This is a genomic window from Acinetobacter sp. ANC_7588 (assembly GCF_056783995.1).
Genome location: NZ_JBWYIU010000003.1, coordinates 1 through 57,671 on the forward strand (window position 1 = coordinate 1; position 57,671 = coordinate 57,671).

Here is a 57,671-nt window from a genome sequence, read left to right on the forward strand (position 1 = left end):
GTCAAAAGATTGAAGACACCACCATGGGCTGGCGTTTTATCAACCCGAAGCTTAAAGAAATGTATGGTGTTGAAACCATGCCGCAAACGGCTGAAAACGTGGCTGAACAGTTTAATATTAGCCGTGCTGATCAAGACCAATTTGCTTTAACCAGCCAACAACGTACGGCTGCAGCGCAAGCACGTGGTTTCTTTGATCAAGAAATCGTGCCTGTGACTATTCCACAGCGTAAAGGTGATGCGGTTGTGGTGGCAAAAGATGAACATCCTCGTGCAACCACCCTCGAGGCCTTAACCAAGTTAAAACCTGTTGTAAAAGCAGACGGTACAGTAACCGCAGGTAATGCATCAGGCATTAACGATGGTGCTGCTGCGATTCTGATTGCTTCTGATGCAGCTGTAGAAAAATATGGTTTAAAACCTCGTGCCAAAGTGATTGGTGCAACCACTGTTGGGGTTGAACCTCGCATTATGGGCTTTGGTCCGGCACCTGCGATTAAAAAGTTATTGGCTCAAACCGCTTTAACACTAGAGCAAATGGATGTGATTGAGCTGAACGAAGCGTTTGCAGCACAAGCATTGGCATGTACACGTGACCTAGGTTTAGCCGACGATGATGCGCGTGTAAACCCAAATGGTGGTGCAATTGCACTGGGTCATCCATTGGGTGCATCAGGTGCGCGTTTGGTGACGACTGCTCTCAACCAACTAGAGGCAACTGGTGGCAAATATGCATTGTGCTCTATGTGTATCGGTGTGGGTCAAGGCATCGCTTTAATAATTGAAAAAGTTTAACAGCAATTTTTGGACAGACGCTTTATGGTGAAACACATGATGAAGCGTAATAGGGATAAGTTATGAGTCAGTTATATGCAAGTTTGTTTTATCAGAATGATGTAAATATCATATTTAGTGATGAAGCACTCGTAAAATATATGTTGCGTGCAGAGGTTGCACTGGCTCAAGCTCAAGCTGAAGTTGGTGTTATTCCCTTAATTGCTGCTGAAACGATTCAACGTGTTGCAGAACAAGAAATTCATTCCATTATTAATTTTGATCATTTGGCACAGTCCAGTGGTCTCGCTGGCAATATTGCAATTCCATTCGTAAAGCAATTCACTGCTGCTGTGAAAAAAATCAATGAAGATGCTTCTCGTTATGTGCATTGGGGTGCGACCAGCCAAGATATCATTGATACGGCCTTTATGCTGCAAGCTCAAGATGCGTTACAGCTGATCGAAATGCAACTTATCCAGGCTATTCAGGCAACTAAAAAACTGACGATTCAATACCGTGATCAGGTGATGATCGGACGTACATGGTTGCAACAAGGTTTACCGCTTACCTTTGGACATAAAACAGCACGGTGGCTCTCTAGTTTAGATCGAGATTTAAAGCGTGTTCAGCAGTTACAGCAACATGTCTTAACAGCGCAGTTAGGTGGTGCGGTAGGTACTTTAGCTTCATTAACTGAATATGGTTCGGCTGTAGTGAGTACCTACGCACAAAAACTTGGTTTAAATACACCCGTATGTACATGGCATGGGGAACGAGATCGTGTAGCCGACATTGCACATGTACTTGCAACGATTACAGGAAACTTGGGCAAGATGGCCCGTGATTGGTCACTCATGATGCAAACAGAAATTGCAGAAGTGTTTGAACCGAGTGGTGCTGGGCGTGGAGGGTCATCGACGATGCCTCATAAGCGTAATCCTGTTGCAGCTGCTTCAATTCTAGCCGCTGCAAATCGCGTCCCTGCATTAATGTCAAGTATCTACCAAAGCTTAGTACAAGAACATGAACGAAGTTTAGGTGCATGGCATGCTGAATGGCTAGCGTTACCAGAGTTATTTCAACTGACGGCGGGCAGTTTAAGTAGAGCAATCGATGTATTTACGGGATTAGAAGTAGATCCTGAAAATATGTTCAGAAATTTAGAGTGCACGCAAGGATTAATCATGGCTGAAGCACTGATGATGTCACTCGCACCTCAGATGGGTCGATTGAATGCACATCATCTTGTGGAAGCTGCTTGTAAGCAAGCAGTTGCCGAACAACGACACTTACTCGATGTTGTACAAAATAATCCAGAAATATTAGCTATTTTTGATCTAGATCAACTCCGTCAGATTTTTAATCCGCAACATTATCTAGGAAATACTCAAGCACAAATAGATGCGGTACTAGAGAGCGTTCAAGGAGGTACACCATAATGACATTAATCAATAATCGTAATGGTCAGCAGCTTGCGGTCTATCGTTTTGGTGACGATACAAAACCAAGCATCATTTTTTCAAACTCACTGGGCACTGATCATGGCATGTGGCAAGCCCAAATTGATTATTTTTCCAAAGATTATGATGTGATTTGCTATGACACACGTGGTCATGGAAGAAGTAGTGTCATTGAAAATACCACAATCATTGATTTGGCCAATGATGTCCTTGATGTACTCAATCATTTCTCTATAGAAAAAGCGCATTTTTGTGGTATCTCCATGGGGGGAGTTACTGGGATTCAATTAGGCATAATTGCACCAGAGCGTTTTAACTCTATTACCATTGCAAATTCAGCAGCAAAAATTGGAAATGCCGAGGCATGGTTGAGTCGTGCAGATGCGGTTGAACAAAATGGTTTGGCTGATATCGTCAGTACTACACATACGCGTTGGTTTAGTGAACAATTTGATTATTTACACGATGTGACAGCTCAAAAAACCATTCAGAGTTTGTCTGTCACTCAGCCTAAAGGCTATGCAGCCTCTTGTCGTGCTTTAGCTCAGACGGATTTACGCAATCAACTTGGAAAAATTATTGTGCCTTGTTTGGCATTATGTGGCGGCTTAGATCCTGTGACCACAGTGAATGATGGTGAGTTTTTAAAACAACATATACCTGACTGTCAACTTGCAGTCATAGATGCATCGCATTTATCCAATATTGAGCGACCAGTTGAATTTAACCAAGCATTGCTTGCTTTTATTCAGTCTTAAGCACATCTGAACATCAAATAATTTCAATTTTAAAGAGGAATAACCTCATGAATGATGAAGAACGTTATAAGCAGGGGCTAGAAGTCCGTACTGAAGTCTTGGGTGAAGCCCATGTCGGGCGTTCACTTGAAAATTTAAACGAATTTAATGCTGATTTTCAAAACTTTATTAGTCGTTTTGCATGGGGTGAGGTTTGGTCAAGACCAGGACTGCCAAGACACACACGTAGTTTGGTGACGATTGGAATCTTACTTGCATTGGGGCGTGAAGCAGAGCTCAGAATGCATATTCGTGCTTGTTTCAACAATGGCGTTACCAAAGATGATCTTAAAGAATTATTTTTGCATGCGTCTTTATATGCAGGTCTGCCTGCAGCCAATGCTGCAATGCATATGGCAGAAGAAGTATTTGCAGAGTTAGGCATTTCGCCTGAGAAAATTAAATAAACGGACGATATTTTAAATTGAATAAGGAGAGGTTCATGTCTCAAATTCTGATGGGTGCTTATGCACAGCGAAATACAGATGATCATCCGCCAGCATATGCGCCGGGATATAAAACCAGTGTATTACGTTCGCCGAAAAATGCACTGATTTCGATTGCGCAAACATTAACCGAGGTTACTGCACCTCACTTTAGCGCAGACTTATTGGGTCCTAAAGACAATGATTTAATTTTAAATTATGCAAAAGATGGTTTACCTGTTGGTGAACGCGTCATTATTCATGGTTATTTACGTGATCAATTTGGTCGTCCTGTCAAAAATGCTCTGATTGAAGTATGGCAAGCAAATGCCTCAGGACGTTATCGCCATCCAAATGATCAGTATGTGGGAGCTATGGACCCTAACTTTGGTGGTTGCGGTCGAATGCTCACAGATGAAAATGGATTCTTCATTTTTAGAACGATAAAGCCAGGACCTTATCCGTGGCGTAACCGTATCAATGAGTGGCGTCCAGCACATATCCATTTTTCTGTGATGGCAGATGGCTGGGCACAGCGTTTGATTTCCCAGTTTTATTTTGAAGGCGATACATTAATTGATAGCTGTCCAATTTTAAAAACTGTTCCTTCAGAACAACAGCGAAGAGCTTTAATTGCGCTCGAAGACAAGAGCAACTTTATTGAAGCAGATAGTCGTTGCTATCGTTTTGACATTACTTTACGTGGTCGTCGTGCGACATATTTTGAAAATGATTTGACTTGATAGGGAGCATCAGGATGAATGGCTGGAAATTTGAAGAATTACATGAAACACCATCTCAAACAGGTGGTCCATATGTCCATATTGGATTAATGCCTAATCAAGCTGGTATAGAAGTATTTGAGCATAGCTTCAATAATCAAATGGTGAAAGATGGCACTCAAGGTGAACGTATTCGCCTCGAAGGGCAAGTTTTTGACGGTTTGGGTTTACCACTTCGCGATGTACTCGTAGAAATTTGGCAAGCTGATGCCAATGGTGTTTATCCAAGTCAGCAGGATACGCAAGGGAAGCAGCCAGATCCAAACTTTTTAGGTTGGGGTAGAGCGGGTGCGGATTTTGACACTGGTTTTTGGAGCTTCGATACGATCAAACCAGGTGCTGTTCCTGGACGTAAGGGTTCACAGCAAGCACCACATATCGCGCTGGTTATTTTTGCGCGTGGTATCAATTTAGGTTTACATACTCGAGTTTACTTCGAGGATGAAGCTGAAGCGAATGCGAAAGACCCAATTTTGAATGGTATTGAGTGGGCGCCACGTCGTCAAACACTCATTGCTAAGCGTGAAGAGCGTGATGGTCAGATCGTTTATCGTTTCGATATTCGTATTCAAGGTGAAAATGAAACAGTATTCTTTGATATTTAAACTTTGAACAAGAAATTAAAAAGGTCAGTGATTTCACTGATCTTTTGTTGTTTCTATCAATAGATTTTGATGAAACAACTTATCTTAACAATACAAAGTTATATATCCGTGAGCATAAATTATTGAGGTTCTTTTTGTAAAACGACATATGGTGTATTTACTACGGATCTTTGTTTTAACTTATAGATGATCAAAATGGCAATAGCTGCTAAAACAAATGCAAAACCAAAATTTCCGTACAATTCTAAAGGCGAGTTCCCTAGGTCTAAAAAGTATCCCGCAATGATTGGAGAGAAAATACCACCAAAACGACCAACACCAGTTGCAATCCCCACGCCTGTTGATCGTACATCTGCCTCATAGAGCTGTGTAGAAATGGCATAGATTCCAGCTAAACAGCCATTAATAAAGAATCCTAGCGTTGTGGCAACGATGATTAATATATTTAAATTATCTGTATTGTTCACAAACAATAAAATACATACGTACGTGAGGATTAAAAAGGCAATTTGATTGATGTATACGCTGACTTTAGAACTAAGAACACCAATGATAAAACTACCTAAAATACCACCCACGCTGATCATCATGGCAGTTTTAATCGATAATGAGTTATCTAGACCAGAACTATTGAGAATTTTAGGTGTCCAGCCCATCACGAAATAAAAACCAAAAAGAATAAAGAATATAGAAACCCATAATACAAGGGATTTAACTAAATACTTGTGGTTAAATATTTCTACGTAAGAAGACTTTTGATTTTCTTTGTATGCTTTAGGGAGTGTGAGAATTGGTTTTTTATGCATTTTAGAGAAAATTTGATTCAATTTTTCCAAAGCATGTTTTGGTTGTTTTAGTAATAAATAATCGATCGATTCTGGTAAAAATTTCAATGAGCACAGAAAAGCAAATGTAGTAACGAATCCACCAATTAGAAATACTTGTCTCCAACCGATACTTTCTAAGCTATATACAGCAAGTAGTGCTCCGCTAATTGCTCCAATCCCATAACCGGCAGATAATATACCAACACTAAAACTTTTATATTTAGTCGGAGAATATTCACTGGCCAAAATCATAGCACTGATTTGAACACCACCAATACCAACACCAGTGAAAAATCTGCACAGAACCAATTGTTTAAAGTCGGTGGCAAATGCAGATGCAAACATGCTCAGACCACAGATTAATAGACAAAGGTTAATTAAATTACGTCTACCGATTTTATCTGCGAGAGGTGCAAGTAAAAATGAACAGACGGTCATACCAATTAAACCAGCACTAATTAAAGTTCCTATATTAGTACCAGTTAATGAAAACTCATTGGCAACTGAACTTGCCAAATAAGCCATTATCATGAAATCGAATCCGTCGATAATGTATAAAATAAAACAGAAAAAAACGACAAATTTTTGATATAAACTTATTTTGTCGTTGTCGACACAGTCCTTTAATTTTAAGATATCCATTCTTTTTTTAATCCTTATAGAACCATAAATGCAGCACTGGTTTTTGCTACTAGCTTTCCATGCTGCCAAGCTTCACTTTCAATGCATAAAATTTTACGTCCTTCTTTAATGAACCACGCTTTTGCCAATACTTCACCAACTTCACATGGTCTCAGGAAATCAATTGTTAAATTAATTGTGGCAGCTGGTTTTTCTGTTTGATTTAAGGCAGCTAAAATTCCCATTGCATCGTCAAGCATTGCGCAGATCATGCCTCCTTCAACACTTCCCCTAGGATTGGTAAAACTTTCAAGAGCAATATATTGAACTGAAATTACTCGCTTTTCCTTGTCCCACTGAAGTTGATGACCACCTAATAAATGATGAATAGGGGGTAAATTAGATAAAACTTGTTCGTCCATTGAAAAGTACTCCTTTTAATATTTATTTCACTGTAAATGCATCATAGATCACGGCTTTTCCGAGACGCATTGCACTTCCAACTGCAATTGTCTGATTTAACCATGCATATTTTTCTGAGCTAGTTTCAAACTGCATGGTTAACTTGAAGTAATATTGAGTGGGATTAACATCTTCGCCACGACTTAATTGTTCTAGTACTTGTGGTGAAGCATGGCGATAACCTTTAGTTTGTAAATAAATCAGAGCACCATCATCAGTTTCTAATAAATAGCGCGTATCTATATATGCCAAACCTTTGCTATCGACCTTTTGCCAATCTGCACCATTGTTAAGAATACGCCCCTTCAAACTTGGTCCAGAAAAAGTTCCTCCAGTGATTGGGATAATGCGTCTTTGCCCTAAATCTGAAGTTTTACCGAGTTCCCAAACTGGGGCTGTGAGTTCAACATTGAATGTCGCAAGGGGTTCAAGTTTTATGGGTTGTGGTGAATATTGGGTATTTGCCAAACTTAATGTAGTGGTGGTATAGACCAATAAGCCGATTAAATATTTCATACTTATTATCCTTAGAGAGGGTAGGGTTCCTCAGTAAAGAACCCTTTTGTTATTATTTAAATTTCCACGTGTAATCAATATTGATACGAGTTTCATTGGCTGGCTTAATATTGGCGGTAATTGGCATATCATTATCGTAGATCGCGTAACGCGCGCGTAAACCTAAATTTTTTAGTAGGCCATTTTGAACTATGTAAGCTAGATCAAAATCCAATTCATCTTCCGAAAAATCTGTACCACCCAACTGTGGTGCGTAAATATTGCTACCATGGGTATAGCGGGTCATAAAACGAAGACCTGGGATATAGTCTTTAAAATCGTATTCATAACGCAGGCTATAAACACGCTCTTTCGCATTCAAAAACTCACCAGTCCAAGTATCAATTGCTAGTCCAGTTTCTCCTCCAGTTAAGTACGGAAAAGCAGTATCTCCAAAGTGGTGAAATGTAGAAAAGATAAACTTATGGTTTTGGTGTTGAAGTTCTGAATGGCTATGAAGTAAATTATTGTCAACTAAACCTGCTTTAGCAGTCCCATCTTCATCGCTAATGTAGTAACGCAACTGTGTTGTAAAAGTGGATTGATTTGAGATTGGATATTTATAGGTTATGCCTAACAACGATTGGCGATATAAGTCGTTAACATCCATATGAAATGCAGTCAACCGCAATGGATTATGAGTCAAGTCATAATGTCCACCTAAGTAATACAAATAATCTGTTTCTTCAGAAATATAACGACCATTTACTCCAGAGATTTTTATAGCTTCATAATTTGTAGAATCACGTTGATTGACTTCATCAATATAGGATGCTTGGAGATCCAGACCTTGAATATCTTTAGATTGAACTGCAACACCTCGATACGTTTGAGGTAAAAGTCGTGCTGGAGAGCCGACTAAAACAGGAGTCATGGGTTGAAGAGTCCCTATACGTACCTCGGTTTCAGAAACTTTAGCTTTTAAAGTGACTCCAACTTCACCATATTGATCTGCAGGCTCATTGGTTTCCAAGGAACGAATTAAGTTTCCTGTACCTCCATATTTAGCATCAGCATCCAGTTTAAAACCTGCGGTCGCTAATAGATCTAAACCAAAACCAATCGTTCCATCGGTGAATCCAGATTGTGCTTTAAAGATAAATCCTTGTGTCCAGTCTCTTAATGCGGGGTATCTATTCTCAACTTTAAAGTCACGGTCAAAGTAGAAGTTACGTGCAGTTAATTCGACTTTACTTTGGTCGATAAAATTATTTGCAAATACTGGAGCGGTACATAATAGAAGTGGTGTGATCCATAATTTTTTCATCTTTATTTCATCCTGAAATAGTATTAATACATAGAGGTAATCTTTGTGTTATTTTCCTAAAAGTTCTCTTGCAACGATTTCTTTCATAATTTCATTGGTTCCCCCATAAATTTTTTGAACACGTGCATCGACATAAAATCGAGATATTGGATATTCCCGCATGTATCCATATCCCCCGAACAATTGCAGAAGTTGATCAATGACTTCACATTGGGTATCAGTGATGAAGCATTTCAATGCCGCAACTTCGCTTACATCCAATACTCCCTGTTGATAAAGCGACTTACATTTTTCGACAAAGGCTTCGGCTGCTAGAGTTTTAATTTTGGCTTGAGCGATTACAAAACGAGTATTTTGAAATTGTGCAATTGACTGTCCAAAAGCTTTACGTTCGAGGACGTATTCTTGAGTAATTTCTAAAGCACCTTGCAAAGCGCCTAATGCCATGAGTGAAATACTCAAACGCTCACGTGGAAGTTCTTGCATGAGATAGCTAAAGCCTTGACCTTCCTGACCTAATAATTGGTCTTTAGGAACTCTGACTTGGTCAAAAAATAATTCGGCAGTGTCTTGAGATTGAAGTCCAATTTTTTTTAGACCACGACCTTTTTTTACTCCATCTAAATGAGCATCCACCAATAAAATCGAAATACCTTTAGCTCTTGCTTGAGGATCAGTTTTAGCAACTAAAACTATGAGATCTGCATGTTGACCATTCGATATAAACGTTTTTGAGCCATTTACCACATAATGATCGCCATCTAATAAGGCTTGAGTGCGGATGGCTTGTAGGTCTGAACCTGCATTGGCTTCAGTCATTGCAATAGCTGTAACAACTTCACCGGATACCATTTTAGGTAACCAATATTGTTTTTGATCTTCACTACCAATATTCTGGATATAGGGTGAAACAAGTTCACTCTGACCACCGATTGCAACGGCTAACGCAGAGAAGCCCGCTCGAGCCGTTTCTTGAACGATCATTTGTGAATAATATATCGGTGCGCCGTAACCTCCATATTGTTCAGGCACATCGACGCATAAAAATCCATTTTGTCCAAGTTGATCCCAAACTTGTCGAGGCATGAGTCCTTGCTCTTCCCATGACTCATAATATGGGGCGACAAACTCTGCTAGGAAGCGTCGATAATTGTCCCGAAACAGCTCAAAATCACTATCTTTCTGCATAGCGTTATCCTAATTTTGAATGCAACTGTCTAAGCAGCGTTTGGCTAAACGCTGCTGAATAAAAAAGTTGAGTTAATTTCTAAGGGTTGGAATGCGAATAATGAGTGGATTATTGATGTTTTTTTCGTATAACTCTTCCACCATTGCTATGCGACGTTTCAAGATACCACTTTGATTGAGATTGCCTTTATCAGTGGTTTCTCCTGCATCAAGAAGTGGAGGTTCAATCATGAGGTAAAGCATCGAAACAGTGTTTGAACTACCTGTCGCATCTTTATTGAAATCAATTAAAAATTGCTTGAACCACTGTTGAACTTTAGGGTGTAGAAGCACCTCTTTAGCACTAACTAGACTTAAATCTAATCCTGCATACTCAGCGCAATCTGCAATTTTGGGAAATATTAAAAATCCAATCGCACTTAAATTAGAACCAGTAATACAAACATCTTGAATAAATCGATTACCTGTAATGAGAACTTTATTGCGTAAAGTTCCAACATTGACAAAGGTACCTGTATTTAACTTAAAATCTTCAGCTATACGGCCATCATACATGAGTCCCTGACTCGGGTCGGATGGATCCACTAATTTCACTGCATCCCCGGTGCGGTAAAAGCCTTCATCATCAAAGATGTCAGCTTGTTGTTCCATAGGTAGACGCCAGTAATGTTTCATGACATTTTTTACCACGAACACAAAACTCAAGTTTGTCACCATAAGGAACTAATTTCACTTCACAACCTGGAGCTGGATATCCAATGAACCCAGCCATTACTTTGGGACCAGTTGTAAACACACATGATGGTGCAGTCTCAGTCATCCCCAAACCGCTCATGATACGAATACGTTCCCCACAGTGTGACTGCGCAATTTGGTCAAGTCTGTTCCAACCAGCTTCTGATAGTGCAGCACCAGCAAAAAACAAAATTTTAACTCGACTAAAAAATTTTTCACGTAACTCAGCATCTTGTTCAAGTGCTACGGTTATTTCTTCCCATCCTTTAGGAACGTTTAAATACACAGTAGGTGCAATTTCCTTAAGATTCCTGATGGTTTCTTCCATCTTTCCTGGAACTGGCTTGCCGTCATCAATATAAATTGTGCCGCCGTTATATAATGCGATTCCTACATTATGACTGCCACCAAAAGTATGATGCCATGCTAACCAATCAACTAATACTGGGGGGGTCTCTTCAAACTCAGGGAAGGTCTGAAGCAGCATCTGTTGATTGGTACATAGCATTAGATGCGTTGTAGGTACCGCTTTCGGCATTTTAGTTGAGCCAGATGTAAATAGAAATTTCGCTATTTGATGTTCATCAATGGTCTCATAATGATCTTTAATATCACTAATTTCAGAGGAGAGGAGTGAAGAGAAAGCAAGGCAATTTTTCTCACCAAGTTTTCCAGAATTCGTAACGATCACAATATCATCTGTATCACAGCAATGTTCAATCGCTTTAGCAAAAGCTTGACCATCATTAGCAAAAACCAAACCTGGTGTTAGAACATCAAACACATGTTTGAGCTTGCCAAAATCTTTAGAAATAAGTGAATAGGCAGGAGAAATTGCAGAGAATGGAATTCCTGCAAGCATTGCTCCCATTGACAAAGTAAGATGCTCTAGATCATTTCCAGATAGAATGACAATAGGACGTTCAGTTGAAAGATGTGAATATTGTTTCAAACTTTGTGCAATACGCCATGCTCGATCTAATGTTTCTGCGTATGTAAGCTTAATCCATTCATCATCATGACCACGTTTTGCTGCGAATACACGATCGGGATGTGTTTGAGCATATTGAATTAAACGGTCAGTAATTTTTTGTGGGTATGGTTTAAGTTGTTCTTTTGGGGAAATATACAAAGTGCCATTTTTAGATTGAAACTCAATCTCGTGACTGCCTAATTTAACAAATCGCTCAGGATATTTATGCGTATGAACCGTCATATTCGACATTGTTTTCACTCCATGTATTTTTAGCTATTCTTTTCCAACGAAAAGAGCTGACTTCATGTCAACTCTTTGAGATATTCGTTAAATAGGGTAGTGACGAGTTTTGGTTTGCATGGTGATCCAACGCAGCTCAGTGAACTCTGCAACTGAGACTTTACTCCCAAATCGTCCATAACCACTTTGTTTCACGCCACCAAAAGGCATTTGCGCTTCATCATGAACGGTTGCACCATTAATATGACAAATACCTGATTCGATACGTTTAGCAACATCTAGAGCTAGGGATAAATCTTGACTAAAAACTGCTGCAGATAATCCAAATTCTGAGTCATTTGCTAAATCGATTGCTTCATCAACAGTTTTAAAACGTTGAACGGTGCACACAGGACCAAAAGACTCTTCGGCATAAATCTGCATATCTTTAGTGACGTCAACTACGATAGTAGGTTGCATCATAGCACCATCAATGCTTAAACCTAGTGGTAAATATGCACCTTTTTCACGTGCATCTTCAATTAAATTTTTGATTCTTGTTGCAGCTTTTAAACTTTCTAGAACGCCCAGGGGTTCTTGACTCTCAAGTGGATTTCCTGCTCTGATATTCTGAACTTTATTGATCAATTTTTCGATGAATTGGTCTGCAATTTTTTCATCCACAAGAACACGCTCTGTCGACATACAGATCTGTCCCTGATTGAAAAAAGCGCCGAAACTGATGGCATTAACGGCTTCGTCCAGGTCCGCTTGCTCCAATACAATGACCGGTGCTTTGCCACCAAGTTCCAGCAACACTGGTTTGAGGTATTTCGCTGCAGTTTCTGCAATTATTCGTCCTACATGCGTTGAACCTGTAAAATTAATTCTTTTAGTCAATGGATGACTGATTAAACGCTCTACAATCTGTGGAGCATCTTGCGGGGCATGAGTAATGACATTGACAACACCATCGCCAATACCTGCTTCATGAAGTACTTCCCCAATTAATCGATGTGTTGCAGGGCAAGCTTCAGATGCTTTAAGTACGACTGTATTCCCACAAGCCAGAGGCATCGCTAAGGCACGAGTGGCTAAGATAACAGGAGCATTCCACGGCGCCATACCAACGATGACACCACATGGAACGCGAACACCCATAGCGATATTGCCAGGAACATCTGATGGAATAATATTTCCATCAATTTGTGTAGTCATGGCTGCCGCTTCTCTCAGCATATTGGCAGCAAGATGGACATTAAAGCCATACCACGTCGCAGTTGAACCTATTTCATGTATTGCAGTTTGAATAAACTGTTCAGTTTTTTGATCCATCAAATCTGCAGCTTTAAGCAATTTTAAACGTCGGTCTGTTGGTGATAGAACAGACCAAGTTTTAAATGCTTCATGCGCTGACTCAATTGCACGATCAACATCGCTTAAAGTCGCTGCTGCACTCGTTGATGCGATTGAGCCATTAATTGGACTGATTCTTTGAAAAGTTTGTCCTGAACTTGCTGCAACAGATTGGCCGTGAATAAGTAACTGTACGTTTTGCATGGTGAATGTTTCCTTACATGTCCATCATGACGAAAAAAGTAGATTCTGCTTAAGCAGGACGTTTATAAGTTTGAAGACCTGGTTTGATTGTTTTGTCATCCAAGAATTGCTTCATACCTTGTGCACGACCACCTTCATCATCACGGTAGTTGCATTGATCCAGTTTGGCGTATAAGTAATCTTCGTTTTGCTCCCAAGTCAGCTCACGACAGCGCTTAAAACCATTCTTCGCTGTACGCAGTACAACTGGATTCTTTTCAAGCAAATTATTTGCCAATTCAGTTACTTCTGCACGTAATTGAGCAAGTGGAACACTCTTGTTCACTAAGCCCATATTTGCAGCTTCAACACCAGAGAAGGTTTTGCCTGTCATGATGTAGTACATAGAAGCACGATGACCGACTGTATCAGCCATAGCTTTGCTCACTAAGTTACCTGGAGGAATTCCCCAATTCACTTCAGACAAGCCAAATGTAGCTTCATCTGCTGCAATGGCTAGATCACATGCGACTAGTGGTGAGAATCCACCACCGAAGCACCAGCCGTTTACCATTGCAATCGTTGGTTTTGAATAAAAACGAAGTAAATGCCATTGCCAACGTGATGCATCACGACGAATTCGCTCTTGGAAAATTTCTGGCTGGCTGTCAACCTCACGGAAGTACTCTTTCAAGTCCATACCTGCTGTCCAAGAATCCCCAGCACCAGTGAGTACCAAAACACCTGCTTCTGGATCGAGTTCAAGCGTTTCAAGTACATCAATCATTTCTTTATTTAAGGTTGGACTCATCGCATTTTTCTTTTCTGGGCGATTTAAAGTGACCCAAGCAATGCCAGCTTCAACTTTTACATCAACAGTGGACCAGCGATTTTGATAAGACATGATAAGCTCCTTAGTGTTTGTTTTATGTCCTGTTGGAATTAAGATAATATCAGTTAAACTTACATACAAGTGTTTTTTTGAATTTTTTATAGAATTTTTATAATCTATTGATATTTAATAAAATAATATTTTAAATGAATTTTATTTAAAAAAAAATATTGATTATTTTATAAGTTTGGGTGATATTTTTTGAGTTGCCTGGACGGAGGCAATACATAGGATGTGTATTTTTTTAAAAGTATTTTAAAAGCTCTAAAAGGGACAATAAAAAATGGAACAAAGTGTAAGTAGTAAGACTAAAGCTACGCTTACACTCGTACTGTGTTTCGCTATCGCTGTATTTGAAGGTTTCGATCTTCAATCAATGGGCGTAGCAGCACCACGGATGCGAGCAGAGTTTGGCTTAGATAATACTCAAATGGCATGGGCATTTAGCGCGGCAATCTTGGGTACTTTACCTGGTGCATTATTAGGAGGTCGTTTCGCTGATAAAATTGGGCGTAAGGCAGTTCTATTGACCAGTATTTTAATTTTTGGAGTGATGTCAGTTCTAACGGCATATGCTTCTGATTATACACTGCTTTTAATCATTCGTTTCTTAACTGGCTTAGGGATGGGTGGCGCTTTACCAATGATGATCACCATGGCATCTGAGGCAGTATCAGAGAAACATAAAGGCATTGCAGTCAGTATTATGTATAGCGGTATTCCATTTGGTGGAATGTTGACATCATTCGTGGCAATGGGTTTAGCTGGTGATGCGCAATGGAGACATATCTTCTACATTGGTGGCTTCGCTCCAATTCTTTTAATCCCTTTGCTAATGAAGTATTTGCCGGAGTCTAAAGACTATTTAACAGCGACGAAGAATAAAACTTCTACCCCATTCTTTGAAGTGTTGTTTGCAAAAGAACGGCGTTTTTCCACGATTCAAATTTGGATCAGTTTTTTCTTTACGTTAGTTGTTTTATATTTTTTACTCAACTGGTTGCCACTATTGATGGGTGCACAAGGTTTAGGAAAAACAGAAGCGAACTATGTTCAAATTGGTTACAACATCGGTGGTATCTTCGGGTCGATTCTCATGGGAACTTTACTTGATAAGATTCGCATGAGTACTGTAATTAAATTTATATATATTGGCATCTTGTTATCACTGTGCTGTCTTGCAATCTCTCCAACTGTTGCTTTACTTGTATTGTCTGCTGTGGGTTGTGGTCTATTTATTGTAGGTGGGCAATCAGCGCTCTATGGATTGGCAGCGATGTTCTATCCAACAGAAATGCGTGGCACGGGTGTAGGCGCTGCAGTCGCAGTAGGGCGTATAGGATCTTTTGCAGGGCCCCTATTTGCTGGCATGCTACTGTCGTTAGGTTCTAGTTCAGCAATGGTCATTGGTGCAAGTATTCCACTGATTTTATTTGCAGCTGTTGCGGCTTTAATGCTTGTACGCAAGCCACGAGCAGAGCAGTCTGATGCTGTTCTAAATATAACTACACGTTAAACATATGTTAAAAGTATGATTACGACAGTAGTCATACTTTTGTTCATCTATTAAGGAATATAAAATGTCAGAAGTTAATCATTCGATTCCGACACTGAGCTATATAATTGCAAGGGTTGATCGTATTGTGAGTAAACTTTTAACTGAACGTTTAAAAGACTTAGATATCACCTTATCTCAGTTTACAGCATTGTCAGTTATCGCTGCGAAAGGCAATCTATCTAATGCAAAACTTGCAGAACGTTCATTTATTAAACCGCAATCTACCAATAAAATTCTACAAGATTTACAAAACCAGGATTGGATCAGTAGAGCTTCAGATCCCTCACATGGACGAAGAATTTTAATTAATGTAACGCCTAAAGGATTTGAAAAACTCGAACAATGTCGAAACATTGTTAATGAGATAGAACAAAAAATGTTAGATGGGGTAGATATCCATTTAGCTTATTTAATTCGAAACAATCTAGAGTTAATGGCAACCAATCTTCAAAAAATAAATATTGATGATACGAACTCATAATCACCTCAGTTATCAAAAATAGAATAGTGAATTTCCGGCCTAAAAGAGTCCTTTAAGTCAACAGAGATTGATATTCCAAATCTGACTCGTTAGGATCAATCATGATCAAAAAAATTGAGTAGTTATATGTCTTCAGGGCAGCAAGTGTTAATTGAACTTCGAAAAATGATTATTTCTGGGGAGATTGCAGGAGGTTCTCGTTTGGCTGAAATTCCGACTGCTGAAATGCTAGGTGTATCGCGTCAACCTATTCGAATGGCTTTTCGGCTTTTAGAGCAAGAAGGCTTACTCGTTAAAAATCCAACTCGAGGCTATACTGTTCGAGAAATTTCATCCAAATTAGTTCATGATGCGTTGCATGTACGTGGCGTTTTAGAAGGTCTTGCTGCAAAAACGCTTGCTGAAAAAGGCATGACGTTAGATCAACATCAAACACTTTTGAATTGTATTACGCAAATTGATTCCATATTCAATAAACCAGAATTAACAAGCGATGATTTAGAAACCTACCATCATTACAACACTATTTTTCACAATACTATTATTCAAGGCTCGGATAATGTCGCAATTGTGCAAGCACTCAGTAAAAACAATCAGTTACCTATGGCATCTGCACAAGCACTGACTTATGATAAAAATAATGCGCTGTCTGAAATTCGTCGTTTGCAATATGCGCATATCCAACACTGCTCAATATTCAATGCATTAAAGCAACAAGACTCAGCACGCGCTGAAAGTTTAATGCGTGAGCATAGTCATGTGGTTACTTTAGGGGAGACTATGCGTTCAATATTTCATACAGATGGGTCTATATAAAAAACCCTTCAATTAATGAAGGGCTACACTTGAAAATCTATCGATCCAAATTAAACATCAATGATAATTCGTTGAGATTTGGCTCTTGAGCAACAAGGTGTGAATTGATCATTTGCAGCTTGTTCCTCTTCAGTTAAATACATATCTCTGTGATCAATTTCACCTTCAACTACATTTACTAAGCAAGTGCCACAAATACCTTGTTCACAAGATAAAGGGATACAGATTCCAGCATGTTCTAAAGCTTGTGCTGCAGATTGATCAGCTGCGACATGAATACGTTGCCCTGTTTTTAAAATCTCAATTTCAAAACTGCCATCTTGACTGGTATCAATAGCTTGTGCGCTGAAATGCTCTTTATGTACTTGATGACTAGGCCATGAGAGCGTATCTGCGGTATGGATCACATAGTTCATAAAACCATCTGGGCCACATACATAAATATGATGATCGATATGAGGAGAGGCAAAGACTGTATTCAAAAGAATATGTGTTTCAGGTTCATCATCAATATGGATGTGGACGGAATCTCCTAGAGCCTCTAAATCTTGTTGGAATGCAATAGAAGCTCTCGTTTTCACAAAATACAGTAATTGGAAGGACTGATTATTGCGTTTAAGCTCTTTAGCCATTGCTAAGATAGGAGTGATACCGATTCCACCTGCACACAAATATGCATATTCTGTCTCAGGAACCAAGGCAAACAAATTTCGTGGTTCACTAATCTTGAGCTGCTGACCCTCACGAAGTTGTTCATGAATAAATTTAGAACCACCACGTGATAAAGGATCATTCAGGACACCAATGACGTAACGGTGCTGCTCTGAACTACAATTTGCCAAAGAATACTGTCTAATTAATTGATTACCTAAGTGCACATCAATATGTGCACCGGCTTGAAAAGCTGGTAATAATTCACCATGGGTGTTTACCAGTTCGAAAGATAAAATGTGTTCATTATGACGATAAATCTTCTGAATAGTCACATCCATGTGAGTATCGCTCCTTGGTAAAATGAAAAACTGATAAAATGTGGGTTTACTTTAAACAACATTCAAAGTTGTAATTTTCTGCTCATCATTCGTTTGCTCTAAGCTGATCAAGCGGTCTATTACTTTTCGAGATTGAACACCGCCTGCATCAATATTCAGCATCAGCAATTTACGATCAGGATGTCTCAATAAATTCTGTTGCTGTTGTTCAAGCATATCTAAATCTTCCGAGAAAATTTTGCCCTGTCCCTCACGAATTTGGTTAGTTAATTCGATGTTGTCGGGTTGGAAGTGTCGAGCCATTCCCCAGAAATACCAGTGAGACGTTTCCGTTTCGGGGGTAATAAAATCTACAACGATTGAAGACACTTTTTTATTTTCCGGTGCGTTGTAACCACCATGCCCTGCGTGGGCAACACCAACTTCAATATGAACATTGCTAGGTGCATGAAAGTGACAAATTTGCCAACGGTCTACTAGGACATCTGCAGCGAGATTATTACCTTTTAGAGCCATTTGCCAAAATGGAGGTGCATAAATGTTTTCCATATGACGTTCAGTCACAACGTGGTCACCATCAACACGAGTGGTTGGTGCAGCTTCATCGATTTCTTTTTGACCAATGCTGTTTGCATGAACATATGTTTCATGGGTGAGATCCATTAAGTTATCAATCATCAAGCGGTAATCACAGTTGATGTGGAATAGTCCACCACCATAGGCCCATTCTGGATTTTCAGCCCACTCTAAAGTTGGGAGTTGATCTTCACTTGCAAGCGATTGGTCTCCTGGCCATACCCAAATAAAGCCAAATTTTTCAATTGCGCGATAGCTTTTATTGCAAGGAAAGCCACGTACACGTTGCCCAGGCATTGAAACCGTTTTGCCGTCACATCCCATCACTAACCCATGATAACCACAGACCAGTTGACCATCTTCAACAAAGCCTAATGACAAAGGTGCACCGCGATGTGGGCAAAAATCTTCAACGGCATGTATTTGGTTTTCTTTTCCACGATAAAAAACCATTTTTTCACCGCAAATTTGTCTTCCTAGAGGCTTATCTTGTACTTCTTCAGGTCGTGCCGCCACATACCAAGCATTTTTTACAAACATGAGTTGATCTCCTTATCAATTGGATCCAATAATTCTATTTTATAGATAAAAAGTCAATAATAATCTTTAAAAATAAATATTTTGGATCCATTTTTGAGAGGGCATTTAAATAATAATTATTTTTGAGCAAAAATGATGGCAAATCACCATCCAAGAATATGGCGAAATCCATTCATTGTCAGAGAGGGGACGAGGGTTAATTCATTAAACAAAAAATGCTTAAACTTGATGGATTATTGGGATTTTATTTTTAGCTTCATTAGAAAATTAAAATTGACCTAATTTTTTCATTTGACGACGACGTCTCGTGAGCCCCAAGATTTCTTGGCGATCTTGAATTTCTTGAGCAGGATAAGGAAGCGTCTGTTGCAATGCTTGGAGTTGAAGATGACTGTTTTCAATGAGGAAGCAATCATGCTCAACTGGCCATGCACTGGTAATGGGTTTGCGTTTACGGGAATATTTCATGGTTAAATTATAAAATTTGAGAAAAGAATAGTGTAGATGCGTATCAAGTTAAACGACAAAAAATGTCGTAATGATTTAGAACACTAAGATTTTAAACCCTATTTTAATGAGAATCTTTCAACGTACTTTTAAGTCATATTAATTGAATAAAATTACCTAGATTTACACGGTTTACATAACATGTGGATTTTGAAATGAGTTGTTACGTTTCGTGCCATCCCTCTACTGGTTTTTAAGTTAATATTTTAAAAGTTAAAACTTAATAACACCAAGTAAATTAACAATAAAAATAAAGAAATAATCATTTCTGTAATGAACGATTCAATGAATAATCATCGGAATGAGTAAAAAATATGATGCTAATCGTGGTGTGTTTTGCTTTGGTCAGTTGCTATGCCGTATGGCGACTATTATTACAACCTAAATTGATTATGGGGAATACGCAGAGGCACTTTGATTTAACAAAACTCCTCAAGCCTACTGATCTCAGCCAGCCGGCGCGCTTGGTGTATGATACGGATTCTGTCGAAGATATTCGTATGTTTGATGAGGTTGCAAAATTACTGTTTGAGAAACGTGTAAATCATCGTGATATCAAGTTTGCTCAGCAAATTCAATATGAGTTTTTGAACAAGATGCCATCACGAACTTTATGTCAGATCAATCAATTTGATTTAGGTGAGTGGTCGATTTTATGGGAATATCGTAATCAATCCCTTGAATACTATGTGAGTCAATATGGCATCATGTATCGTCATACTGACGCACAAGGGGTAGAACATCAATCTGACTTTATACAGTAATTTAGAATTTAATCATTAACTAAATTGAGATAATTTTGGAGCATGTCATCCCAAATCTTTTCTGCGCCTTTTTTGAAATATCCCATGTGTCCAATTGCAGGCATTTGATACTGTTTGGCTGTGATATCAATGTAGCGCATATCAGCAGAACGATAATGTTGCATAAAGGCTTGCCTCGAATTTGGGAGAGCCCAATCATCATCTAATGCTGAAACAGCATAAATTTTGGTTTTAACACTTGCATATTGTGCTTTTAAATCTTGTTGCTCGGGGTCAGCGAAAAAATATAACGGATTTTTGCACCAACGACGCCACTGTTGATATACCCCTAAAGGCAGATCAGAGCCCATATTGAATTTACTCCAAGGTAAATAACCTGTGACTGCGACAATGGGTGGAAACACAATACTCCACATCACGGATACTTTGAATCTTTCTTTGAACGGCATATATCCTGCCCAACCTGCACCTGTACCGTAGCAACACATGGCACTGACTTGATGATGATTAGGGGTAAGTCCCAAGGCTTGACCACCATAAGAGTGTGCAGTCACAAATAAGGGGAAAGTATCGCTAGAAAAGTATTCAATGGCACCAGCGAGATCAAGTTTCCCCCAATCCAAATAACTCATTTTAAAACCTTTGAGTTGTGCTGGAGATGATGCCCCCACACCACGATAATCAAAGGTTAGCACTTCAAAACCACGTTCTGCAGCATACTCTGCAAATCTGCGATAAAAAGGTTGGGGAACCGCTGTCGCTGAAGCCACAATAATACGTGCAACAGTCTTCACACCAGATGATAGGTAGCGAGTGCCGGTGAGCATATAGTTATCTAAGGCAGGAAACTGAACTTGAGTTTTATTGATGCTCGGCATCTGGTTCACATTTGGAATAGCTTGCATGTCTATATTTCCCGATATTGAACTATTGACCTTTAAAGCGAGGTTGACGTTTTTCGCTCATTGCTCGCATACCTTCGACTGCATCTTCAGATTGTATTAGTGGAAGAAGATGAGTCTTTAACTGATTAAAAGCGTACTGTTCATCATGTGAAATTGCTTCATGAGCAGCCGTCAATGTGGCCTGAACAGCGAGTGGAGCAGCTGAAGCGATGGATTCGGCGAGTTCAATGGCACGGTCAAGCGGATCTTGTTCTGTTACTTCGGTAATTAAATGAAGTCGATATGCAGTTGCAGCATCAAAAAAATCCCCCGTCAATAAGTAGCGCATTGCATTAGACCAACCTGCAGTTTTAACGAAGCGTGAAGTTGCTCCGCCAAAGGGGAGGATGCCACGTTGCACTTCAAGTTGAGTAAATTGGGTATTTTGATGGGCAATACAGATATCGGCATTCAACATCAATTCTATTCCAGCAGTAAAACAATACCCCTTCACAGCGACAACGACTGGTTTTTTTCGTTTACGACCAGTCGTGCCCCATGGGTTAATCAGATTCATATCTTCCGAAAATATACCATCTGACATACGCGGCTGAAGCTCAAGCAGATCTAATCCTGCCGTGAAGTGCTCTCCATGTGCATAAATCACAGCACAGCGTAAATCGGACTGGTCTTCATAGGTGGTAAGTGCTTGTGAAAGTTCATCAATCATATGACTGTCGAATGCATTGCGCTTCGCAGCACGGTTTAAACCAATCAACATCAGATGATTGCGAATTTCAATGGTTATTCTGGTCGTTTGAGTTGTATTCATCATTATTATTTTCCATTGAGGACATTCTATTTTTAGAGGAGTTTAATGGTTAGGTCAAAACTGTGCAGTTCAAATTGAACATCGCTAAGTGGTGTTTGTTAAGAATCATGTATGGTGCCATTCAATATACGTTAGGATAGACGTATTGAATAAACCACGATCATTTTAAGTAGTGTATGAGCCTTTTAGAAATTATTTCAGTATTGATGAGTGTATTGGGTGTAACCCTCACGATTCGTCGTAATATATGGTGTTGGCCTGTGAATCTCGTGGCTTATGGCTTATATGTAAAGTTATTTTATGACTATCAACTCTATGGTGAAACGATATTGCAATGCGTGTTTATCGGTTTAGGACTGTATGGTTGGTGGATATGGAAAGCTCAGTTTAAACAGCAAGAGCAACTTGCCATCAATCGTATTCAAGGGTTGAGAATTATCAAACATGTGTTTTTTACGATGTGTGCAGGACTTATTTTTGGTTTAGGTCTGGATTATTTTACGGATGCTTCTATTCCTTATTTAGATGCTCAATTGGCAAGTTTAAGTCTGCTCATTACATATTGGACGTCTAAACGATATTTGGAAATTTGGCCTGCTTGGATCGTGGTGGATATCATCTATGTGATGATGTTTATGTATAAAGATCTATACTTGACGGCTGGTCTTTATGGCGCATTTATTGTTTTAGCCTTATTAGGTTATCTTCAGTGGAAGAAAAAATATCAAGTTCAACAGCAAACCGTCTACTCACTCTGAAAACTTTACATCCTTGGACATTGATTTGAATGATTCGATCTGCAAAATAAAGCAGATCGACGTAACAATGAAATTGAATTTAACCAGTAGACTTTAAATGTATGATTATCCACTTTTGGGAAGCTCGATTTCTGCAATTTGTAAAATCATTACAACAGCATCCTCATCGTTATCTTAACTTTGAATCCGTTGCCGATTTTTATCAAAGTCAGTGGTTAAAAACGCTTCCTCCTCATACTGAATATTTTTGTACTGGATTAGACGATGGTGCAGAGCAATTTGATATTTTGATTCAATATTTGCATCATCAAGTTAGTATTCACATTGCACAAGAAATTAAAGTTATTTATCGAGAACTCGATCTCTAAGAGTTAGGAGTGTGTTTAGCAATTTTTAGCTGAGTCAAATTAAAATGCTTGAGCGTATCCTTAGCTGGATTTAAGCAAAAAAAGCTTTAAAAAAAAATAGAATAAATGGTAAAAAAACCTTGATAAATCCTAATCTTAAGGTTAGATTGTGATAATAAGTGCAATTATAATAAAAAATATGTGATTTTATTCACTATATTTTGTAGGGGTGAAATAGATTTAATGATTACAGAGTTAAATGAAAATATAGTTTATTTTGATGAGCTGTTTCAATTGAGTTAGTTCATTATGTTAAGACTATTCAATCGAATTTTTCGCCCCTATACACTTCATTCATTTATGAATCAAAGTGTGTTGATGAATTGGAGTAACTTAAATAAATGTATTCTGGTCATGGTATTGGGCGGGCTTGCACATATCACCTGGATTACATGGTATTTATTTTCATTTCATCATCCTGCATTACATCATTGGCTCAATCCTGATTATTATTATTTTCACCTATCACGGATGTTACTGTGCTGTGTATTACAGTTCTTACTGATTATTCCTTGTGTCATATGGCGTCATAAAGAATGGGTGATACAATATTTACCTTACTTTATTATTTTGGTATTTTCCGTAAGCTTTATTTATGGTGGCTATTCGGTTGGTATCAGTAGTCCTGCTACCGTTGCGGGATTTATCAGTATTTTAACAGTTGGTCTGGTTTTATTTGAACGCAAGATTGTATATCTGCTTTTTTTACCAGTCACTGTATATATGCTCATTGCAATTGTCAGTAGTGCATTGGGTTATATGACCTACGCACCGGTCTTTAGTGATCAGCTCAATTATTCAGTCATGGTATTTAATGAATTCTGGGTTTATTCACAACTTTATTTTTACGTGCCTATTTTTTTTGCGACTTTTGTATTGTTTGAGATTTTGTTGACGCAATGGAGAAATCGAGAAAAACAAATTAATTTAATGAGTCAAATGGACCCGCTTACGGGGATTTATAACCGTCGAAAAATAGGTTTAGAACTCAATGAAATTCAATTACAAGAACGAAAATTTGCTCTCATTCTGTTAGATCTTGATCATTTTAAGAGTATTAATGATAACTATGGTCATGATATCGGAGACAACGTCTTAAAGCGTGTTGCCAATGTACTACGTCAAAATATACGTGATACAGATATTGTCGGGCGATTTGGTGGTGAAGAGTTTGTGATGCTGTTGCAGAATAAAAACCTCAGAGCTGCGATGGAGGTCGCAGAGCGGTGTCGCAAAGAAATTGAAAATGAGCTCTTTTATATCGATGAACGTACGACGATCAGAGTGACAGCAAGCTTTGGTATAGCCATTTCTGAATTTAATTTAAATAAAGAAGCGGTGATTCGTCATGCAGATCAAGCATTATATCTAGCAAAAAAACGTGGTCGTAATCAGGTTAGACACTACTACGAACTTCAGGATGCTGATGTCATACAAAAAAGTGAAACTTGAGCCGTAAAATTATCAGGTCACAAATTCGTCATTTAAATCAGTTTTACTTCATCTTGAAATGCTTTAAGATTGGTTGACTATTAATCAAATATTTGATTTAAAATTTAAAAAATTATGAAGATCAAATTCTTATCATAATTGAGATGAACGTATTATGACGATACTACCCGTTGCTCAAAAAGGTGAAGTGATCCTTGAATTGGTTGCATCGCCGGTAAGTGAACTTGAGTTTAGTAGTAGCTGGTTAACGCATCTGGTTGAAGCAATGAATTTTACGATGCAACAGCGCAATGGTGTCGGTATTGCTGCGCCACAAGTTTATGTCTCTAAAAGGATTATTATCGTCGCTTCAAAACCCAATATACGGTATCCCGATGCGCCTGAGATGGAGCCTATTTACATGATTAATCCAGAAATATTGGAGCGTTCTGATCATGTTGTTTTAGGAGAAGAGGGATGTTTAAGTGTAGAGAATCGACGTGCGGAAGTAGCTCGAGCTTCATCAATCCGTGTCCGTTATCGTAATATGCAAGGACAGGAAATTACTGAGACTTTTTCAGGATTCCCTGCACGAATTATTCAACACGAAATTGACCATCTTGATGGGATCTTGTTTGTAGAGCGAGTTCACGCTGCTTAAAAAGACAATATAAAAGATAAAAGGACAGAATGAAGTTAATCAGGAAGATTCAACATATGATTAAGCGATTGTATCGTATGGCCAATACGTACATCCTTGATCCTCAAAATATGCTGATCAATTGGAGTGATTTTAAAAAGGGACGGCTTATCCTCTTTTTTGGAATTCTAAGCCAACTTGAGGTCGCTCGCTGGTTAATTGTGGCTTTTTATACCCCTGAAAAAGCACAGTGGTTAAATCCTGACTATTTTGAATTACGTGTTACCCAATTGTTGGTGACCTCCGTGATTTATCTTGTCCTGTTTTGGAGTTGTTTCAAGTTTCAGCATATCGCTAAGTTTCAAACCTTCATTGCTTACTTTGCTCCTAGTTTCTTTGGAATGACCATGATTTATTCAGGGTATTCGATTGGAATTTATAGCCCTGCAACGATGGCAGGGTTCATCAGTATTGTATTGGTCGGGTTAGTATTTTATAGCCGTAAAATTATTTATGGGATTGCAATTCCAATTACGATATACACGTTATTAACCTGTTACTTGACGCATATCGATCGAATTCGTTATGCACCTATGTTTAGTGATGAGTTGAATAAAAGTATCGTTTACCAAAATGATTTTTGGGTCATGAGCATGGTACAGCTCTACGTGCCCATTTTACTTATGAGTGTTTTATTCTTTGAGATTTTACTCACCCAATGGCGCAGTCGTGAAAAACAATTCGAAACCAGCAGTAAATTTGATGCGCTGACGAACGTTTATAACCGTCGTCAGATCAATGAAGTGTTATCACATTTTCAGCAGGATCGTGCTGATTATGCTGTGATCTTATTGGATTTGGATCATTTCAAACAAATTAATGATCAATATGGTCATGCAGCAGGAGATGAAGTCCTGAAACAGGTGGCGACGCGTTTGGAATATCATGTTCGTATTGGTGATACGGTTGGACGTTATGGCGGTGAAGAATTTATATTAATTCTGGACAATCTCAGTCGTGATCAAGCGGTTGATATCGCAGAACGTTGCCGTAACGCAATTGCACAGCAGCCGATTGTGCTGGATGATGGAACCTCGTTAAATGTGACGGCAAGCTTTGGTATTGCATTATCCCATGAGTTATCTGATCAAGACGTCATCACGCATTGTGCAGATCACGCTTTATATATTGCCAAAGAAAGCGGACGAAATCAGGTACAGTTATATCAGTCAGCTTAATTCAATGATTAAATTTCGTTTTTGGTACTACTAACTATAGAGAAACATACGTTTAGGTTTTTTTATAGCAATGCTTTTGTTTTGGTCAGTGATCATCAAATTCATACCATAAATTGATCTGAACGATAAAGCAGTCTTTTTAATGCTTAAAGCGCATTGACATGATCGCTGAATACATCCAAATTTTAATAAAAATAAATATGAATATTCGATAATACAATTAGATGATGACTCGAGAGAATGAAGTACAACAACAGCGCAGTTTATTGCAAGCTATCAAATATGTCTTGTTAGAATCTGATCGTTCTATTATTAACTGGTCCAACTTTAATAAAGGGATTCTGTTACTTATATTTGGGCTGTTGATGCTCATCGGTCATTGGTTGTGGTACTACCTAACTTTCCATTCAGAATATCAAATTTGGTTAGATCCAGAATATTATCCTCATCGGACATTGACCACATGTTCACAAGTGATTTTGACCATGTGTTTTCTGATAATCGCTTTAATGCTTCGTAAAAATGCTACTGCTCGCCGAATCTTGGGCTATTTAATCCCCTTATTTTATGGATTGATTGTCATTTTTTCAGGATACACGGTTGGGATTTATAGTCCTGCGGTGATGGCGGGAACGGTCAATATTGTATTAATTGGTTTTGTGTTATATGAACAGCGCATCATCTATAGCGTCTCTTTTATTATTGCTTGTATTATCTTGTGGTTGGCAGTACTGACGGCCAATGGTCAACTGACTTATGCACCATTATTTAGTGATGCACTGAATCAATCTAATTTGTATGCCAATCCTTTTTGGCTGAAAAGTATGGCGGTACTATATTTACCCATACTGTTGTGCTCAGCAGTTTTTTTTGAGTTGATCTTGTCGCAGTGGAGACGACGTGAGCGTAAGATTGAAATACTAAGTCAGAAAGATGCGTTAACCAACCTCTATAACCGTCGTTACATCAATCAGTTTATTAGTAAGTTAATTCAACAAAATCGCAGCTTTGCTTTCATCATCTTAGATCTCGATTTCTTCAAGCAGATTAATGACAATTATGGTCATGATGTTGGTGATCTTGTACTTAAACGTATTGCTCTCATTTTAAAACAGCAAACACGAGAAGAGGATATAGTGGGACGACTCGGTGGTGAAGAGTTTGTTCTAGTACTTAAAGATGGTGATATCGACGAAGCATTAATCATCGCAGAACGCTGCCGTCGAACGATCGAAAGTGAAAAAATTGAGATTAGCCCAGCGACTTTTATTCAAGTGACCGCAAGCTTTGGCGTGGCGATGTCACAAAATTTACCACATCTATACACAGACGAAGTAAAGCAAAGGATTTATAGTGCAGCGGATAAAGCACTATATCTTGCAAAGCAGAATGGTCGTAATCAAGTCAGATGTGACACGATATCGACAGCTGAATTTAACATTTGAGATCTTATTTTGGGTCTCCATTGATCACCAAGAGAATAAAAATGAAGACACCTGTACCTGATTATCTTGCCCATGTATTGGACCAATGTCATGCGAATACCGAAGGAGCATTGGCTGACTATATTCCAGAACTGGCAGCTGCCAATCCAAATCGTATCGCTTTAGCACTTTCAACCATTGATGGTACGATTTATTCCTCAGGGGATGATGAAGTTGAGTTCACGATTCAATCAATGTCTAAACCATTTGCTTATGCGTTAGCGATTCAAGAACATGGTTTGGCTCAGGTATTAGAAAAAGTTGGTGTTGAGCCTTCGGGGGAAGCATTTAATCAAATCTCATTAGAAAAAGAACGATCGATTCCCAAGAACCCAATGATTAACTCGGGTGCGATTACGACACATTCTTTATTACCTCATAAAAAGACTGTTTCACGTGCAGAACATTTACGACGTTTCTTGAGTGCACTGTGTGGGCGTGAATTAACCTTTGATGAGCAAGTCTATCAATCTGAGCTGAAAACAGCATTTCGTAATCTTTCGATTGGATATATGTTGCGTACCGTCGGCGTGCTAGAAGAAGACCCAGAGCATATTGTTCATGGTTATATTCAACAGTGTGCGATTAAAGTCACCGTGAAAGATTTAGCGCGAATGGGCAGTGTTTTGGCGAATGGCGGAAAAGACCCTGTTACGGGAAAATGTATTTTAGATCGTCAGGTATGTCGTCAGGTACTTAGCGTTATGATGACGTGCGGTATGTACGATGCAGCTGGAGATTGGTTGACCACGGTTGGTATTCCTGCCAAAAGTGGGGTGGCAGGGGGGATTATTGGTGTCTTACCAGGTCAGGTCGGGATTGCGGTTTTTTCGCCTAAATTAGACAGCCATGGCAACAGTGTTCGAGGTGTGGAAATCTTTGAACGTCTATCAAGTGATATGGGATTACATTTGATGGAGGGAACCCCTTCAGCACAAACCATTATCCAAAGTCGCCGTGAGTATGATGATGGCATGGTGGTATATGAGCTACGTGGTGTCTTACAATTTACAGAGACTGAAATGTTCTTGCGTGAGTTACAAAATGAGCCTGTAGGTAAAAATAAAGTAGTGCTTGATCTTACACATCTGACTTTAATCCATGATGTCGGTGCTCGAATGTTATTTGAAGGTGTGAAACGTCTACAGGATGATGGTCACAAAGTGGTGGTTTTAGATGCGGAATCATTGTTATCGGAACAACAAAGTAAAGGACACAAACGCGTCATTGTCCAACAGCACTTGCATGATTATTTAAAGTGATCAGCAAAGATGATGCACTTTAAGATGCGTGTATAATATTGAAAATTGTATACCGTTTTTTGGGAATGTTATGAAGTCTGAAGTCCAGCAAGGAAAAATTAAAATTTATCATGCCGATAAAGGTTTTGGTTTTATTGGTGGTGCAGGTGAGGATATTTTTTTCCACATTTCTGACTTTCCTGCAGATGAAGGTGAGCCAAAACGCAATGACCGAGTCAAATTTCAGGTTGTTGAAAATCAAGGTAAATTAAAAGCTGTCAAAATTCAACGTGTAGCTGACCAGTCAGCGAAAGCGAAGAAGTCTCGTGTGGCATCACATAATCAGGCGATTACCAGCGCATTATTATCAAGTTTTAAAAAATAAAAAGCAAAAAAAGCCCTGAATCATCAGGGCTTTTTTACATAACTAATCAATCATTTATGTCATGTTTAGATGTTATTTTAGATGATCAGCAATATCGGTAAAAATCACGCCTAAACCATATGCACCTGCATCAGGATAGCCTAAGCTACGATCCCCGACAGTACCTGCACGACCCATACGTGCAACAATCTCTTTGGTCGATTCAGCACCTTGAACAGCAGCTTGAGCACCTAAGATAAAGTTTTCTTTAAAGCTTTTATCAGTGTTTGATGACCATGAGTCGGCACAAGGCACGAGCGCATCAATGAGGGTCTTATCACCAACCACAGCACCACGACCAAATGAACGTTCACCTGTGGTTTGAATACCTTTTACTGCGGCTTGCAGCATATCGGCAAAATCTGCCACGCTTAACGTGGTTTTACCTTGAATGGCTTTACTTGCAGCGCGGAATGCAGAACCCCAGATGGGACCCGAAGCACCGCCACAATGTTCCATAATGATCATGGAGCTATTGAGCAAGAATTCATCCATCTGCTGTGCTTGGATCAAGCTTTGCCATTCTTTCTTGAGTTGTTTAAAGCCTTTAGCCACACTCATGCCGAAGTCACCGTCACCTGCGTGCGCGTCTAACTCACAAAATGGCACTTCATTTTTAATAATACAGGCAGCCATGACATCGACCACATAGCGCATGTTTTCAATGGTAAATTGCTCATTTTGAATTTCAGCATGTTCTGCTGCAGTTTCAACTTGGCTGTTGCCTTGATGTTGGGTAGCCGTATCTTTTATCGCAAACTCAATGGCTAAAGCAGGTGTACCATCGAGTTTAAAGGCAGGGGTGTTGGCTTCGGCATCTAAGTATGTTTTGAGTTCATTATCCAATTCTAGTAATGAAATGGATGCACCATTCATGTCGATACTGGTCATGTAGTTGCCGACAAAAGTACGGTAAATTTTGATGCCCTTATGTGCAAGGTGTTCACATACATCATGATTAAACAGATACAGCTCTTGCATTGGGGTAGAGCCAAAGCCATTGATCAATACTGCAACTTCTTTCATGTCTGGGCGATCTAAAAACAGATCATCGACCATACGTTGTGCCAATTCTTTTGCTGGCAAGATTTTTTCACGACGAATGCCTGGTTCACCATGGATACCGACGCCGTATTCCATTTCATCATCGGCAAGGGTGAAGGTTGGTGTGCCTTTAGCAGGAACAGTACATGAGCTATAGGCAAAACCTAAACTGATGACATTGTCAGCCGCTTTTTGAGCGACTGTTTTAACTTCACCTAATTCTAAGCCTTTAGATGCTGCTGCGCCTGCAATCTTATGAACAAAGATTGTGCCTGCGACACCACGACGTCCGACGGTATATAAACTATCTTTGACTGCAATATCATCTGCCACTTTGACGTAGTCGACCTTGATGCCATCTTCAGCGGCTAAGGCTGCACCATTCTGGAAATTCATCATATCGCCAGAATAGTTTTTGATGATCATCAACACGCCTTTGTCGGTTGCGACGTGTTGTAATGCTTTATAGACCTGAATTTGTGACGGTGATGCAAAGACATCGCCACACACAGCAGCGTCTAACATGCCTTGACCTACAAAGCCCGCATGTGCAGGTTCGTGACCGCTACCGCCACCACTGATGAGAGCAACATTATTATGTTTTTCTTTTCTTGAAATAATTTTATGTGACTCGGTAAATGCGAGTTCAGGGTGAGCAAGGACAAAGCCTTTGCACATGTCGACAACCAAGTTTTCAGGGTGGTTGATGAGTTTTTTCATGGAAATATCAAACTTTTGGTAATTTCATTAATAAGGATTAATTATTCCCTAAACTTGAAATATTTGCTGATCTAAAAATGTTAAAACGGATGATTTGGGGTTGGGTGGTTAGAAAAGGGGCGGTTTCATTTTTTATTGAATGTTAAATTTTATATTTTGATTTGATGAGGAATGAATAATTTTATCTTTAAGTGAGATAGTAGTGTCAGATTAGTGAGTTCTTAAATAGCTTTAACAATCAATTCAATAAAATGGTATCTTAAGATTTTGTTTGAAAAATAAGCATTGGGGCATTATGGGATTAACTTCAGTTGGTAGTGATGTAAAATTAAAAGATCAGGAAATTATAGATTCTTGGAAAACAACAATTCAAATTCATGAAACAAAGCTTAGAGAATCACAAAAAAGTGCTTTGTTAAAATGTATTGGCTACGAAATTGATGAATCTGCGAAAGATCCTGTAATTGTGAATATGCCTACAGGAACTGGGAAAACAGGTGTTATAGCAAGTTTAATATTCAAATCAATCTTTAAAAAAACGTTAGTTATAGTGCCGTCTGATGCTTTGCGGACACAATTAGCCGATGATCTAGTAGATATGAATAAATATTATGCATGGAATATAGTTCCACAAAAATCCAAGAAACCTAAAATTGCTAAATTGGAACCTGGTAACTTACAAGCTTTAGATATAAATACAGTGGATGACTTTTTTGTGGTTGTCGCAACACCACAGATTTTAGAATCATTAGGCATAGACAAATTTGAATTGTTTTTAAATAAATTTGATAGATTGATTTTTGATGAAGCACATCACAGTGAAGCACCAACATGGCGGAAAATAAGAAAGATTTTTCAGAACTCGCAAAAGAAAGTTTTTCAATTTACAGCAACCCCTTATAGGGGAGATGGTAAAAAGTTAGAGGGAGATCTAATTTTTCAATATCCTGTTTCTAAAGCTTTTGAAGAGAAAATTTTTGAAAAAATTAATTTCGAAGCTGTTGAAGAGTTTTATGATGAAAAATCTGATGAGGTGTTAGCAAAGAAAGCCTTAAGTATATTGAAAAGAGACTTAGATAAAGGACTTGAACATGTATTAATGGTGAAAACAAGTACAATAAAACATGCTAAATCTTTAAAAAAACTTTATGAAAAAAATATTAGTTCCTTCTTTACTCAGAAGATGAATATTTTGTTAGCAACTAGTAAGGAGGGGATTTCAGATGAAGATAAAAAGGCTTTAAAAAGTGGAAAATCAAATATCGTAGTCTGCGTTGATATGTTTGGGGAAGGGTATGATTTACCAAATTTAAAAATATTAGCTTTACATAAAAAATGTAAGAGTTTACCGATATTTATGCAATTAATTGGAAGATTTACTAGAGTTAATAAAAGTAAAGTGCTTGGGGAGGCAACGATAGTTGCAAATACAGTAGCTGACGATATTTGTGAACAATTCGATGAGTTATACAAAATTGATTCTGATTGGAACTTACTAATAGGAAATTTAAGTAATGAAAAAATCAAGGCTGAATTTTTTACATCAACTCTAGAAAGTGATCATCCAAACCAAATACTGAGTAAATTATTTTCTGGAAATGCATTCTATATAAAAAATAGTGCCACTATCTATAAAGACGTAACTCTAGATATAGAACAAATATTCAATGAAGTAATTTTTGAAAAGCATTTTAATAAATATTACGAAAAGTATTTAATTTCTATATATAAAGATAGTAGTCTCGGTTTAGTCTTAACAAAAAATCGAGTAATGCCTAATTGGGTTGGAAGTGAAGAATTACAGTTTGATGCATTTGATATTTATATATTTTATAAGAAAGAAAATAATTTATTTGTACATGGAAGCGATAAGGATTTAGTTCATCTATTAGGAAAAGAGCTAGGTTTAATTAATTATACTTTTCCTGAAATATTAAAAATTTTTTATGATATGGAACGATCAGCATTTGCAAATTTAGGGATACTTTCGACATCTAGAAGTACTCGGTTTAGAATGTATACAGGTTCAGATGTTTTTAAAGAGCTTACTCAACAGGACTGTAACAATAATAGTTATTCTAATTTATTCGGTCACGGGTTCATAAAAGGAAAAAAATCTAGTTTAGGCTGTTCAGGTAAGGGTATTGTATGGTCAATGTCTAGTGCAGGCGTTTTTGAATGGATAAATTGGTGTAATGATATTGATCAAAAAATTAATGATTTAAATATCCCGAATGACTTCTTCCTTAATAATATGCTAGAACCTTTCAATATTGAAAAATTAAAGGATTACAATATTATCGTTGTTTCTCCTGTTGATTTACTTACAAAAACAGCAGGATTAGGAGGGGTGAGAGCTCAACTTGCTAATAAACTTTATAACTTCGATTTTTATGAGGTAAAACTTATTAATCAAGATTTAATTAAAGATGAGATTTATATATCAATAAAGTTATATTTTTCTGAAGAAAAAAATTGTGAATTTAATTATAAATATGATCTGAAAAACAAATTTTCTTTAATCTCTAAGACTCTAAATGGCTTAAATCTTATTGTGCGGAAGGTGGATGAGAATGATTTTATAGCTTCTTTACCTTCTAAACTTGAGTTGGTGGCATGGACAAGTAATTTTGAGGTTATTAGCCTAAATGCTAAAAATGGCTATAAAGCTAATTACTCTTACACATTAGATAAAGATAAAGTTAAACAATTGGATTGGAGTAATGTTGCAACGAATAAAGAAAGTTGGAAATATGGTTTAGTTAAAAATTCAGTGCAAGGTAAAATCATAGATACTCTTCAGAGTGAGAATAGTCCAAATATTCTTTTTTATGATGATGGTAGTAACGAATTAGCAGATTTAATAGCATTTTGGATTGATGAAAATGCAAAAAAATTAGTAATAAAACTTTATCATTGTAAATATGCTATTGGCGGTGGTTCTTCAATAGGTGCCATAAATGAATTAGTACAACAAACATTATCAACTTGTGATAAATTGGGTGATCCGATAAAAGCATTCAGACATTTAAAAACTAGAGAAAATAATACTTATAAAAAAACAGGAAACTCAAGGTTTATTTTAGGTGAAATGAAAGATCTAGATGCACTTATTAAAAAGTATAGATTTTATGACTCGACTATTGATATCGTTTTAGTACAACCTAGTTTAGATTACAACGAACTCAATTCAAGAGTAAATTCTGTTTTGGGGCAACTAGCTTGCATTATCAAACAAACTTTACATAGTGATTTATATTACATAATTAAATAAAAAATCCCCTCAAGTGAGGGGATTTTTTTTATTCCCCCCTTTAATAAAGGGGGCTAGGGGGCTAGGGGGATTCTTAAGAAATCGAATCATCCAAATTCGGTGCTAACCAACGTTTCGCCTCATCTAACGTCCAACCTTTACGCTTCGCATAATCTTCCAACTGATCGCCAGAGATTTTACCCACGTTAAAGTATTCAGTTTCAGGGTTTGCATAGTAGAAACCGCTCACAGATGAAGGTGGCCACATTGCAAAGCTACTTGTTAAGTAAGTTCCGATCTTATCAGTCGTACCTAACCAATCAAACAAAGGCGCTTTTTCAGAATGTTCAGGACAAGCAGGGTAGCCCGGTGCAGGACGAATACCCACATACTTCTCTTTAATCAATTCTTCATTAGAAAGCTGTTCATCAGCTTGGTAGCCCCAGAACTCTTTACGAATACGTTGGTGCAAGTGTTCAGCAAATGCTTCTGCAAAACGGTCACCCAAGGCTTGAACCATAATCGCGTTATAGTCATCACCTTTAGCTTTGTATTCTTGCGAAAGCTCTTCCGCACCAAAGATCGATACAGTGAAACCACCCAAATAATCTTGCGCCACGTCTTTCGGCGCAACAAAGTCAGCCAGTGAGAAATTCGCTTTACCTGTGACTTTGTCAGACTGCTGACGAATATGCTCAAAGGTATGCGTCACATTGCCATTTTCATCCGTTACCGCAACAGTATCCGCTGCAACACGGTTGGCAGGGTAAAGACTAAAAGTAGCGCGCGCATCGAAACGTTTATTTTCGATAATGTCTTTGAGCATTGCTTGTGCTTGTTCAAACAAATCACGTGCGGCTTCACCGACGACTTCATCTTCAAGGATTTTCGGGAATTTACCCGCCAAACTCCAAGAAATAAAGAATGGTGTCCAGTCAAAATACTCAACCAAAGTTTCTAATGGATAGTTGGTGAAAGTTTCAGAACCAATGAAGTTTGGTTTTACTGGCGCATGCTTTTCAAAGTCAATTTTGAAGCCATTTTCAACCGATTCAGCATAAGAAAGTTTTGCTGCTTTCGGTTGTTTGTTGGCAAGACGCGTACGGATTTTTTCATAATCCGCCGCATAATCCGCTGCCAATTGTGGCTTCATATCAGCAGATAAAAGTTGTGTTGCAACACCGACTGCACGAGAGGCATCAGCAGTGTAGTACACGCCATCATTGTGATATTGCGGCGCAATTTTCACGGCAGTATGCGCTTTCGATGTTGTTGCACCACCAATCATCAATGGAATGTTAAAACCTTTACGTTGCATTTCTTTCGCAACAAAGACCATTTCATCCAAAGATGGTGTGATCAAACCTGATAAACCGATGATATCAACTTTCTCATCAATCGCAGTTTGTAAGATTTTCTCACACGGTACCATCACGCCAAGGTCAACGATGTCATAACCGTTACAGCCAAGTACCACACCCACGATGTTTTTACCGATGTCGTGTACGTCGCCTTTAACAGTAGCAAGCAAGATTTTACCTTTGGCTTCGCCTTGGGTTTTTTCTGCTTCAATAAATGGGTTCAACCAAGCCACGGCTTGTTTCATCACACGTGCAGATTTCACCACCTGAGGTAGGAACATTTTGCCGGCACCGAACAAGTCGCCCACCACGTTCATCCCTGCCATGAGTGGACCTTCGATCACATCAAGTGGACGAGCTGATTTTAAACGTGCTTCTTCAGTATCTTCATCGATATAAGTCGTAATACCTTTAACTAACGCGTATTCAAGACGTTTTTCTACAGGTTCATTACGCCATTCAAGGTTTTCTTCAGCCTTTTGCGCACCCGCTTGACCACGATATTTTTCCGCAACAGCGAGTAATTTTTCAGTCGCTTCTTGACCGCTTGCGCCTTGGTTACGGTTCAGTACCACATCTTCAACAGCTTCTTTTAGCTCAGCATCGATATCATCATAAATCGCAAGCTGACCTGCGTTGACGATCCCCATGGTTAAACCTTGTTGAATGCCGTGATATAAGAACACCGCATGGATCGCTTCACGAACAGGTTCGTTACCACGGAATGAGAACGATACGTTTGAGATCCCGCCTGACACCATCGCGTTTGGAAGGTTTTGTTTAATCCAACCGGTTGCTTCAATGAAGTCCACACCGTAGTTGTTGTGTTCTTCAATACCTGTTGCGACCGCAAACACGTTCGGGTCAAAAATAATATCTTCAGATGGGAAACCCACTTCGTTGACTAAGACATCATAAGAACGCTTACAGATTTCTTTTTTACGTTCAGCAGTATCCGCCTGACCGTTTTCATCAAACGCCATGACAATCACTGCCGCACCGTATTGACGGCATAGACGAGCACGTTCTACAAACTCGTCATAACCTTCTTTTAAGGAAATTGAGTTAACAACCGCTTTACCTTGTACGCATTTTAAACCTGCTTCGATGATTTCCCATTTCGAAGAATCGAGCATGATTGGCACGCGAGAGATATCAGGTTCAGATGCGATCAGATTCAGGAAATGCACCATCGCTTCTTGCGAATCGAGCATACCTTCATCCATGTTGATGTCGATGATCTGTGCACCGGCTTCAACTTGTTGACGAGCAACATCTAAAGCTTCGGTGAAGTTACCTTCTTTAATTAAACGAAGGAATTTTTTAGAACCTGTGACGTTGGTACGTTCGCCGACGTTGACGAATAATGAATCTTTGGTGATGTTGAATGGCTCTAAACCACTTAAACGACATGCAGGTTCAATTTCAGGAATTTGACGCGGCGCAATACCTTCAACTGCTTGCGCAATCGCACGAATATGATCCGGCGTCGTACCACAACAACCACCCGTAATGTTAATTAAGCCACTTTCAGCAAATTCTTTAATAAATGCTGCAGTTTCTTCAGGAGTTTCATCATAACCACCGAAGGCATTTGGTAAGCCAGCGTTTGGATGCGCTGAAACAAAAGTATCCGCAACGTCAGACACGGTTTTGACGTGTGGACGCATCGCATCTGCACCCAGTGCACAGTTAAAGCCAATCGATAAAGGCTCTGCATGGCGCATTGAGTTCCAGAATGCTTCTGCGGTTTGACCTGTGAGTGTACGGCCAGATGCATCGGTAATGGTGCCCGAAATCATAATTGGCAGTTCGTAACCAATTTCTTTAAACACTTCTTTCACTGCAAAGATGGCAGCTTTGGCATTTAGGGTATCGAAGACCGTTTCAATCAAGATGATATCTGCACCACCTTCAATCAATGCCTGAGTCGCTTCTATATAGTTAACTTTTAACTCATCAAAGGTGATGTTACGGAATGCCGGATCATTTACATTTGGTGAAATTGAAGTGGTACGTGACGTTGGTCCTAATACGCCCGCGACAAAACGTGGCTTTTCAGGTGTTGAGTATTTTTTACATGCTTCTTTGGCAATTCGAGCTGCTTCACGGTTAATCTCAGGAACTAAATCTTCCATATGGTAGTCAGACATTGAAACACGCGTTCCATTGAACGAGTTGGTTTCAATAATATCTGCACCAGCTTCAAGATAAGCTTCATGAATGCCTTGAATAATCTGTGGCTGAGTTAGAACCAATAAGTCGTTATTACCCTTAAGGTCGTAGGCCCAATCCTCAAAACGTTCACCACGGTAATCAGCTTCTTCCAATTTGTGGCGTTGGATCATGGTACCCATTGCACCATCAATAATCAGGATACGTTTGGCAAGAAGCGCTTTTAAGGTGGCGAGGGTAGACATCAAATGACTCTCACAAAAATCTGCACAAATAATGGTGCAATATTTTAGCAGAGTTACGTCCACTTTTCTGATAAATAAAAATTTATGAACCTATTCCCAAAAAATTAAGGATGAATTTCATCCATCGACTACGATGATCAACCTATCAAAACTGAAACTGTCTATATTTCATCATGTTGTCATAATCTAATGTAATAATAACTGCCGTTGTAACAAATGTGACAGTGATGTCATCTTTATTTCATCTATTTAATTACCGATTGAAATAAAGATTAAAGACGAGGCTTTTGTATTAACTATCTGATTATTATTGATAAATTTTGAATATTGGTTGTTTTTAAAGTTTAATTTTCTTAAATAAGTGTCGTTTGGATGACTTATATGACAGCTCTTTGTCATATAATTGTAATAATTAAATTGAACAATAGAGGGGATATTTATCCTCTTTCTCTGCTTGCATGAATTCTAATCAAACTCCAGTTTCAGATTCAGCACAATCGTCAACGCCTATGCAGTCGACGAATGTTCACGTGCCAACGCCGAAATTCTTTATGCCAGTGTTCCTTACACTGATTGTTTCAACCTTGATTTACATTGGTTTTCAGTTGGCTGCTGATTTATCTCATGTGCCTGCTTTAAATCTTTATGCTGTGATCATGTTGGCCACGGCATTGTTTATCGCATTGGGTTTCGAGTTCGTTAACGGTTTCCATGACACGGCCAATGCTGTGGCAACAGTTATTTATACCAACGCTTTATCTGCACCTGTCGCTGTAATGTGGGCAGGCTTCTGTAACTTCCTTGGCGTAATGGTCGCAAGTGGTGCAGTTGCCTACGGTATTATCGCGCTATTGCCTGTTGAATTGATTATGAACGTCGGTTCAGGTGCTGGTTTTGCCATGGTCTTTGCCATGTTGATTGCCGCAATCGTATGGAACTTAGGAACTTGGTTCCTCGGTATCCCTGCTTCTAGCTCTCATACACTGATCGGTTCGATTTTAGGTGTGGGCATCATGAACTACATCTTAAACGCAGGTAATGGTGCGTCAGGTGTAGACATGGAACAGGTGATGAAAGTGGGTAAAGCACTTTTATTCTCACCATTAATCGGTTTTGCATTTGCGGCTGTATTGTTCTTATTGGTTAAAAAAATCTTTAAGAAACAAGTGGAATTATTCCAACCACCAGAAGGGAATAAACCGCCGCCGCCACTTATTCGTGCCATTTTGATTTTCACGTGTACCGGTGTAAGTTTTGCACACGGCTCAAATGATGGTCAAAAAGGTATGGGTCTGATTATGTTGATTCTGATCGGGATCGTGCCATTGGCTTACTCTTTAAACAAGAGTCTAGATCAACAACATATCCAAACATTTGGTCAGTTATCTGCTCAAACTGCTGATTTGATTTATCCAAATCACCAAGATATTCCAGATGAAAAAGCACGTCAAATTATCACGTCATATATCCAAACCAAAGAAATCACACCTGAAGTTGTGCCAGCTTTGGCAAGCTTGACGGATCATTTAGGTGAAAAAGTAGGAAGCTACACATCCATTAAAGATGTTCCTGAAGATCAAGTGGCTGAATTCCGTAATGATATGTACCTCAGCACGACTGCATTCAAGCGTTTAGATAAAGCAGAAGCTTTACCTGCCATGACTGAAGAGCAAGAAAAAACAGTGGACAACTACCGTGATAACTTAGATTCATTCCTTCAATACATTCCAACATGGGTGAAAGTTGCGACTGCATTGGCATTAGGTCTAGGGACGATGGTAGGCTGGAAACGTATTGTTGTTACCGTTGGTGAGCGTATTGGTAAACAACACATGACTTATGGTCAGGGGATGTCTGCAGAGTTAGTTGCAATGTCAACGATTGCTGCTGCTGATGGCTTTGGTATGCCAGTGTCAACAACACATGTTTTAAACTCTGCTGTAGCAGGTACGATGGTTGCGAATAAGTCGGGCTTAAACTTCCAAATGGTTCGCACAATCTTATCAGCGTGGATTTTCACACTGCCAGCAACAATCTGTTTGTCAGGTGGTTTATTCTGGTTGTTCCTCCAGTTCACCTGATTGAATTCAATACTTAAAGACTAAAAAAGCGCTGAACAATCAGCGCTTTTTTTATGATCAATTGTTTATGACACTTATTTTTGGAATTTAGACCAAAGTTTTTTCAAGGGGAGTTTTTCCTCAGCAAAACCATATAATGCGGCAAATGGTAGGGCGGTGCGTGCGAGATATGCTACACGCCATAATCCACCATGATTAGCACCATGCATGATTAAGTCTAATGGATGATTGAGGGCGATGTCAGGATTGGCAACCGACTGTGGGTTTCTCAAATCATGAATCCACAACGCAGCCATAATCGCATTGGTCGTCGCGGGTTCAAATGCTTCAACATCAAACAAATTGGCACCATTGAAAGCAGCTTTTAATAATGGGTTTTTGGTTACCGAATGTGTAGTGGTCGATGGAGCAATATTAATGCTGACACGTTGACCTTGTGACCGTGCTAACGTAGCGCGCCATTGTTGAATCCTTTTCGCCAACGCATAATTTGGACCTTGTTCTACCACAAGACAGTCGCAGATCCCATACTGTTTATCATGACATTGGAATAAGCGTTCTTCGTTTTGTTTGAAAAAATAATCACGAGAGACAGTCGAAATACTCTTGGACAGAATATTTTCAAGTTTAGAGCGTGATTTAAACTTATCTAATCCACCTTGAATCACTTCCTGTGGTACAGCGTAGACGTCAGTGGGCGTACACATATACATTAAACTGGTATTGGATTTTTGTTGGCTGACATGTTGCATAATGGTGTCCATCGCCATAGAAACACGAACGTGCTTTTCGCCATCTAAATAGGCAATCGCGGCAAGATCTAAGTCTTGATCAAACTGGGTGAGCCAATGTGCAATCTCAGGGGTATCTGTTAATAAGTTAACGCCTAAACGCTCTGCAGCTGCACGTATTGATGAAGATGAATCTATTGATTCGACACTTGGAGCGTATAAGGTCGCATTGCCTTGCAGAACAGTATTCAAAATCTTTGTCCATACTCGCTCATGATTTAAATCAAGCGCCACGATATTGGCTTTCCATTTCGCCAGCCAAGGTAAAGGCCCTGCTTCAGAAGCTGCACCAAACAGCACCATTGTTCGATCCGAAAGGTCAAACCACTCTGGATGCTGCACACACGCTTGTAGTGCCTGAGCATGTGATGCTTCTATAATACCTCGGTCTAACCAAAGTTGAATTTGCTCGAGTAGGGCTTGACCTTCTAAATTTTTACCCTGATAAGGTACAAACCATTGCGGCTCAGCAGTAGAGTTTCCTTGAAGTGTGTAGGTATTTAAATCTTTTGATTTAAGATTCATCACTTCATTCAATGCGTGTGTATGTTGATCACGTTGAAAACTAAACTCTTCATAAGCTTGTTGAAGTCCATCTTGAGCGATGCGCAGCGCAGCTTCAGGTGATGAGAGCCCACATTCTACCAACCGTTTAAAATGAATCGGATAGGATTTTCGCCAATTCTTTTCATTGATAACTGCATCAGCGTATTCTGGCTGAATCTGTTGTAATGCCGCACTGACGATGCGTTGGCCTGATTTTGAACTGCTGGGTTTAGAGGACGTGTTAGAGGAAAATTGTAAACCATCAGGTTGATTAGACATGCAAAAAATCTCAAAAAAAAATGAATAAATTCGCGGATGCCTACATTATCCTGACAAAATTAATGATCTAGGTGGCATTAATTACCAGATATTGATTGAATTATTACGAGATATTTCTAAAAAAAAGAAGCCGAAGACTTCCTTTATAAACAAAATCAATTATTTAGTATTTTTTATACCATTGATCAATTCTTCTAACATAAATGCAGTGTTATCTAAGCCAGCGCCCGTTAAATACCAGGCATCGGCATCAACAAAGATGACACGATTCTCTTTGACTGCTTGACTATTCTTGAGTAATGGATGTGATTGAATATGTTGTTTCGCAGCATAGTTTTGCGTGTTTACAGCACCACGGTCTAACACAATGATGAAATCAGGATTTTGTTTTATTGCTTGTACTAGACGCTCTAAATTGCGTTGCGCGGCAGCAAGAGCTTCTGGTGAGTTTGGAGCAGGTCGAGCACTTGAGGCTTGAGGTGCTGCAGTCGGCACCACTGACTTTAAGCCAGAAATATCATAGGTAAATCCAAATCTTTCATTCTTTGCATGCGGTATAAAATTATCACCCATGGCAAAAAGCATCAGGCCGGATTTGCCTTTAGTGAGTTGTTTAAGTTGTGCTTGAAGGGCATAGACATGATCTAATTTAGATTGTGCGAGTTGTTCCTTATTAAACATTTTTGCTAAAAAAAGTGTGCGATTTTTCAGGTCTTGATTGAAGTTTTGAGTATCAGGCCAGAGGTTGATTGCAGGTGCAATTTTTTTGACCTCATTTAATTTTGCAGCAGAACGCCCGCCGACAATGATGAGATCTGGCTTTTGTTCTTTTAATAAGGTTTGGTTGGGTTCAAATAAAGATCCAGCTTTTACATATTGTTTGTCATTAAATTTTTTCAAAGCACCAACAAAAGTAGTTTCGGGTACGATTGATGCTTGAATACCTAAAGCATTCAGTGTATCCAACGCGGATAGTTCGTAAACAGCCAGCTTCTGTGGCGTATTTTGAAGTTGAATAGTTTGATCTTGATAAGTGAATTGAACAGGTTGAGCATATGAAACAAAGGCGCTGAATGAAAGAATGAGTGCCAATGGAAGTTTAATGTAAGTCATATCAATACCTCGTGGTTTGATAAAAGCTTAACATGAATATATAAATGATAATCATTATCATTGTTGAGTTTGTGTTTTTGATTTATTTAACAGCATCAATTTTGAATTTAAGGGTATTTGTGCGGAGTGTTTTAACCCTCCGCAATGATCAAAGGATTAGAAAGGTAGTTGAAGCAACTTGCTGAAGAAATGTGGAATAATTTGAGGTTCAATCAATATCGTAACTACGACACCGTAGGCTGCACCCCATAAATGTGCGCTATGGTTGATGTTACTGTTTCCACGTTTACCTGACCAAATACTATAAGCAACATAAAGCACGGCAAAAATAATGGCTGGAACAGGAATAAAAAAGACAAATATCAGTTTCCAGGGCTGAAATAAAATATAAGCAAACAAGACTGCTGACACTGCTCCAGAAGCCCCTAGACTTGCCCAGCGGTGATCATTTTTATGTTTTAAATAGCTTGGAATAATTGTCGCGATTAAACCGCCTAAATAGAACAGAACAAATCCGAGTTCATATAAGTATTGTCGATAAAAACTCTCAATTACACTTCCAAAGAAAAAGAGTGTGATCATATTGAACAGTAGATGTGTTCCATCTGCATGTATAAAACCATGCGTGATAAATCGATCGTATTGACGTTTCTGCATGGCTGGAGGCCAAAAAATCAAACGATTCATAATATTTTGATTGGAAAATGCAACCAGTGAAATGGCAACCGTAATTAAAACGATGGTGACAGTATGATTAAAAGGTAAATCAAGCATATGGATAAGATTGAATAAATTGCTTTAATTCTGTTCATCATGCCATTTTTTTAAATTTAATTGTTATTAATATAATAATTCTGACAAATTTAGTTGAATTTTAAATATTACCCCCGATCTTCAGTTAAAATAGAGTCTTCAGCTTGAGGAAAAATTGTTATGTCGACTGAGAACACCAGCACTGCAGTTGCTGAAGAAATTCCAAATTTATTAATTACACCAACTGCGCAAGAGTATTTGTTTGAACTGTTAGAGAAGCAAAATACTCCTGGTATCGCGGTACGTGTTTTCGTAGAACATCCGGGTACACCACGTGCTGAATGCTGCATGGCGTATAGTGCACCAGATGAAGTCGTTCCAACCGACTATAAACAAGAATATCCAAAATTTGCTGCATATATTGATACACCATCAATCCCATACTTATTGGATGCAGTGATTGATTACAACAAAGATCGCTTTGGTGGTCAGTTAACTTTCCGTGCACCTAACTCGAAAGTGCCACGTGTAGGTCCAGATGCATCGATTGAAGAACGTATAACCTATGTATTACAGTCAGAAATTAACCCTGGTTTAGCAGGGCATGGTGGAAACTGTGCATTGGTTGAAGTGGTTGAAGATGCTGAGCATGGTTTAACAGCGGTCTTGAAATTTGGTGGTGGCTGTCAAGGGTGTTCAGCAATTGATGTGACACTTAAACAAGGTGTTGAAGTTACGCTAAAACAGCATATCCCAGAGTTACAACGTGTTGTGGACCAGACAGACCACAGCCAATCAGAAGGCGCTTATATGAAATAAGTTGCCTTTAAATTTACAAAAGTTGATTTGAAAAGCTCCCATTAAAAGGGGGCTTTTTTTTTATGAAAACTGAACAAAATGAGTAATATCAATAAAATTGAAATGTAAAAACAAAACTATAAATGAGAATAGTTATCATAATCTATTGCAAAGTGATTATCATTTGTTACAATGCGACACAATTCGAACAAGATCTCTCCACACATTCTTTGGTAATTACACAATGCAAAAGACATTTTTAAAATCTAAGTTAGCGTTTGCTGTCTTAACCACCATGTCGGTTTCAAGTTTTGCACAAGAGCAAATTGGTCAAGATACTAATGCAAAACAAGATACAACTAAGTTAAAAACAATTGTCGTAACTTCAGCGAGTGGTTATGAGCAAAATATAGCGGATGCTGCTGCTACGATTTCAGTGATTACTGCCGAAGAATTAGAAAAGAAATCTTATAGTGATGTAACTGATGCATTGAAAAATGTTCCAGGTGTATTTGTACAAGGCGGTGGAACGAACCAGACGATCTCCATTCGGGGTATGGGATCAGCTTATACCCTATTTTTAGTAGATGGACGTCCAATGAATGATGGTAGTCTTTTAACAACAAATGGGGGGGTTCAAGGAGCATCAGTAAACTTCTTACCGCCAATAGAATCGATTGAACGTATTGAAGTGATTCGAGGCCCGTCATCCTCTCTATATGGTTCTGATGCAATGGGTGGTGTAATTAACATCATTACTAAAAAGCATCAAGATCGTTTGACTGCAAGTATTCGAACAGAATATATCAAAGCTGGTAAATCGAATGACGTTAACAACGACGCAACCAATACCAGCTTGTATGTAAATGCACCATTAATTGATAAGCTTCTTTCGGTTCAAGTTACAGCTGGTCTTCAAACGATTGAAGAAAGTTCATTACAAAAAAATACAGCCGAAACAGGTGAGAGTGAACCAGATTTTCAAAAAACAAATCTAGGTACAAAGTTTGTTTTTACACCAGATGAAAAAAACACACTCACTGCTGAATATGTAAGAACTCAACAAGAGCGTACACACAACCCAGGTAAAAGTTATACCCAGTATGTTTCAGTAACGGGTCCTAAAGTTGATATTGATGGTAAAGATTTCGTTCTATCTAATGGAAATTATTATCCAGCATATAATACGAATAATCGTAATGATGATGGTGAGCTAATCTATCGTTCAGATGTCGTACCGAATACAGGGACTTACTCAGAATTAGAAAAAAATAATTTTAGCCTTACTCATGATGGTGAGTACGGCAATCTAAAACTCACTTCTTACTTGCAATATGATAAAGATAAAAATAATGCAATTACAGGGCGTACTGTGGGTAAAGTTCAAAATCCAGGGGGGATTTTATTTGAGACTATCACAGCCAATACACAAGGAACGTACTTTTTCGAAGATCATAGTCTGACCATTGGCGGGCGATATTTAAAAGAAAATCTTGAGGATGGTACAAGTAACCAAAATGCAGCGATGGCTGGTAAAGTCACTAAAATGGATCGATATCAATGGTCAATTTTTGCAGAAGATACTTGGAATGTCAGTGATAAGTTAGCACTAACCTTAAGTGGTCGTTTCGATGAAAATGAGTTTTTTGGTGATAATTTCAGTCCAAAGGCATATGCAGTTTATAAAGCTACAGACAACGTGACTTTAAAAGGAGGTGTAATTTCAGGCTATAAAGCGCCGAGCTTACGTAATTCTTCTCCAGATTACATGCTGAACTCAATGGGCGGGGCAATTATGCCAAACCCAAATTTAAAGCCAGAAACCAGTTTAACGTATGAAACAGGTTTTGCATTCACTCATCCTGAATTGGGTTTATCTGCAAGTCTTATGGTCTATCAAACTGACTTTAACGATAAAATTACTCGATCTGGTCGTTTAGATGGTAGTCGACTTCCCCCAAAAAATGACGGTGAGCCGCCTTACACTCAATCTGAAATTAATGATTTCGTTGATAGCAGTGCTTTCTATCAGTCCAACCCTAATCTGCCATATAACGCAAATGGTTATACACTCAACTATAACATTGATAAAGCCGAAATTAGAGGGCTTGAACTGACCACAGATTACAACATTACAGATTACTTAAAATATAGACACTCTTATACATTCACAGATAGTGAGCAAAAATCTGGACAGTATGAAGGTAAACCATTGAATAATTTGCCTAAACATATGTTTAATGCAGGCTTAGATTGGGACTTTAATGATCAATTGTATTTATGGACTCAATTGAATTATCGTGGCAAAACAGTGGGTGATACCGATGGAGATAAAACACCAGCTTATACATTTGTAGATGTTGGAGCTGTGTATAAGTATAGTGACCAATTCCAGCTATCTACTGGTGTATATAATGTTGCAAACAAAAATGTACTGAAAGATGGAAATGATTGGGTGCTTGATGGTCGACGTTACAGCTTTGCCTTGAATTATAAGTTTTAATGTCTTGTGCTTGGAGTGAGAGCGAGAATCTCACTCCAAGCTTTGAATAGTCGAGTTTAGAAGGAAAATAATGAAGCGCGTCGATGGCTATGTGGTTGACACTATCTATCCTATGTTTTTTTATCCAGAGATGCAGCCAATTTGGCTGAGTACAATCAGCCAATTTCAAGGTTATATAGCGCCAGATATATCTCAAAATTTTCGATATTTAGAGTTAGGTTGTGGTTGTGGTCTTAACTTGATTGTGGCAGCAATTGCAAATCCGCACGCTGAGTTTGTCGGAGTGGATTTTAATGACAAACACATACAACGAGCTACAGAGCTTGCTCAATCCTTACAGTTAAGCAATATAAGATTCTTAAATATAGACTTTGAAAAATTTAACAAAAATAATAATGAAGTGTTTGATTTCATTGTCTGTCATGGAGTGTATTCTTGGGTTTCTGAACACAATCAATATTTTATTAGGCAGATTCTAGATAAATCTTTAAAGGACCAAGGGCTATTCTATTTACACTATATGTGCTTTCCTGGATCCGCTACTTTACAGCCTATTCAAAAAATCTTTAACTTGGTTGATAATAATACTTCTCAGCAATCTGCTCAAAGTATTGAATTGTCTACAGCACTAGTGAGTGAATTAAATCGGAGAGGCGCTTTTATTGGATATGACAAAATACAAGGAATTGTGAATACATTAAAAAATGATACCAATTATCTCGCTCACGATCTTTTAACTGATTATTGGCAACCCCTTTATAGTGTAGATGTACATGAGATTTTAAAGATCGAAGCTGATCTATCATATATTGGGAGTGCAGTTCCAACTGAAAACTTAGATTCGCTTAGCATTCCAATCGACTTGCAACAGTTGATATCAGATGTGAATATTTCGAATACAAAAGAGTATCTAAAAGATATTGCTCGGGATTCAAAGCAGCGTATGGATTTGTTTCAAAAAAAATCAGTGAATTACCGTTTTGAAGACCATTTAGGAATTTTACATAAGATTAGATTAGATCTTATTCTTAACAATGAGCGATTGGATAATATTAATTTAAAAACATCAATTGGCCCAATTCAAGCTCCGAAGGAGGTGATCAGTGCCATTATTGAAAGTTTAAGAACAGGTTCTAAAACTTTTCAACAGTTACATCACCTTCCTTGTTTTCAGCAAAATTTAAAACTACTTGTTGAGAGTATTTTTTTATTGATGAATTGCCATTATATCTACCCTATAAGCGAGCATAGAAAATCAAAGGACCTACGTAAAATAGAACGTCTCAATTCATGGCTGAGTGAGCATCAAATTGAGATTCAAATACCGACGACATATTTCTGATAAACCGCTCTAAGGAGCGGTTTTCTAATTAAGATGTGAGAATACTTAGTGCTGGTTCAGAATAGTAGAATTTTTCAAGATATACACGTGCACGTTGTTTAAGGTGTTCACTAGAAATCATATGCTTAATTACGGGGCAGAGTAGAGCACTTAATTCATTTTGAACAAGGCTTTCGTTGATATTGATATCTTGCATGATCAGATCAAAAGAGCGGTCTTGATTATGGCAATACCACGTGTAAATACCATCGTGTACTTGTTGCTTTAGATATTCAGTTTGACGGAGGTTGTCCCAAATATCATGTCCCATTGCCACAGTATTTGGTAGATCATTGATCTCAACATAGTTTTTAACAGCAGAGAGTGGGACTTGCTTTATTTTGTGCCAAAGATTGGCTTGAAAGTGGTATAGCTTATTATCATCAAAGTGTTGGTTAATCACTTGTTCGCTAATTTGACTGATCTTGATAATATTTTTTTGAAGATAATGTTTGACCGTATCATCAAGATTTGAATCAGTGACACTTTCAAGAACTGATTTCCCCATTTTCATAAAGCGGCCGACACCGGGTACTTTTTTATTCATCACTGAATTATCAATATAATCCTGAATAGAATGATGGATTAACTCGGTGAGCATACTCGAAAATGCGGGATTGTTCACAATACGTTTAATTAGAGCTTGGCGGTGAGCACTTTTAGATGAAATATAAAGTGCAATTCGATCAATGGTGTGAACCGAGATAATATCTTCGATTTGAGTCGTTTCATTAAGCGGGTGAACCAACGCAAATCGAATATGCTCCGCAATCTGTTGAATGAGAGAATCAGTTGTAGGTGTATTTAGAATTTGTTTTTGAAGCAGTGCATTAATCGCCTCGAAAGACCAAATTTGCCTTAAAGGTTGTTTTCGAAACCATTGATAAAAATATAAAAATTCATTTTCAATGGTGTCATCTTGAGAAAATTCATGATCAAGAAATGCCAAATGTGCCTCAATCAACTGTTCGATTTTAGGATTTTTTTCCATGAAAATTCTCAATATCCTTAATTTGACGATGACGTTTTAACGGTATTCATCTTATTTAAAAAACTTAAGTAATGTTGCGCCACAAGATCAGGAGTTTCTACGATAGGTGTATGACCAATTTGATCTAATAGAATAGGGGGATGTGCTTTTTTTAAGGCGGTCCCTAATTCATGTGCAACTTCAACATTGACTATCTGATCTTGTTTTCCCCACAAAATCAATGTTTCAACCTCAATATTTTTTAACAATTGAGCAAATGATTCAACGGTGTACTGTTGATTGAGTTTTACAAGCTGATGAATCAGCTCAGATGTATCCGCCGCGCGTTGAATAAGTGCTTGCTCTTGTTGTTTCTTGATTAAACTGGGTACGAAGGGAGCTTTATGCATGACTCTCCTAGAAACATAATTCAAGTCACCAGGTTGTGAGATTAAAAGCTGCTTTAAATAAATTGGGTTATTGAGGAAAAATGTTTTGTTGCTTCTGAATAATCCACCGGCACTGATCAGAAATAAACTTTTCATTTCTTGAGGATATTTAGCAGCATACATCAGTCCGATTGATCCACCGACAGAGTGACCCGCTAGATTAAGCTGGTTTTCAATGCGTAATGCTTCTGCAAAACGACGTAACTGTTCAGTCAGATGAGGAAGTGATAAGTCAAATCCCTTCGGTGTTAGCGTTTGTCCACTTCCAGGCAAGTCAACGATAATGACGCGATATTGCTGTGTGAGATTCCGAGCGACATGATTCCAACTGTCTCGGTTCATGCCTATACCATGAATTAACAGTAAGGCAGGTCGATCAGCAGGACCACCTTCGCTATAAGACCACACAACATCACCGACGCGAATTGTTTTATTGGATAGTCCTGCCCAAGCACGTTCTTCATTTAAAACTTTTTGATAGTCGATGAATTCAACAGTATTTGCTCGGGTAGATGAGATGCCGAGGCTGAGCATTAACGTGAGTAAAATGCAAAATAAATGTTGATGCTTTAATGTGGGTAAAGGAAGATGAACAAACATGCAGGTGAAATCCCTTAAAACAGGGCGACATTATAATCAAGTGACTTTTATAAAGTAGTAGTTAAAAGTAAAAAATAAATCCTATTTTTGTGATAATTGGTTCTCGATTTAAATAAGTTTTACTTCATAAACATAAATTTAAGCGCTGAATCAGCTGCTAAAGTGTTTAGTAAGGAATGATCATAATCATCAGATTTGAAGAAATTGAAGATATTTTTAGCAATTAACAAAAATTGTAACAGAGTTTAAATTTTGTCAGTGACAATCAAAAAGCACAGTATTAAAATTACCTCAAACCTTGATAAACCATGGATACAAGATGCTAACTGCACAAGAAGCTTTAGAACGTTTAAAAATTGGTAATCAACGTTTTGTTGAAGGTCAAACCAAGCATCAACGATTATTGACGCATCATGAGCGCGCTCAGATGGCTGAAACTCAAGAGCCATTTGCGATTGTATTAGGATGTTCTGATTCACGTGTTCCAGCTGAAATGGTTTTTGATCAGGGCTTAGGTGATTTATTTGTTATTCGTGTAGCAGGCAATATCGTAGCTCCATCTCAAGTTGGAAGTGTGGAGTTTGCAGCCGAAAGTTTTAATTGTCCTTTAGTGATTGTATTGGGTCATACACATTGCGGCGCAATCGACTCAACGATTGAAGCATTACGTAATCCTCAACAACCGCCATCTGTTAATTTGATGTCTATTGTCAATCGCGTACGTCCATCAGTCGAAATTTTAATGCAAACTGAGTTAAAAGATGATTTGAAAAAGCTTTCAGTACACGCGGTTCGCTCAAATGTTTTTGCTTCAGTTAACCAGTTGCGCCATGGTTCTGCGGTGTTGGAAAACTTGATTGCACAAGGTAAATTAAAAGTTGTAGGTGCAGAATACTCACTTGAAACAGGTGAAGTTACATTCTTTGACTTCTAATATCAGCATTTTAAAAAAGCCAGCTTAAGCTGGCTTTTTTATTGATTGGGATTTATGGATCTATATGTCTATAACTTTATAGAGCGCCTTTAATATAAGAATATGCATTATTTAAGAGTTTAGGTTGAGCTTGTTCATTAGGATGAATCAGATCTTTTTGCATGAGTTTATTATTTCCAGCAACACCTTCTAGAAAAAAAGGGAGCAACTTCACATTAAATTGCTGGCTCACAACTTTATAATTATTTTCAAAGGCTTTGCTATACGCTGAGCCATAGTTTGGAGGAATCTTCATGCCAAATATGAGTACTTTGGCATTAGATTTTTGGCTCAATTGAACTAATCGAGTTAGGTTTTGTTGAATCATTTTTGGAGGTTGACCTCGTAAACCGTCATTACCTCCCAATTCAATTACGACAATATCTGGTTTGTGTGTTTGTAGCAATTTGGGCAAACGTGCTAATGCACCACTGCTTGTTTCACCACTGACACTTGCATTGACCACTCGATGTTGTTTCGGATACTGTTGATCAAGACGTTTTTGCAAAAGATTGACCCAACCTTTCTCGGTGGGTACGCCGTAACCAGCACTTAAACTATCACCAAGAATAAGGATAGTTTTTGCAAAGCTATTGATCGGTAAAAGAAACAGACAACTGCAGATAAATAAAAAGGCAGTTTTTCTCAACGTAACAATATTTAAACTTTGACTGATTTGCATAAAGGCTTTCTATGGTTCGTAATGACTCAACTTCTTCAATCATGCCACAAGCGTTAATTTCTGCACAGCAATTGACACAAACGATACAGATCCAACAAAAAAAGTTGACGATTTTTGAGAAACTAAATCTACAAATTTATCCTGGCGAGCAAGTCGCAATCACAGGCAGATCGGGTTCTGGAAAATCTACACTCTTGGGAATTCTGGCGACATTAGATCAGCCAAGTTCAGGAACATTGTCGATTAATGGTATAGCAGTTGAGCAATTAAGCGAAGAGCAACGCGCTCAAATTAGACTTGAAAATATTGGTTTTGTATTTCAATCCTTTCAGCTTTTACCTTCTTTATCTGCGCTTGAAAATGTCATGTTACCGCTGAGAATTCAAAAGAATTTTGATTATGCCAAAGCAGAACAACAAGCCCTTTATTGGTTGAACAAAGTGGGTTTAGATCGTCAAAGTACTCAAACACCTAAAGTACTGTCTGGGGGAGAACAACAACGCGTAGCAATTGCACGCGCTTTAATTGCTGAGCCCAAAATTGTATTTGCGGATGAACCAACGGGAAATTTAGATGGGACGACAGCCCAGGAGATTGAACAGCTTTTATTTGATTTGAATCGGGAGCTGGGCACTACATTGGTTTTAGTCACCCATGATCAAAAGCTAGCACAAAAATGTGAGACGCATTATGAATTGATCGATGGTCAATTAGAAAAAGTGCAAGGCGCTTCAGCTTCTGGAGCGCGTGTATGAGTGCGCTATTCAAACCTTTGTTGAAGCAAAGTTTTGCTAGCACAGGGATTTATTTGCTCATTTTTGCATTGAGTCTCGCGATTAGTGCGACAACCGCTTTAAAGTTCAGTAATGATCAGATTCAACAAGCTGTTTCATTGCAGGCTGCTAAGCTTCAAGCTGCTGATCTAGTGTTGAGTGATCAATATCCGCTCAATGAAAAATTTAAACAGAAGGCGAACCAACTCAATCTACAACAGTCCCAAGTGACGGTTTTTGGTTCAATGGCACATACTGATGAACAATTTGTCATGGTGAATGTCAAAGCGATTGAGTCCAATTTTCCGCTACGTGGTGAACTCATTATTCAACCTGATCAGACTGCTATTCGGTCAGAAGAGGTATGGCTGAGTCAACGTGCTTTAGATTTATTAAATGTCAAAATAGGGGAGAGGGTTCAAATCGCAGATGCGAGTTTTACAGTCACAGGAGTCATTGAAAAGGATTCTAACCAAGAACTCGGATTTTCAGCCTTTTCACCTACAGTGATCATTTCACAATCTGATGTTGCGGCAACCAATGCGATTCAGCCTGGAAGTCGTATCGAATATCGTCTGCTTATGTCTGGTGAGCCGAATAGACTTAATGAGTTTACGGCTTATTTTGATCAGCTCTATCCTAAAAAAATGATTGAACCAAATGCAGATGATCAGCAAGCAATGGAAACCCAAAGCTCAATTCGCTTGAGAACTGCGGATGAGGCGAATACCCGCTTGATGCGTCCAATTGAAAATCTAGATACTTTTTTACAGCTTGCAAACATTCTTACAATTTTACTGTGCGGTATTGCAATTGCGTTGACCAGTCAACGGTACGTTCAACAAAATCAAGATCATGTTGCTTTAATGAGATGTATGGGGGCTGCAAAGTTCCAAATTCTTAAGAACTATATTGCATTGCTTATGATTGCCGTCGCAATTGCGATGTTCATCGGTACTGGGTTAGGGATTGGTCTAGGCTATATTTTATTGCAGTTTATGTTGCAACTAATTCCGCATTTAGACATCCAATTTAGCTTGTTTGATTTGGTTTTGGGGCCTTTGCCGATTGCAATATTTACCAGTGTCATTGTGATGTTTGGATTTATTGTCCCAAGTTTGATGCAGCTCTTAAATACGCCTCCAATTCGTGTTATCCGTGAGGATGTTAAATCTACGCGTTCTCTCTTGACCTTATTGGGAGCGGGAGCTGTAAGTCTTATTTTATTTTGTATTTTGCTAACTCAAAATATACAGCTCTCATTGCTAGTTATCGGTACGATCCTCGCATTGTGTGCAAGTATGTTCAGCATAGTTTGGTTGCTATTAAAGATGATCAAATCTTTGAAAAATAGATGGTCAGCCTATGTACGTGTACCTAATCAAACAGCACTTCAAATTACTGCACTTGCATTAGGTCTGAGCCTGATTACAGTTCTTGTAGTATTAAGGACGGATCTATTAGATCGTTGGCAGCAACAGTTACCTGAAGGTACGCCAAATCAATTTATTTATGGTCTTCCTCCATTTGAAGTTGAGCAATTTAAAGCTCAGATCGAAAAAGAAGGTTGGCCAAGTACACCCTTGTATCCGAATATCCGCGGACGCCTAATTAAACATAATGGTCAGCCATTTTCAGAATCATTAAGAGCGCAAAATAACTCACTCAGACGAGAGTTGAATTTGACTCAAGCTCAAGGCTATCCAGAAGATAATGTCATTGTCAGTGGGCAGCCACAATTGCAGCAGGTAGGAGATGTTTCTGTTGAAGCAAATCTTGCTGAAGAGTTAGGGATAAAAGTGGGTGATCAACTCAGCTTTAGCTTGCCAGAAGGTGAACTTCAAGCCAAAGTTGTAAATTTAAGAACAGTCGAGTGGGAAAGCTTCAGTCCAAATTTTTTCTTCATTTTTGCACCGAATACGATGGATGAAAATGCTGGAAGTTATTTAGGAAGTTTTTTTGTACCTCAAGATGAAAAATCCAAGTTGGTCAATCTGATTCAGCAGTTCTCAAATACTGTATTTATCGATGTTTCCTTAATTTTAGAGGAAATTAAAAACTTAGTATCTGTTCTGGTTCAGATTATTACCATTCTTGCGCTTCTCGTCAGTGTTTCAGGTTTTTTGGTGTTGATTGCTTGCATTAATTTATTGATGGATGAGCGAAAGCGAGAAGTCGCGATTTTAAGATCATTTGGCAGCTCAAAATCCAATTTGAAAAATATGCTGAGTTTAGAAATTGGGTTTATCGGCTTTATGGCTGGCTTAGTATCGTGTTTTTTTGCTGAGGTCATCAGTGCGATCGCCAGTTATAAAATGGATCTCGCAATACAACCGCATTGGGAAATCTGGGTGATTCTACCTATGAGCATGATGATCTTATGTGCGCTGATTGGTCGTTATCGTTTAAGCTACTTAACTGAGATTCCTCCATTAAAAAGCTTGCGCGAACTCAATCAATCATAAAATTTATGAGGTCTAAAAAATGCAATTGGAATTAATACGCCAATTGCATTTTCATTTGTTGCAACATTTCAGCCCAAATGGGTTGTATTCCGCTCACTAAGCCTAAGTTATATTGATACATGAGCCAACATAAGAAGATGCCTAGAGGAAGTACCACGATGGTAGTGGTGAAGCCTAGTCTAAATCGTTGACCGATGTACCAACATAAAGCCATGACTGCACCCATCAACATTCCACCAATATGCGCTGCATTATTTATTCCAGGGATCATGAATCCCATACCAATATTTAATGCCAAGATGATCAGCAGCGATTTACGATCAAAGAGAAATTGTTGTTGTGGTAAAGGGGGAAAAAGAGATAAGAGCGTTAAAGCACCACCTAAACCCATAACGGCACCTGATGCACCTGCGGATACACGTGGAAATAAATCATGGTTGACATGCTCCAATAACTCGTAACTATTCCGAATATCAATCAGTCCACTGATCAAGCTTCCCATAATGCCTGCTAATAGATACAAGCCTAAAAAATAAACGTGTCCAAGTGTTTTCTCAGCGACATTGCCAAAGATATACAATGCCCACATATTGAGCATTAAATGAATAAGACCAAAATGAAAAAATGTACTGCTGAAGATTCGGAGGGGTTCCTCTAAATAAGTCAGCGGTGCATAATCAGCACCCCAGCGCAAAGCATCTATTGTTGCTGGGTTTGATATATCCACCCCGCTAAAGATTTGCCAGATAAAAAGTCCAACATTCAGTGTAATGATTAAAAACGTAATCTGACTTAAGGGTAGACGTGATTGGCTTTGAAATTGGGGTGGTTGCATTTCAGTCATGTCATTGTATTCTGTGATAATGATATGGATTAAGGTCAAGCATGTACTACGCTAACAAAAGGAGCAACACACTGACATGAAAGCATTTATTGTTCGAACTTTATTGGTCATTGTCAGTATCATCCTTGTAATTCAACTATGGATTTTTTCAAGTCTTGCATGGTGGAGAACCAATGCTGTTGATACAACGATGCTCATGCGTTGGACATATTGGACCGACAGTTCGAAGCCTATTCAGCATCAATGGCGTGATTATGAGAATATCAGTGATCATCTGAAACGTGCGATTATTGCAGCTGAAGATGCTAAATTTATGCAACATCATGGCTTTGATTTTGACGGCATAAAACATGCTTTGGAAAGAAATAAAGAAAAAGAACAAGTGGTTGCGGGTGGATCTACCATTTCCCAACAATTATCCAAAAATCTATTTTTATTTAATAAGCGTTCTTTTTTACGTAAAGGACAAGAGGCTGTCGCTACTGTCATGATGGAGCGTATGTGGTCAAAACAACGCATTCTTGAGGTATACATGAACTCAATTGAATTTGGAGATCATATTTTTGGTGTGGAAGCTGCAGCACGTCATTATTTTGGAAAATCGGCAAGCAGTCTAACACGTGAGCAAGCCGCATTTTTGGCAGCGATCTTGCCGAATCCGCGTTATTATCAACACCACCGTCAAGATCGTAAACTCAAAAATAAACAGCGAATTATTTTGCGTTACATGAATGCTTCAAGAATTCCGTGAGATGTAATTGTCTAAAAAACTTTCGTGAGATCAAAAATGCACAGTGATCATGTGCATTTTTTATGAAATTGTCATAAATTTGAAGCATACTTAAGACAGATCTTTAGCATGCAGGTTTTGTGGTATGAATACCGCGATGACAAATACTCCAACTGAATATACTTATAATGAACGATATATCAATCGTGAACTTTCAATTTTAGATTTTCATCTTCGTGTTTTAGAACAAGCGGTTGATCCATTGCATCCATTGCTTGAGCGAATGAATTTCTTATTGATTTTTTCAAGAAATATGGACGAATTCTTTGAAATTCGTGTTGCGGGTGTTATGGAGCAATTGGAGCTCGGTAATGAAAGCCGTAGTCCAGATGGGTTAACACCAAAGCAAGTTCTTGAGAAAATTTCACAGACTGCGCATGCTG

At 38.5% G+C, this 57,671-nt stretch carries 49 protein-coding genes and 1 pseudogene (1 of these 50 running past the window's edge); 28 read left to right on the forward strand and 22 right to left on the reverse strand.

All coding sequences use genetic code 11. The annotated features are described in order from the left end of the window. The 6 genes from AC1M9J_RS03845 to pcaG all read left to right on the forward strand — a co-directional run. Positions 1 to 794, forward strand: a 794-nt coding sequence (locus AC1M9J_RS03845; RefSeq protein WP_481951927.1) for an acetyl-CoA C-acyltransferase, incomplete at its 5' end; no start/stop codon positions are given. Positions 795 to 856: 62 nt separating this feature from the next. After that, positions 857 to 2,215, forward strand: a complete 1,359-nt coding sequence (gene pcaB, locus AC1M9J_RS03850; protein WP_481951928.1) for a 3-carboxy-cis,cis-muconate cycloisomerase — start codon at positions 857 to 859, stop codon at positions 2,213 to 2,215. Then, positions 2,212 to 2,994 carry a 3-oxoadipate enol-lactonase gene (pcaD, locus tag AC1M9J_RS03855; protein ID WP_171076801.1) on the forward strand — a complete coding sequence of 261 codons (783 nt, stop codon included), beginning with the start codon at positions 2,212 to 2,214 and terminating at the stop codon, positions 2,992 to 2,994. Before pcaB ends, pcaD begins: the two co-directional genes overlap by 4 nt. Before the next feature lie 47 nt (positions 2,995 to 3,041). After that, on the forward strand, positions 3,042 to 3,440 hold the full coding sequence (gene pcaC, locus AC1M9J_RS03860; RefSeq protein ID WP_035269644.1) for a 4-carboxymuconolactone decarboxylase: 399 nt from the start codon (positions 3,042 to 3,044) through the stop codon (positions 3,438 to 3,440). Between the two features lie 35 nt (positions 3,441 to 3,475). After that, positions 3,476 to 4,201, forward strand: a complete 726-nt coding sequence (gene pcaH / locus AC1M9J_RS03865; protein ID WP_092766916.1) for a protocatechuate 3,4-dioxygenase subunit beta — start codon at positions 3,476 to 3,478, stop codon at positions 4,199 to 4,201. A 14-nt stretch (positions 4,202 to 4,215) separates the two neighbouring features. Further along, positions 4,216 to 4,845: a protocatechuate 3,4-dioxygenase subunit alpha gene (pcaG, locus tag AC1M9J_RS03870; RefSeq protein WP_092766915.1), complete on the forward strand. Its 630-nt coding sequence runs from the start codon at positions 4,216 to 4,218 to the stop codon at positions 4,843 to 4,845. 119 nt (positions 4,846 to 4,964) lie between these two features. Here the strand turns inward: pcaG and AC1M9J_RS03875 are convergent, their stop codons facing one another. The 8 genes and pseudogenes from AC1M9J_RS03875 to AC1M9J_RS03910 form a co-directional block, all read right to left on the reverse strand. Continuing rightward, positions 4,965 to 6,314, reverse strand: a complete 1,350-nt coding sequence (locus tag AC1M9J_RS03875) for an MFS transporter (RefSeq protein ID WP_481951929.1) — start codon at positions 6,312 to 6,314, stop codon at positions 4,965 to 4,967. A gap of 14 nt (positions 6,315 to 6,328) precedes the next feature. Further along, entirely contained in the window at positions 6,329 to 6,715 is a 387-nt protein-coding gene (locus AC1M9J_RS03880) for a PaaI family thioesterase (protein ID WP_481951930.1), read from the reverse strand. Positions 6,716 to 6,737: 22 nt separating this feature from the next. Continuing rightward, positions 6,738 to 7,271: a DUF3237 domain-containing protein gene (locus AC1M9J_RS03885; RefSeq protein ID WP_481609851.1), complete on the reverse strand. Its 534-nt coding sequence runs from the start codon at positions 7,269 to 7,271 to the stop codon at positions 6,738 to 6,740. A gap of 52 nt (positions 7,272 to 7,323) precedes the next feature. Next, on the reverse strand, positions 7,324 to 8,577 hold the full coding sequence (locus AC1M9J_RS03890; protein ID WP_481951931.1) for an OprD family outer membrane porin: 1,254 nt from the start codon (positions 8,575 to 8,577) through the stop codon (positions 7,324 to 7,326). Positions 8,578 to 8,625: 48 nt separating this feature from the next. Then, positions 8,626 to 9,765 carry an acyl-CoA dehydrogenase family protein gene (locus AC1M9J_RS03895; protein ID WP_035270077.1) on the reverse strand — a complete coding sequence of 380 codons (1,140 nt, stop codon included), beginning with the start codon at positions 9,763 to 9,765 and terminating at the stop codon, positions 8,626 to 8,628. A 72-nt stretch (positions 9,766 to 9,837) separates the two neighbouring features. Continuing rightward, positions 9,838 to 11,725 (reverse strand): annotated as a pseudogene (locus tag AC1M9J_RS03900) (feruloyl-CoA synthase). Between the two features lie 78 nt (positions 11,726 to 11,803). Continuing rightward, positions 11,804 to 13,255: an aldehyde dehydrogenase gene (locus tag AC1M9J_RS03905; protein ID WP_481951932.1), complete on the reverse strand. Its 1,452-nt coding sequence runs from the start codon at positions 13,253 to 13,255 to the stop codon at positions 11,804 to 11,806. A 49-nt stretch (positions 13,256 to 13,304) separates the two neighbouring features. Then, positions 13,305 to 14,138, reverse strand: a complete 834-nt coding sequence (locus AC1M9J_RS03910; RefSeq protein ID WP_035270071.1) for a p-hydroxycinnamoyl CoA hydratase/lyase — start codon at positions 14,136 to 14,138, stop codon at positions 13,305 to 13,307. Between the two features lie 271 nt (positions 14,139 to 14,409). Here AC1M9J_RS03910 and mhpT point away from each other — a divergent pair, with 271 nt between their 5' ends. From mhpT to AC1M9J_RS03925, 3 genes are all read left to right on the forward strand, one after another. Continuing rightward, the gene (mhpT, locus tag AC1M9J_RS03915; protein WP_092766908.1) at positions 14,410 to 15,642 is read left to right on the forward strand and encodes a 3-(3-hydroxy-phenyl)propionate transporter MhpT; all 1,233 of its coding nucleotides are present in this window, start codon (positions 14,410 to 14,412) and stop codon (positions 15,640 to 15,642) included. A 64-nt stretch (positions 15,643 to 15,706) separates the two neighbouring features. After that, positions 15,707 to 16,165 (forward strand): MarR family winged helix-turn-helix transcriptional regulator, encoded by a 459-nt coding sequence (locus tag AC1M9J_RS03920; protein ID WP_092766907.1) that lies wholly within the window; start codon positions 15,707 to 15,709, stop codon positions 16,163 to 16,165. Between the two features lie 126 nt (positions 16,166 to 16,291). Next, complete coding sequence (locus tag AC1M9J_RS03925; protein WP_035269117.1) at positions 16,292 to 16,981, forward strand: GntR family transcriptional regulator; 690 nt, start codon at positions 16,292 to 16,294, stop codon at positions 16,979 to 16,981. Positions 16,982 to 17,031: 50 nt separating this feature from the next. Here AC1M9J_RS03925 and AC1M9J_RS03930 read toward each other — a convergent pair whose 3' ends face one another. From AC1M9J_RS03930 to AC1M9J_RS03940, 3 genes are all read right to left on the reverse strand, one after another. Next, on the reverse strand, positions 17,032 to 17,973 hold the full coding sequence (locus AC1M9J_RS03930) for a PDR/VanB family oxidoreductase (RefSeq protein ID WP_180028002.1): 942 nt from the start codon (positions 17,971 to 17,973) through the stop codon (positions 17,032 to 17,034). A gap of 51 nt (positions 17,974 to 18,024) precedes the next feature. Further along, positions 18,025 to 19,089, reverse strand: a complete 1,065-nt coding sequence (locus tag AC1M9J_RS03935) for an aromatic ring-hydroxylating dioxygenase subunit alpha (protein WP_035269112.1) — start codon at positions 19,087 to 19,089, stop codon at positions 18,025 to 18,027. Between the two features lie 267 nt (positions 19,090 to 19,356). Continuing rightward, positions 19,357 to 19,557, reverse strand: coding sequence for an acyl-CoA thioesterase (locus AC1M9J_RS03940; protein WP_481951933.1), 201 nt, complete (start codon positions 19,555 to 19,557; stop codon positions 19,357 to 19,359). Between the two features lie 353 nt (positions 19,558 to 19,910). Here AC1M9J_RS03940 and AC1M9J_RS03945 point away from each other — a divergent pair, with 353 nt between their 5' ends. Further along, the gene (locus AC1M9J_RS03945; protein WP_051586611.1) at positions 19,911 to 20,360 is read left to right on the forward strand and encodes a hypothetical protein; all 450 of its coding nucleotides are present in this window, start codon (positions 19,911 to 19,913) and stop codon (positions 20,358 to 20,360) included. Positions 20,361 to 20,368: 8 nt separating this feature from the next. Here AC1M9J_RS03945 and AC1M9J_RS03950 read toward each other — a convergent pair whose 3' ends face one another. Together AC1M9J_RS03950 and AC1M9J_RS03955 are read right to left on the reverse strand one after the other, a co-directional pair. Continuing rightward, positions 20,369 to 21,265, reverse strand: a complete 897-nt coding sequence (locus AC1M9J_RS03950; protein WP_481597312.1) for an alpha/beta hydrolase family protein — start codon at positions 21,263 to 21,265, stop codon at positions 20,369 to 20,371. Positions 21,266 to 21,287: 22 nt separating this feature from the next. Continuing rightward, positions 21,288 to 22,079: a crotonase/enoyl-CoA hydratase family protein gene (locus tag AC1M9J_RS03955; RefSeq protein WP_481588868.1), complete on the reverse strand. Its 792-nt coding sequence runs from the start codon at positions 22,077 to 22,079 to the stop codon at positions 21,288 to 21,290. 173 nt (positions 22,080 to 22,252) lie between these two features. Between AC1M9J_RS03955 and pnuC the strand changes: the two genes are divergently transcribed. The 8 genes from pnuC (at position 22,253) to AC1M9J_RS03995 (ending at position 29,660) form a co-directional block, all read left to right on the forward strand. Beyond that, positions 22,253 to 22,834, forward strand: coding sequence for a nicotinamide riboside transporter PnuC (gene pnuC / locus AC1M9J_RS03960; RefSeq protein ID WP_481951934.1), 582 nt, complete (start codon positions 22,253 to 22,255; stop codon positions 22,832 to 22,834). Positions 22,835 to 22,935: 101 nt separating this feature from the next. Then, positions 22,936 to 23,202 carry a hypothetical protein gene (locus AC1M9J_RS03965; protein ID WP_092766902.1) on the forward strand — a complete coding sequence of 89 codons (267 nt, stop codon included), beginning with the start codon at positions 22,936 to 22,938 and terminating at the stop codon, positions 23,200 to 23,202. 357 nt (positions 23,203 to 23,559) lie between these two features. Beyond that, the gene (locus AC1M9J_RS03970; RefSeq protein ID WP_481590598.1) at positions 23,560 to 24,693 is read left to right on the forward strand and encodes a GGDEF domain-containing protein; all 1,134 of its coding nucleotides are present in this window, start codon (positions 23,560 to 23,562) and stop codon (positions 24,691 to 24,693) included. Between the two features lie 151 nt (positions 24,694 to 24,844). Further along, entirely contained in the window at positions 24,845 to 25,333 is a 489-nt protein-coding gene (gene def, locus AC1M9J_RS03975) for a peptide deformylase (protein WP_481586554.1), read from the forward strand. A gap of 56 nt (positions 25,334 to 25,389) precedes the next feature. After that, positions 25,390 to 26,550: a GGDEF domain-containing protein gene (locus AC1M9J_RS03980; protein WP_179997681.1), complete on the forward strand. Its 1,161-nt coding sequence runs from the start codon at positions 25,390 to 25,392 to the stop codon at positions 26,548 to 26,550. 224 nt (positions 26,551 to 26,774) lie between these two features. Further along, a complete protein-coding gene (locus AC1M9J_RS03985; RefSeq protein WP_481951935.1) occupies positions 26,775 to 27,995 on the forward strand; it encodes a GGDEF domain-containing protein in 1,221 nt (406 codons plus the stop codon). A 41-nt stretch (positions 27,996 to 28,036) separates the two neighbouring features. Further along, positions 28,037 to 29,296 carry a glutaminase gene (locus AC1M9J_RS03990; protein ID WP_481951936.1) on the forward strand — a complete coding sequence of 420 codons (1,260 nt, stop codon included), beginning with the start codon at positions 28,037 to 28,039 and terminating at the stop codon, positions 29,294 to 29,296. Between the two features lie 70 nt (positions 29,297 to 29,366). Then, the gene (locus AC1M9J_RS03995; RefSeq protein WP_481586536.1) at positions 29,367 to 29,660 is read left to right on the forward strand and encodes a cold shock domain-containing protein; all 294 of its coding nucleotides are present in this window, start codon (positions 29,367 to 29,369) and stop codon (positions 29,658 to 29,660) included. 72 nt (positions 29,661 to 29,732) lie between these two features. Here the strand turns inward: AC1M9J_RS03995 and dhaK are convergent, their stop codons facing one another. Next, positions 29,733 to 31,463 (reverse strand): dihydroxyacetone kinase subunit DhaK, encoded by a 1,731-nt coding sequence (dhaK, locus tag AC1M9J_RS04000; RefSeq protein ID WP_481951937.1) that lies wholly within the window; start codon positions 31,461 to 31,463, stop codon positions 29,733 to 29,735. 271 nt (positions 31,464 to 31,734) lie between these two features. Between dhaK and AC1M9J_RS04005 the strand changes: the two genes are divergently transcribed. Beyond that, entirely contained in the window at positions 31,735 to 34,737 is a 3,003-nt protein-coding gene (locus AC1M9J_RS04005; protein ID WP_481951938.1) for a DEAD/DEAH box helicase, read from the forward strand. Between the two features lie 73 nt (positions 34,738 to 34,810). Here the strand turns inward: AC1M9J_RS04005 and metH are convergent, their stop codons facing one another. Continuing rightward, positions 34,811 to 38,497, reverse strand: a complete 3,687-nt coding sequence (gene metH / locus AC1M9J_RS04010) for a methionine synthase (protein ID WP_481951939.1) — start codon at positions 38,495 to 38,497, stop codon at positions 34,811 to 34,813. Positions 38,498 to 38,955: 458 nt separating this feature from the next. On the opposite strand from metH, the gene AC1M9J_RS04015 reads away from it, so the two are divergent. After that, positions 38,956 to 40,578, forward strand: a complete 1,623-nt coding sequence (locus AC1M9J_RS04015) for an inorganic phosphate transporter (RefSeq protein ID WP_481951940.1) — start codon at positions 38,956 to 38,958, stop codon at positions 40,576 to 40,578. Between the two features lie 74 nt (positions 40,579 to 40,652). Here AC1M9J_RS04015 and AC1M9J_RS04020 read toward each other — a convergent pair whose 3' ends face one another. The 3 genes from AC1M9J_RS04020 to AC1M9J_RS04030 all read right to left on the reverse strand — a co-directional run bounded on the left by AC1M9J_RS04020 (position 40,653) and on the right by AC1M9J_RS04030 (position 44,081). Further along, positions 40,653 to 42,194 (reverse strand): hypothetical protein, encoded by a 1,542-nt coding sequence (locus AC1M9J_RS04020; protein ID WP_481951941.1) that lies wholly within the window; start codon positions 42,192 to 42,194, stop codon positions 40,653 to 40,655. Positions 42,195 to 42,353: 159 nt separating this feature from the next. Next, positions 42,354 to 43,307, reverse strand: a complete 954-nt coding sequence (locus AC1M9J_RS04025) for an ABC transporter substrate-binding protein (RefSeq protein ID WP_481951942.1) — start codon at positions 43,305 to 43,307, stop codon at positions 42,354 to 42,356. 156 nt (positions 43,308 to 43,463) lie between these two features. Further along, complete coding sequence (locus tag AC1M9J_RS04030; protein WP_481951943.1) at positions 43,464 to 44,081, reverse strand: rhomboid family intramembrane serine protease; 618 nt, start codon at positions 44,079 to 44,081, stop codon at positions 43,464 to 43,466. Positions 44,082 to 44,240: 159 nt separating this feature from the next. Here AC1M9J_RS04030 and nfuA point away from each other — a divergent pair, with 159 nt between their 5' ends. From nfuA to AC1M9J_RS04045, 3 genes are all read left to right on the forward strand, one after another. Then, positions 44,241 to 44,879 (forward strand): Fe-S biogenesis protein NfuA, encoded by a 639-nt coding sequence (gene nfuA / locus AC1M9J_RS04035; RefSeq protein ID WP_035269609.1) that lies wholly within the window; start codon positions 44,241 to 44,243, stop codon positions 44,877 to 44,879. A 223-nt stretch (positions 44,880 to 45,102) separates the two neighbouring features. After that, positions 45,103 to 47,361 carry a TonB-dependent receptor domain-containing protein gene (locus AC1M9J_RS04040; protein WP_481595813.1) on the forward strand — a complete coding sequence of 753 codons (2,259 nt, stop codon included), beginning with the start codon at positions 45,103 to 45,105 and terminating at the stop codon, positions 47,359 to 47,361. Positions 47,362 to 47,431: 70 nt separating this feature from the next. Further along, positions 47,432 to 48,703: a class I SAM-dependent methyltransferase gene (locus tag AC1M9J_RS04045; RefSeq protein WP_481951944.1), complete on the forward strand. Its 1,272-nt coding sequence runs from the start codon at positions 47,432 to 47,434 to the stop codon at positions 48,701 to 48,703. A 28-nt stretch (positions 48,704 to 48,731) separates the two neighbouring features. Here the strand turns inward: AC1M9J_RS04045 and AC1M9J_RS04050 are convergent, their stop codons facing one another. Together AC1M9J_RS04050 and AC1M9J_RS04055 are read right to left on the reverse strand one after the other, a co-directional pair. After that, the gene (locus tag AC1M9J_RS04050) at positions 48,732 to 49,733 is read right to left on the reverse strand and encodes a hypothetical protein (protein WP_481595815.1); all 1,002 of its coding nucleotides are present in this window, start codon (positions 49,731 to 49,733) and stop codon (positions 48,732 to 48,734) included. A gap of 17 nt (positions 49,734 to 49,750) precedes the next feature. Next, positions 49,751 to 50,761: an alpha/beta fold hydrolase gene (locus AC1M9J_RS04055; RefSeq protein WP_481595816.1), complete on the reverse strand. Its 1,011-nt coding sequence runs from the start codon at positions 50,759 to 50,761 to the stop codon at positions 49,751 to 49,753. A 319-nt stretch (positions 50,762 to 51,080) separates the two neighbouring features. Here AC1M9J_RS04055 and AC1M9J_RS04060 point away from each other — a divergent pair, with 319 nt between their 5' ends. Next, positions 51,081 to 51,695, forward strand: a complete 615-nt coding sequence (locus AC1M9J_RS04060) for a carbonic anhydrase (protein WP_035266649.1) — start codon at positions 51,081 to 51,083, stop codon at positions 51,693 to 51,695. Between the two features lie 76 nt (positions 51,696 to 51,771). Here the strand turns inward: AC1M9J_RS04060 and AC1M9J_RS04065 are convergent, their stop codons facing one another. After that, positions 51,772 to 52,416, reverse strand: a complete 645-nt coding sequence (locus tag AC1M9J_RS04065) for an arylesterase (protein ID WP_481597298.1) — start codon at positions 52,414 to 52,416, stop codon at positions 51,772 to 51,774. 41 nt (positions 52,417 to 52,457) lie between these two features. On the opposite strand from AC1M9J_RS04065, the gene AC1M9J_RS04070 reads away from it, so the two are divergent. Together AC1M9J_RS04070 and AC1M9J_RS04075 are read left to right on the forward strand one after the other, a co-directional pair. Continuing rightward, positions 52,458 to 53,171, forward strand: a complete 714-nt coding sequence (locus AC1M9J_RS04070) for an ABC transporter ATP-binding protein (protein WP_481597329.1) — start codon at positions 52,458 to 52,460, stop codon at positions 53,169 to 53,171. After that, entirely contained in the window at positions 53,168 to 55,654 is a 2,487-nt protein-coding gene (locus AC1M9J_RS04075) for an ABC transporter permease (protein WP_481595818.1), read from the forward strand. Before AC1M9J_RS04070 ends, AC1M9J_RS04075 begins: the two co-directional genes overlap by 4 nt. Before the next feature lie 31 nt (positions 55,655 to 55,685). On the opposite strand, the gene AC1M9J_RS04080 is transcribed toward AC1M9J_RS04075, so the two are convergent. Beyond that, positions 55,686 to 56,498 carry a rhomboid family intramembrane serine protease gene (locus tag AC1M9J_RS04080; protein ID WP_481588885.1) on the reverse strand — a complete coding sequence of 271 codons (813 nt, stop codon included), beginning with the start codon at positions 56,496 to 56,498 and terminating at the stop codon, positions 55,686 to 55,688. A gap of 76 nt (positions 56,499 to 56,574) precedes the next feature. On the opposite strand from AC1M9J_RS04080, the gene mtgA reads away from it, so the two are divergent. Next, positions 56,575 to 57,249: a monofunctional biosynthetic peptidoglycan transglycosylase gene (gene mtgA / locus AC1M9J_RS04085; protein ID WP_035266660.1), complete on the forward strand. Its 675-nt coding sequence runs from the start codon at positions 56,575 to 56,577 to the stop codon at positions 57,247 to 57,249. A gap of 124 nt (positions 57,250 to 57,373) precedes the next feature. Continuing rightward, a protein-coding gene (ppk1, locus tag AC1M9J_RS04090) for a polyphosphate kinase 1 (RefSeq protein WP_035266707.1) crosses the window boundary here: on the forward strand, positions 57,374 to 57,671 show its start. 1,781 nt of this gene lie beyond the right edge of the window; the window shows 298 of its 2,079 coding nt (coding positions 1–298); the start codon lies at positions 57,374 to 57,376; its stop codon lies off the right edge, out of view.

Excerpts from the sequence above, each read along its gene's own strand:
- pcaB (WP_481951928.1), top strand. The coding sequence starts at position 857 with ATGAGTCAGTTATATGCAAGTTTGTTTTATCAGAATGATGTAAATATC.
- pcaC (WP_035269644.1), top strand. The coding sequence starts at position 3,042 with ATGAATGATGAAGAACGTTATAAGCAGGGGCTAGAAGTCCGTACTGAA.
- pcaH (WP_092766916.1), top strand. The coding sequence starts at position 3,476 with ATGTCTCAAATTCTGATGGGTGCTTATGCACAGCGAAATACAGATGAT.
- pcaG (WP_092766915.1), top strand. The coding sequence starts at position 4,216 with ATGAATGGCTGGAAATTTGAAGAATTACATGAAACACCATCTCAAACA.
- AC1M9J_RS03875 (WP_481951929.1), bottom strand. The coding sequence starts at position 6,314 with ATGGATATCTTAAAATTAAAGGACTGTGTCGACAACGACAAAATAAGT.
- AC1M9J_RS03880 (WP_481951930.1), bottom strand. The coding sequence starts at position 6,715 with ATGGACGAACAAGTTTTATCTAATTTACCCCCTATTCATCATTTATTA.
- AC1M9J_RS03885 (WP_481609851.1), bottom strand. The coding sequence starts at position 7,271 with ATGAAATATTTAATCGGCTTATTGGTCTATACCACCACTACATTAAGT.
- AC1M9J_RS03890 (WP_481951931.1), bottom strand. The coding sequence starts at position 8,577 with ATGAAAAAATTATGGATCACACCACTTCTATTATGTACCGCTCCAGTA.
- AC1M9J_RS03895 (WP_035270077.1), bottom strand. The coding sequence starts at position 9,765 with ATGCAGAAAGATAGTGATTTTGAGCTGTTTCGGGACAATTATCGACGC.
- AC1M9J_RS03905 (WP_481951932.1), bottom strand. The coding sequence starts at position 13,255 with ATGCAAAACGTACAGTTACTTATTCACGGCCAATCTGTTGCAGCAAGT.
- AC1M9J_RS03910 (WP_035270071.1), bottom strand. The coding sequence starts at position 14,138 with ATGTCTTATCAAAATCGCTGGTCCACTGTTGATGTAAAAGTTGAAGCT.
- mhpT (WP_092766908.1), top strand. The coding sequence starts at position 14,410 with ATGGAACAAAGTGTAAGTAGTAAGACTAAAGCTACGCTTACACTCGTA.
- AC1M9J_RS03920 (WP_092766907.1), top strand. The coding sequence starts at position 15,707 with ATGTCAGAAGTTAATCATTCGATTCCGACACTGAGCTATATAATTGCA.
- AC1M9J_RS03925 (WP_035269117.1), top strand. The coding sequence starts at position 16,292 with ATGTCTTCAGGGCAGCAAGTGTTAATTGAACTTCGAAAAATGATTATT.
- AC1M9J_RS03930 (WP_180028002.1), bottom strand. The coding sequence starts at position 17,973 with ATGGATGTGACTATTCAGAAGATTTATCGTCATAATGAACACATTTTA.
- AC1M9J_RS03935 (WP_035269112.1), bottom strand. The coding sequence starts at position 19,089 with ATGTTTGTAAAAAATGCTTGGTATGTGGCGGCACGACCTGAAGAAGTA.
- AC1M9J_RS03940 (WP_481951933.1), bottom strand. The coding sequence starts at position 19,557 with ATGAAATATTCCCGTAAACGCAAACCCATTACCAGTGCATGGCCAGTT.
- AC1M9J_RS03945 (WP_051586611.1), top strand. The coding sequence starts at position 19,911 with ATGATGCTAATCGTGGTGTGTTTTGCTTTGGTCAGTTGCTATGCCGTA.
- AC1M9J_RS03950 (WP_481597312.1), bottom strand. The coding sequence starts at position 21,265 with ATGCAAGCTATTCCAAATGTGAACCAGATGCCGAGCATCAATAAAACT.
- AC1M9J_RS03955 (WP_481588868.1), bottom strand. The coding sequence starts at position 22,079 with ATGATGAATACAACTCAAACGACCAGAATAACCATTGAAATTCGCAAT.
- pnuC (WP_481951934.1), top strand. The coding sequence starts at position 22,253 with ATGAGCCTTTTAGAAATTATTTCAGTATTGATGAGTGTATTGGGTGTA.
- AC1M9J_RS03965 (WP_092766902.1), top strand. The coding sequence starts at position 22,936 with ATGATTATCCACTTTTGGGAAGCTCGATTTCTGCAATTTGTAAAATCA.
- AC1M9J_RS03970 (WP_481590598.1), top strand. The coding sequence starts at position 23,560 with ATGAATTGGAGTAACTTAAATAAATGTATTCTGGTCATGGTATTGGGC.
- AC1M9J_RS03980 (WP_179997681.1), top strand. The coding sequence starts at position 25,390 with ATGATTAAGCGATTGTATCGTATGGCCAATACGTACATCCTTGATCCT.
- AC1M9J_RS03985 (WP_481951935.1), top strand. The coding sequence starts at position 26,775 with ATGATGACTCGAGAGAATGAAGTACAACAACAGCGCAGTTTATTGCAA.
- AC1M9J_RS03990 (WP_481951936.1), top strand. The coding sequence starts at position 28,037 with ATGAAGACACCTGTACCTGATTATCTTGCCCATGTATTGGACCAATGT.
- AC1M9J_RS03995 (WP_481586536.1), top strand. The coding sequence starts at position 29,367 with ATGAAGTCTGAAGTCCAGCAAGGAAAAATTAAAATTTATCATGCCGAT.
- dhaK (WP_481951937.1), bottom strand. The coding sequence starts at position 31,463 with ATGAAAAAACTCATCAACCACCCTGAAAACTTGGTTGTCGACATGTGC.
- metH (WP_481951939.1), bottom strand. The coding sequence starts at position 38,497 with ATGTCTACCCTCGCCACCTTAAAAGCGCTTCTTGCCAAACGTATCCTG.
- AC1M9J_RS04015 (WP_481951940.1), top strand. The coding sequence starts at position 38,956 with ATGAATTCTAATCAAACTCCAGTTTCAGATTCAGCACAATCGTCAACG.
- AC1M9J_RS04020 (WP_481951941.1), bottom strand. The coding sequence starts at position 42,194 with ATGTCTAATCAACCTGATGGTTTACAATTTTCCTCTAACACGTCCTCT.
- AC1M9J_RS04025 (WP_481951942.1), bottom strand. The coding sequence starts at position 43,307 with ATGACTTACATTAAACTTCCATTGGCACTCATTCTTTCATTCAGCGCC.
- AC1M9J_RS04030 (WP_481951943.1), bottom strand. The coding sequence starts at position 44,081 with ATGCTTGATTTACCTTTTAATCATACTGTCACCATCGTTTTAATTACG.
- nfuA (WP_035269609.1), top strand. The coding sequence starts at position 44,241 with ATGTCGACTGAGAACACCAGCACTGCAGTTGCTGAAGAAATTCCAAAT.
- AC1M9J_RS04040 (WP_481595813.1), top strand. The coding sequence starts at position 45,103 with ATGCAAAAGACATTTTTAAAATCTAAGTTAGCGTTTGCTGTCTTAACC.
- AC1M9J_RS04045 (WP_481951944.1), top strand. The coding sequence starts at position 47,432 with ATGAAGCGCGTCGATGGCTATGTGGTTGACACTATCTATCCTATGTTT.
- AC1M9J_RS04050 (WP_481595815.1), bottom strand. The coding sequence starts at position 49,733 with ATGGAAAAAAATCCTAAAATCGAACAGTTGATTGAGGCACATTTGGCA.
- AC1M9J_RS04055 (WP_481595816.1), bottom strand. The coding sequence starts at position 50,761 with ATGTTTGTTCATCTTCCTTTACCCACATTAAAGCATCAACATTTATTT.
- AC1M9J_RS04060 (WP_035266649.1), top strand. The coding sequence starts at position 51,081 with ATGCTAACTGCACAAGAAGCTTTAGAACGTTTAAAAATTGGTAATCAA.
- AC1M9J_RS04065 (WP_481597298.1), bottom strand. The coding sequence starts at position 52,416 with ATGCAAATCAGTCAAAGTTTAAATATTGTTACGTTGAGAAAAACTGCC.
- AC1M9J_RS04070 (WP_481597329.1), top strand. The coding sequence starts at position 52,458 with ATGCCACAAGCGTTAATTTCTGCACAGCAATTGACACAAACGATACAG.
- AC1M9J_RS04075 (WP_481595818.1), top strand. The coding sequence starts at position 53,168 with ATGAGTGCGCTATTCAAACCTTTGTTGAAGCAAAGTTTTGCTAGCACA.
- AC1M9J_RS04080 (WP_481588885.1), bottom strand. The coding sequence starts at position 56,498 with ATGACTGAAATGCAACCACCCCAATTTCAAAGCCAATCACGTCTACCC.
- mtgA (WP_035266660.1), top strand. The coding sequence starts at position 56,575 with ATGAAAGCATTTATTGTTCGAACTTTATTGGTCATTGTCAGTATCATC.